The sequence below is a fragment of the Streptomyces purpureus genome, from assembly GCF_014648195.1.
In the GTDB taxonomy this organism is placed as follows: domain Bacteria; phylum Actinomycetota; class Actinomycetes; order Streptomycetales; family Streptomycetaceae; genus Streptomyces; species Streptomyces purpureus.
The window spans coordinates 531,227-588,351 of record NZ_BMQQ01000001.1 but is presented as its reverse complement, the minus strand read 5'-3'; the positions used below and the strand labels follow the sequence as shown (position 1 = coordinate 588,351).

The 57,125-nt window shown below is 73.1% G+C and carries 47 protein-coding genes and 1 pseudogene (2 of these 48 running past the window's edge); 16 read left to right on the top strand and 32 right to left on the bottom strand.

Annotated elements, in window-relative coordinates:
* Window positions 1–322, bottom strand: partial view of a phytase gene (locus tag IEZ01_RS02615; protein ID WP_189199597.1) — the beginning only. The gene continues 992 nt to the left of window position 1, outside the view; 322 of the gene's 1,314 nt are visible here — the first part of the coding sequence; it begins with the start codon at window positions 320–322; its stop codon lies beyond the left edge, outside the window.
* A 306-nt stretch (window positions 323–628) separates the two neighbouring features.
* Between IEZ01_RS02615 and IEZ01_RS02610 the strand changes: the two genes are divergently transcribed.
* Window positions 629–3,442, top strand: a complete 2,814-nt coding sequence (locus tag IEZ01_RS02610; RefSeq protein WP_189199595.1) for an alpha/beta hydrolase — start codon at window positions 629–631, stop codon at window positions 3,440–3,442.
* A gap of 77 nt (window positions 3,443–3,519) precedes the next feature.
* Here the strand turns inward: IEZ01_RS02610 and IEZ01_RS02605 are convergent, their stop codons facing one another.
* The gene (locus IEZ01_RS02605) at window positions 3,520–8,151 is read right to left on the bottom strand and encodes a hypothetical protein (protein WP_189199593.1); all 4,632 of its coding nucleotides are present in this window, start codon (window positions 8,149–8,151) and stop codon (window positions 3,520–3,522) included.
* Between the two features lie 195 nt (window positions 8,152–8,346).
* Between IEZ01_RS02605 and IEZ01_RS02600 the strand changes: the two genes are divergently transcribed.
* Window positions 8,347–9,606: a serine hydrolase domain-containing protein gene (locus IEZ01_RS02600; RefSeq protein ID WP_019891215.1), complete on the top strand. Its 1,260-nt coding sequence runs from the start codon at window positions 8,347–8,349 to the stop codon at window positions 9,604–9,606.
* 10 nt (window positions 9,607–9,616) lie between these two features.
* Here IEZ01_RS02600 and IEZ01_RS02595 read toward each other — a convergent pair whose 3' ends face one another.
* Window positions 9,617–10,519, bottom strand: a complete 903-nt coding sequence (locus IEZ01_RS02595) for a hypothetical protein (protein ID WP_019891214.1) — start codon at window positions 10,517–10,519, stop codon at window positions 9,617–9,619.
* A 191-nt stretch (window positions 10,520–10,710) separates the two neighbouring features.
* Between IEZ01_RS02595 and IEZ01_RS02590 the strand changes: the two genes are divergently transcribed.
* A complete protein-coding gene (locus IEZ01_RS02590; protein WP_019891213.1) occupies window positions 10,711–12,771 on the top strand; it encodes a galactose-binding domain-containing protein in 2,061 nt (686 codons plus the stop codon).
* A 30-nt stretch (window positions 12,772–12,801) separates the two neighbouring features.
* Window positions 12,802–13,407, top strand: coding sequence for a TetR/AcrR family transcriptional regulator (locus IEZ01_RS02585; RefSeq protein WP_019891212.1), 606 nt, complete (start codon window positions 12,802–12,804; stop codon window positions 13,405–13,407).
* Here IEZ01_RS02585 and IEZ01_RS02580 read toward each other — a convergent pair.
* The 12 genes from IEZ01_RS02580 to IEZ01_RS02525 all read right to left on the bottom strand — a co-directional run bounded on the left by IEZ01_RS02580 (window position 13,404) and on the right by IEZ01_RS02525 (window position 27,902).
* Window positions 13,404–15,917, bottom strand: coding sequence for an acyl-CoA reductase (locus IEZ01_RS02580; protein WP_189199591.1), 2,514 nt, complete (start codon window positions 15,915–15,917; stop codon window positions 13,404–13,406). The genes IEZ01_RS02585 and IEZ01_RS02580 overlap by 4 nt on opposite strands.
* Window positions 15,914–17,062 carry a LuxE/PaaK family acyltransferase gene (locus IEZ01_RS02575; protein WP_189199589.1) on the bottom strand — a complete coding sequence of 383 codons (1,149 nt, stop codon included), beginning with the start codon at window positions 17,060–17,062 and terminating at the stop codon, window positions 15,914–15,916. Before IEZ01_RS02575 ends, IEZ01_RS02580 begins: the two co-directional genes overlap by 4 nt.
* Window positions 17,059–18,192 (bottom strand): GNAT family N-acetyltransferase, encoded by a 1,134-nt coding sequence (locus IEZ01_RS02570; protein ID WP_189199587.1) that lies wholly within the window; start codon window positions 18,190–18,192, stop codon window positions 17,059–17,061. The genes IEZ01_RS02575 and IEZ01_RS02570 overlap by 4 nt, the downstream gene beginning before the upstream one ends.
* A complete protein-coding gene (locus IEZ01_RS02565) occupies window positions 18,189–19,571 on the bottom strand; it encodes an MFS transporter (protein WP_189199585.1) in 1,383 nt (460 codons plus the stop codon). Before IEZ01_RS02565 ends, IEZ01_RS02570 begins: the two co-directional genes overlap by 4 nt.
* Entirely contained in the window at window positions 19,568–20,839 is a 1,272-nt protein-coding gene (locus tag IEZ01_RS02560; protein ID WP_189199583.1) for a phenylacetate--CoA ligase family protein, read from the bottom strand. The genes IEZ01_RS02565 and IEZ01_RS02560 overlap by 4 nt, the downstream gene beginning before the upstream one ends.
* 406 nt (window positions 20,840–21,245) lie before the next feature.
* On the bottom strand, window positions 21,246–21,737 hold the full coding sequence (locus tag IEZ01_RS02555; RefSeq protein ID WP_040875826.1) for a GNAT family N-acetyltransferase: 492 nt from the start codon (window positions 21,735–21,737) through the stop codon (window positions 21,246–21,248).
* 66 nt (window positions 21,738–21,803) lie between these two features.
* Window positions 21,804–23,987, bottom strand: a complete 2,184-nt coding sequence (locus IEZ01_RS02550) for a heavy metal translocating P-type ATPase (protein ID WP_019891203.1) — start codon at window positions 23,985–23,987, stop codon at window positions 21,804–21,806.
* A gap of 2 nt (window positions 23,988–23,989) precedes the next feature.
* On the bottom strand, window positions 23,990–24,283 hold the full coding sequence (locus IEZ01_RS02545; protein ID WP_019891202.1) for a DUF1490 family protein: 294 nt from the start codon (window positions 24,281–24,283) through the stop codon (window positions 23,990–23,992).
* Window positions 24,284–24,382: 99 nt separating this feature from the next.
* A complete protein-coding gene (locus IEZ01_RS02540) occupies window positions 24,383–25,321 on the bottom strand; it encodes a metal ABC transporter permease (RefSeq protein ID WP_019891201.1) in 939 nt (312 codons plus the stop codon).
* The gene (locus tag IEZ01_RS02535; RefSeq protein ID WP_019891199.1) at window positions 25,318–26,205 is read right to left on the bottom strand and encodes a metal ABC transporter ATP-binding protein; all 888 of its coding nucleotides are present in this window, start codon (window positions 26,203–26,205) and stop codon (window positions 25,318–25,320) included. The genes IEZ01_RS02540 and IEZ01_RS02535 overlap by 4 nt, the downstream gene beginning before the upstream one ends.
* Window positions 26,205–27,128, bottom strand: a complete 924-nt coding sequence (locus IEZ01_RS02530; RefSeq protein ID WP_019891198.1) for a metal ABC transporter solute-binding protein, Zn/Mn family — start codon at window positions 27,126–27,128, stop codon at window positions 26,205–26,207. The genes IEZ01_RS02535 and IEZ01_RS02530 overlap by 1 nt, the downstream gene beginning before the upstream one ends.
* Window positions 27,129–27,242: 114 nt before the next feature.
* The gene (locus IEZ01_RS02525) at window positions 27,243–27,902 is read right to left on the bottom strand and encodes a type III effector protein (protein ID WP_189199581.1); all 660 of its coding nucleotides are present in this window, start codon (window positions 27,900–27,902) and stop codon (window positions 27,243–27,245) included.
* A 131-nt stretch (window positions 27,903–28,033) separates the two neighbouring features.
* On the opposite strand from IEZ01_RS02525, the gene IEZ01_RS02520 reads away from it, so the two are divergent.
* A complete protein-coding gene (locus IEZ01_RS02520) occupies window positions 28,034–28,465 on the top strand; it encodes an Hsp20/alpha crystallin family protein (RefSeq protein ID WP_189199579.1) in 432 nt (143 codons plus the stop codon).
* A 167-nt stretch (window positions 28,466–28,632) separates the two neighbouring features.
* Entirely contained in the window at window positions 28,633–29,037 is a 405-nt protein-coding gene (locus IEZ01_RS02515; protein ID WP_189199577.1) for a DUF2267 domain-containing protein, read from the top strand.
* A gap of 27 nt (window positions 29,038–29,064) precedes the next feature.
* Here the strand turns inward: IEZ01_RS02515 and IEZ01_RS02510 are convergent, their stop codons facing one another.
* Complete coding sequence (locus IEZ01_RS02510) at window positions 29,065–29,433, bottom strand: luciferase domain-containing protein (protein WP_019891193.1); 369 nt, start codon at window positions 29,431–29,433, stop codon at window positions 29,065–29,067.
* 476 nt (window positions 29,434–29,909) lie between these two features.
* On the opposite strand from IEZ01_RS02510, the gene IEZ01_RS02505 reads away from it, so the two are divergent.
* On the top strand, window positions 29,910–31,514 hold the full coding sequence (locus tag IEZ01_RS02505; protein ID WP_019891192.1) for a hypothetical protein: 1,605 nt from the start codon (window positions 29,910–29,912) through the stop codon (window positions 31,512–31,514).
* Window positions 31,515–31,547: 33 nt separating this feature from the next.
* Here IEZ01_RS02505 and IEZ01_RS02500 read toward each other — a convergent pair whose 3' ends face one another.
* Window positions 31,548–32,318, bottom strand: a complete 771-nt coding sequence (locus tag IEZ01_RS02500; RefSeq protein WP_229832608.1) for a CAP domain-containing protein — start codon at window positions 32,316–32,318, stop codon at window positions 31,548–31,550.
* Between the two features lie 252 nt (window positions 32,319–32,570).
* Here IEZ01_RS02500 and IEZ01_RS02495 point away from each other — a divergent pair, with 252 nt between their 5' ends.
* Both IEZ01_RS02495 and IEZ01_RS02490 read left to right on the top strand, forming a co-directional pair.
* The gene (locus IEZ01_RS02495; protein ID WP_028798232.1) at window positions 32,571–33,569 is read left to right on the top strand and encodes a DUF3048 domain-containing protein; all 999 of its coding nucleotides are present in this window, start codon (window positions 32,571–32,573) and stop codon (window positions 33,567–33,569) included.
* Complete coding sequence (locus IEZ01_RS02490; RefSeq protein ID WP_019891189.1) at window positions 33,566–34,288, top strand: hypothetical protein; 723 nt, start codon at window positions 33,566–33,568, stop codon at window positions 34,286–34,288. The genes IEZ01_RS02495 and IEZ01_RS02490 overlap by 4 nt, the downstream gene beginning before the upstream one ends.
* Window positions 34,289–34,295: 7 nt before the next feature.
* On the opposite strand, the gene IEZ01_RS02485 is transcribed toward IEZ01_RS02490, so the two are convergent.
* Window positions 34,296–34,481: a hypothetical protein gene (locus IEZ01_RS02485; RefSeq protein ID WP_189199573.1), complete on the bottom strand. Its 186-nt coding sequence runs from the start codon at window positions 34,479–34,481 to the stop codon at window positions 34,296–34,298.
* A gap of 56 nt (window positions 34,482–34,537) precedes the next feature.
* Here IEZ01_RS02485 and IEZ01_RS02480 point away from each other — a divergent pair.
* Window positions 34,538–34,765, top strand: a pseudogene (locus IEZ01_RS02480) (hypothetical protein); the annotation flags it as partial.
* A gap of 24 nt (window positions 34,766–34,789) precedes the next feature.
* On the opposite strand, the gene IEZ01_RS02475 reads toward IEZ01_RS02480, so the two are convergent.
* Genes IEZ01_RS02475 through IEZ01_RS02460 form a run of 4 tightly spaced genes read right to left on the bottom strand, consistent with a single transcriptional unit; the run spans window position 34,790 to window position 39,587 of the window.
* Window positions 34,790–35,545: a class I SAM-dependent methyltransferase gene (locus tag IEZ01_RS02475; RefSeq protein ID WP_028798231.1), complete on the bottom strand. Its 756-nt coding sequence runs from the start codon at window positions 35,543–35,545 to the stop codon at window positions 34,790–34,792.
* 46 nt (window positions 35,546–35,591) lie between these two features.
* Entirely contained in the window at window positions 35,592–36,797 is a 1,206-nt protein-coding gene (locus IEZ01_RS02470; protein WP_189199840.1) for an aminotransferase class V-fold PLP-dependent enzyme, read from the bottom strand.
* A 1-nt stretch (window position 36,798) separates the two neighbouring features.
* Window positions 36,799–38,118: a pyridoxal-phosphate dependent enzyme gene (locus tag IEZ01_RS02465; protein ID WP_019891182.1), complete on the bottom strand. Its 1,320-nt coding sequence runs from the start codon at window positions 38,116–38,118 to the stop codon at window positions 36,799–36,801.
* Complete coding sequence (locus IEZ01_RS02460; RefSeq protein WP_189199571.1) at window positions 38,115–39,587, bottom strand: type III PLP-dependent enzyme domain-containing protein; 1,473 nt, start codon at window positions 39,585–39,587, stop codon at window positions 38,115–38,117. Before IEZ01_RS02460 ends, IEZ01_RS02465 begins: the two co-directional genes overlap by 4 nt.
* Before the next feature lie 353 nt (window positions 39,588–39,940).
* On the opposite strand from IEZ01_RS02460, the gene rpmF reads away from it, so the two are divergent.
* From rpmF to IEZ01_RS02435, 5 genes are all read left to right on the top strand, one after another.
* Complete coding sequence (gene rpmF, locus IEZ01_RS02455) at window positions 39,941–40,117, top strand: 50S ribosomal protein L32 (RefSeq protein ID WP_019891179.1); 177 nt, start codon at window positions 39,941–39,943, stop codon at window positions 40,115–40,117.
* Window positions 40,114–41,298: a GTP-binding protein gene (locus IEZ01_RS02450; protein ID WP_019891177.1), complete on the top strand. Its 1,185-nt coding sequence runs from the start codon at window positions 40,114–40,116 to the stop codon at window positions 41,296–41,298. The genes rpmF and IEZ01_RS02450 overlap by 4 nt, the downstream gene beginning before the upstream one ends.
* Window positions 41,299–41,510: 212 nt before the next feature.
* Window positions 41,511–43,565, top strand: a complete 2,055-nt coding sequence (locus IEZ01_RS02445) for a phosphocholine-specific phospholipase C (RefSeq protein ID WP_189199569.1) — start codon at window positions 41,511–41,513, stop codon at window positions 43,563–43,565.
* Window positions 43,566–43,730: 165 nt separating this feature from the next.
* Window positions 43,731–44,963, top strand: coding sequence for a phosphodiester glycosidase family protein (locus tag IEZ01_RS02440; RefSeq protein WP_189199567.1), 1,233 nt, complete (start codon window positions 43,731–43,733; stop codon window positions 44,961–44,963).
* 115 nt (window positions 44,964–45,078) lie between these two features.
* Window positions 45,079–45,885 carry a VOC family protein gene (locus IEZ01_RS02435; RefSeq protein ID WP_019891168.1) on the top strand — a complete coding sequence of 269 codons (807 nt, stop codon included), beginning with the start codon at window positions 45,079–45,081 and terminating at the stop codon, window positions 45,883–45,885.
* A gap of 60 nt (window positions 45,886–45,945) precedes the next feature.
* Here IEZ01_RS02435 and IEZ01_RS02430 read toward each other — a convergent pair whose 3' ends face one another.
* Entirely contained in the window at window positions 45,946–47,565 is a 1,620-nt protein-coding gene (locus IEZ01_RS02430; protein WP_189199565.1) for a hypothetical protein, read from the bottom strand.
* Window positions 47,566–47,678: 113 nt separating this feature from the next.
* On the bottom strand, window positions 47,679–47,873 hold the full coding sequence (locus IEZ01_RS02425) for a hypothetical protein (RefSeq protein ID WP_189199563.1): 195 nt from the start codon (window positions 47,871–47,873) through the stop codon (window positions 47,679–47,681).
* A gap of 234 nt (window positions 47,874–48,107) precedes the next feature.
* On the opposite strand from IEZ01_RS02425, the gene bla reads away from it, so the two are divergent.
* On the top strand, window positions 48,108–49,019 hold the full coding sequence (gene bla, locus IEZ01_RS02420) for a class A beta-lactamase (RefSeq protein ID WP_189199561.1): 912 nt from the start codon (window positions 48,108–48,110) through the stop codon (window positions 49,017–49,019).
* On the opposite strand, the gene IEZ01_RS02415 is transcribed toward bla, so the two are convergent.
* The 8 genes from IEZ01_RS02415 to IEZ01_RS02380 all read right to left on the bottom strand — a co-directional run.
* A complete protein-coding gene (locus IEZ01_RS02415) occupies window positions 49,016–49,690 on the bottom strand; it encodes an ABC transporter ATP-binding protein (protein WP_019891163.1) in 675 nt (224 codons plus the stop codon). The two genes, bla and IEZ01_RS02415, sit on opposite strands and share 4 nt — an antisense overlap.
* Window positions 49,683–50,648, bottom strand: a complete 966-nt coding sequence (locus IEZ01_RS02410) for an ABC transporter ATP-binding protein (RefSeq protein WP_189199559.1) — start codon at window positions 50,646–50,648, stop codon at window positions 49,683–49,685. The genes IEZ01_RS02415 and IEZ01_RS02410 overlap by 8 nt, the downstream gene beginning before the upstream one ends.
* Entirely contained in the window at window positions 50,645–51,511 is an 867-nt protein-coding gene (locus IEZ01_RS02405; RefSeq protein WP_189199557.1) for an ABC transporter permease, read from the bottom strand. Before IEZ01_RS02405 ends, IEZ01_RS02410 begins: the two co-directional genes overlap by 4 nt.
* On the bottom strand, window positions 51,504–52,469 hold the full coding sequence (locus IEZ01_RS02400) for an ABC transporter permease (RefSeq protein ID WP_019891160.1): 966 nt from the start codon (window positions 52,467–52,469) through the stop codon (window positions 51,504–51,506). The genes IEZ01_RS02405 and IEZ01_RS02400 overlap by 8 nt, the downstream gene beginning before the upstream one ends.
* A gap of 23 nt (window positions 52,470–52,492) precedes the next feature.
* Complete coding sequence (locus tag IEZ01_RS02395; RefSeq protein WP_019891159.1) at window positions 52,493–54,091, bottom strand: ABC transporter substrate-binding protein; 1,599 nt, start codon at window positions 54,089–54,091, stop codon at window positions 52,493–52,495.
* Between the two features lie 107 nt (window positions 54,092–54,198).
* Complete coding sequence (locus tag IEZ01_RS02390) at window positions 54,199–55,290, bottom strand: acyl-CoA dehydrogenase family protein (protein ID WP_189199555.1); 1,092 nt, start codon at window positions 55,288–55,290, stop codon at window positions 54,199–54,201.
* A complete protein-coding gene (locus IEZ01_RS02385; protein WP_189199553.1) occupies window positions 55,287–56,468 on the bottom strand; it encodes an acyl-CoA dehydrogenase family protein in 1,182 nt (393 codons plus the stop codon). The genes IEZ01_RS02390 and IEZ01_RS02385 overlap by 4 nt, the downstream gene beginning before the upstream one ends.
* Window positions 56,465–57,125: the 3' portion of an NADPH:quinone oxidoreductase family protein gene (locus tag IEZ01_RS02380; protein WP_189199551.1), read on the bottom strand. 308 nt of this gene lie beyond the right edge of the window; only the last 661 of its 969 coding nucleotides appear in the window; the start codon falls outside the window, past its right edge; its stop codon occupies window positions 56,465–56,467. Before IEZ01_RS02380 ends, IEZ01_RS02385 begins: the two co-directional genes overlap by 4 nt.

Sequence of the window (57,125 nt, the reverse complement as noted above, 5' to 3'; positions counted from 1 at the left end):
CGGGCCCGGCCGGGGCGGGCACGGCCTGCAGCTCCTCGGCGGCCAGGCCGTAGACCCGCAGTCCCCCTTCCTTGGCGGTGGCGATCACCAGACTGCGTGCGGGGTCGGCCTCGTTGCGCCAGATCGCGGGGTCGTCCGCGTCGGCGTTACCGCCTTCCTCGTCGTCGAAGAGCGGCGCGGTCTCGGCGGTCGGGGTGACGGCGGGCAGCGTACGGGCCGTACGGAGGTGTGCGTGCGCGGGCGCGACCAGGGTGGTGGCGAGGACCGCGGAGGCAGCGCCCAGGACGGGGGCGGCGCGACGGGCGTGACGATGCAGGGTCACGGAGACGGACTCCTATGTCAGGGTCATGACGGTCAGTCGGCGCCGAGCGTGCGGGGGCGGGATGAATCGCGCGTCGCGGACGGAAGTCCGGTGAGGGTGCGTTTCATGAACTCCCTTTCCAGGGCCGGAGGTTGAGAAGCAGTCGATGCCCGCCGGTTCTGGCCGGATCCGGTCGGTCGCCGCGTCCGCGATCTTCGTGATCCGTGTGAAGAGGCAACCCGGCTGCGGTTGTTGCCGTCTCCTGGGGTCGGGGGAGGCCCTGGAGATCTTCCGGGGCGGTTGTGACCGATCACAAGGAGGACCACCTTGATCCGTGTCCCGCGCATGGCGACCGCCGCCACGGCGGTGCTCGCGCTGGCGGTGGGGGCGCCCGGACTGGCGTACGCGTCGCCGCAGTCGGCGCCCGCGCAGCCGGCCGCCGGCCCGCTGTCGGCCGTACCACCGGGAAACCCCGACGACCGTCTCCCGGAGGGCTGGCAGATCACCGGCACGGACGCCGGGCCCCAGCTGGTGTGGCAGTCGCCCAGGCCCGTGCCGATGGGCGACGCCCGGGTGGAGTTCTACGCCGGGGACACGCTGCTCGGGCGGCCGGAGGCCGCCAAGGACGGGCGGACGTTCCGGCTGACGCTCGACGGCGCCCACGTCGGGCCGTCGTCGGACCTGCGGGTACTCGCGGGGGGCCGCCGGCTCGACACGGCCGGGGCGGAGGACGCCGCCGACCGGCGTGGTCGCGCAAAGAGACCGGTGCCGCCGCCGGCGGCCGAGCTGCCCGCCCATTCGGTCGACCCGGGCCTCCCGGGCACGTACCGCACCACCAGCGGCGAGTACTCCCTGAAGGACGTACGGCTGCCGGGCTTCTCCGCTCCGGTGGAGATGCGCGCCTCCGTGGTGGCACCCACCGGCGTCTCGGGCCCCCGGCCGCTGGCGCTGTTCCTGCACGGCCGGCACTACACCTGCTACGGCGCCGAGAGTTCGCAGACCGCCGAGTGGCCCTGCAAGCCCGGTTCGAAGCCGGTGCCCAGCCACCGCGGTTACCTGCACGACCAGAAGCTGCTGGCCTCCCAGGGCTATGTGACCGTGTCCATCTCCGCCAACGGCATCAACGCGCAGGACCACTCCGCCGACGACGGCGGTGCGCAGGCCCGTTCGTCGCTGGTGCGCCTGCACCTCGCCCGCTGGGCCGACTGGGCCGCCGACCCGGCCAAGGCACCGGCGGCCGTACGCGCCGCATCGCCCGCCGACCTCTCGCGGGTGCTGCTCGTCGGGCATTCCCGGGGCGGCGAGGGCGTCAACCGGGCGGCGCTCGACAGCCTCACCAAGGCGCCCGCCGACCAGGACGGCTACCGCGGCACGGTGCGCTGGAAGATCCGTGGCACGGTCCTGACCGGCCCCACGATCTTCGGCCAGAACCCCGTGCCGGACGTGCCGTCCATGACGCTGCTCCCGGGCTGCGACGGCGATGTGTCCGATCTCCAGGGCCAGATCTACGTCGACGGCACGCGCGGGATCAGCCGGGGCGCCGCCCTGCACAGCGCGGTCTACATGGTCGGCGCCAACCACAACTTCTTCAACAGCGAGTGGACGCCGGGTCAGGCTGAGGCCCCGGCCGACGACGACTTCTACACCGGTGAGACGCCGGACCCGGTGTGCTCGCCCGGCACGAAGACCCGGCTGACCGCCGCCCAGCAGCAGAAGGCGGGCTCCACCTACATCGCCGCGGCCGCGAGGCTGTTCGTCGCCGGTGACGACCGGGTCCGTCCGCTCCTCGACGGCTCGAACCTGCGCGCGCCGTCCGCCGGCCCCGCGCGGGTCCTCACCCACGCCGTCGGCGGGCACCGCACGCCCGCGTTCCTGCCGGACGCCTCGGTGAAGGTGACCGGCGGACGGCTGTGCGCACAGGTGGACCCGGAGGGGCCCGACGGCTGTCTGCCGGGCGACGGAAGCGTCGGATCCTCCCCGCACTTCGCCACCTGGGAGACCGCGCCGGAGCCGGGCCGGTACGCGGTCGCGATGCGCTGGACGCGGGCGGGTCACGCGACGCGGGTCACGCCGGCCGGGCCGGTCTCGCTCGCCGGGTCCAAGGCGCTCGCCCTGCGCGTGTTCGTACCGCCCAACACCACCGGAACGAAGCTGGACATCGCGCTGACCGACGCCGCGGGCAAGCGGGCCACGCTCGGCCGGGTCACGGTCGACGGGCTGCCGGGCAGCGACCGGACCACCTCCCTGTGGGGGCGCGAGATACGGGTCCCGCTGACCAAGGCCGTACGGGCCGGGCTCGACCTGAAGAAGGTGGCGGCGCTCGAACTGACGCCGCGCAGCCGTTCCGGTCAGGCGTGGCTGATGGACGGCTGGGGCTGGCGCGCCGGCACCCCGGTGGTGCGGCCGGCCACGCTGCCGCGGGTCGACATCGGCCGGCTGACCGTCAAGGAGGGCGACTCGGGCGTACGGACCTACCGCGTCCCGGTGAAGGTCTCCGGGCCGGGCACCGGCCAGGTCCGGCTGTTCGTCGCCGAGCCGGGTGCGGCGGCGACGACGTCCCGCGTGGTGACGGTGGGCGCCGGCGCCTCGGCGATCGACGTGCCGGTGAAGGTGAAGGGCAACACCCGCTACGGCTCGGACGTCTCGCGGAACGTGTTCGTCAAGGCGGTGCGTGGCGTGGTCGTCGGCGCCCATCTGGGCGGTGTGACCGCGCGCAACGACGACCCGATGCCGAAGGTGACCGTGACCCCGGTCGCGGACCGGGTCACCGAGGGGAAAGCCCTGAAGTGGCGGGTGTCGCTCTCCGAGACCGCGGATACGGATCTGCCGGTGGGCTTCCTCCTGCTGCCGGTCTCCGGCGGCAAGGAGCTCTCCACGAAGGATGTGCCGAAGAGCTGGCTGGAGGAGCACTTCGGTGGTTCGCCGAGCCCGGCCCGGCCGCTGTCCAAGGTGGTGCAGGAGCCATACCTCTCGGCGTTCGTCCCGGCCGGCAAGGCGGGGACCGAGGTGAGCGTGCCCACGGTCAGGGACACGCTGAACGAGCCGGAGGAGTCGCTGAGGATGCGGATGATCACCTACGACGAGTCCTGGGAGCCGGTGGAGGGCCCGGCGTTCACCGGTACGGTGCGCAACGCCTCGTAGGGGCGTAGCGGTATGGGGGCGTGACGTCGACGACGTCACGCCCCTTTCCGCGTCAGTGCCCGAATGCGCGGTCCGGTTCAGGTGCGGGCGACGGCCCGGTCGGCCCAGGCCCGGGCGAACAGCTCGTGCGGCGGGAGCGGCGGCAGCAGCCGGCTGAACGGCCCCTGGGCCTCCTTCCCATCGGCCGCGGCCAGGTGCGGAGCCAGTTTGGCGCTCTCCAACGGCAGGTGGGGCGCTTTGAGTTCGGTCCAGTCTCCGGGGACGAACGCCGACCGGCCGGCCCTCGCCCGCCGGCCGGTCTCCACCGCCCCGACGGCGACCAGCTCGGCCTGGGCGGCCTTGTGCCGGGCGGCCGTCCAGCCGTTCCAGCGGCGGACGTTCTGGTCCGTGGGCCGCGCGAGCGCCAGCAGTTGCAGGTGGAGGGCGGCGGCGTCCGCGCCCACGCCGAGGGTGGCCGTGGCCTCGTCGACCAGGTCCGGGGCGCTCAGGGCCGGGTTCAGTTCGTATCCGCCCGGCGGCACCGGGGTGGTGGCCACGCGCGCGACCATCCGGGCGAGCCCGCCGTCGTACACGGCCTGGATCCGGCGCACGGCCTCCAGCAGCCCGTCCAGGCCGAGTTCACCGCAGAGCCGTTCCGCCCGCGCCGGCTGGGCCGGGTCGGCGAGACCGGACGGCCGCAGGAAGACGTCGGCGCCGGGGACGCCGACGACGAACAGCCCGTCGTCGTAGGCCACGCTCGCCACGGTGTCCTCCCGGAACAGCGGCTCCGGGCACGGCAGCACCGCTCCCTCGTACGGCACGAAGGACGGGTCGTCGGGCACGGCCCGCGCCAGCCGGTGGTGCCAGCCGACGGGGATGAGCGTGCCGGGCGCGTCCAGGCCGGTCCGCAGCCGCTCGTGGAGCGCCGTCGCGCCGGCCACCGCCGGGTCGCCGACTGGCCGTTCGGTGAGCGCCCAGGCCACGGCGGAGGCGAGGTCCAGGTGGGGCGGCCGGTCCCGGCTCACCCACCTGCCGGCGGTGCCGTCGGGCTCGGCGTGGCGCAGTTCGAGCCCGCCGGTGCGCCGTCCGAGAAGGACGTAGCCGCCGACGGGGAGCGCCGCGCCCGCGTGGGCGCCCGGGCCGCCGGTCAGGCTCCGCGCCCAGCCGTCGTGGAGGCCGAGACCGGTTTCCAGGGCGTCGGCCAGTTCCTCGTCGACGTACGGGGTCGCGCCCAGCAGGTCGGCCCACACCTCCGCCATCCGGGCGGCCGCCGCCGTCATGCCGCCGGGCTCCCACAGCTCGGCCGGGTCCTCGGGCATGCCCGCCGCGAGCACCGCGCGGCGGCCCTGCGGGCCGAGGCGGTGGCAGAAGGAGTCGTACTCGTGGGCGACGGTCTTGTTCGCCTTGTACGGCGCCGAGCGGAGCATCTTCTGGTGGTCGTCGTGGCGCGCCCGGCTGGGCAGGCCGCCGAGCACGAGTGCGGCGACGGAGCGCCGGACTCCGGTGCGCGCGGAGAAGACGGTGAGCGCCTCGGGGGTGGCGGCGAGGGGTCCTTGCCGAGCCACCAGGTCCAGCAGCCGGGGCAGCCGGGCGGCGTCGTCACGCGTCAGGGTGTACGTCTCGCACGCCTCGGCCCCCTCGGGCGCCGGGTCGTCCGCCGGCTGGACGAACGGCGCCGTCCCTGCGCGTTCGTCGCCCGAGGCCAGGAGCAGCCCGGCGGACCGGCAGGCGGCGAGGGACCGTTCGGGCGCCCGGCCCTGGCGCCATCGGCCGCCGGGCTCGGCGAACGGCTGCCCGCTCCACGTCTCCAGCAGCGCCGCGAGGGCGCCACGCTCATCGGCCGGGGTGGTCTCGACGGCGGCCCGCCAGGCCACCGCGTCGATCCGGCCGGTCAGCGCGGTCCACTCGGCGGGCGCCGCGGGCAGGGCGAGCCGCCGGGTCTCGTCGTCGATCTCACCGCGCAGATGGCGGCCGTCGGCCGCGACGGCCGTCAGGGTCGCGGGGTGCGGCTGGGCGGCATGGGCGGCGTACGGGGGCAGGTGGGGCAGCAGGCCGGACAGGGCCGGGACGAGGACGGTGTCCGGTACGGGCGTGCCGAGGGTCACCACGGGGCCCGCCCGCATGATACCGACGCGCCGGGACTGCTCCCGGCGGCGGCGCAGGACGTCGGCGGCGAGCAGGGCGGCGCGCAACACGCCCTCCACGACGCGCGGTTCGGTCACCTCCGGCAGGAGCCGGGGAAGTTCGGCGCGTACTTCCGTGCCGGCCCCGTCCGCGACGGCGGCGGCGAGGAGCGCGCGAACCGTGTGGTCGCCGACGGCCCGCAGGGCCTTGGAGGCGGTCTCGTCGCGCGGGGCGAGGAAGTGCCAGAACGCGGGCGGCACCATCGTTCCGACGGTGTGGGCGGAGTGCCGGTCGCCACCTCGGCTCCGGCCGGGGTGGCCCTGGGCCTCCCACAGCAGGGAGCCGTCCGCCACGGCGTGGCAGCGGATGTTGTCCTCGTCGACGAGGACGCCTTCCTCGCCGTCCAGGGGCATGCGGAGGATGCCCCAGGGCCGCCGCCCGGGGCGGGTGGAGCGGAGCCGGCCGCGGCGCCCATCGATGCCCTCCAGCAGGAAGTCGGTCGGCGAGGGCCCCGCGTACGGCGTGCGGTACAGGACGCGGCAGCCGACGAGGCGTCCGTCCTGGCCCAGTGGCGAGGCGGGCGCGTCCGGCGGCAGCGCGGCCAGGGTGAGCTGTTCGCGGAAGACGGCCATGCCGTCGGGGACCTGGCCGGTGCGGTGGAAGTCGGGGAGGGTGCGGTCGTCGCCGCGCTCCCCCGTCAGCGGGTCGACGCGCGCCCAGTCGTCGCGCGAGGCGAACACCTCGGAGCTCCACAGCCGTCGGCCGTCGCTCATCTGGAGTTCGTGGCGGCCGATGCCCTCACGGCCACCGGGCCGCAGTACCCGCTGCCCGTCGTGCCGGCCGCCGCCGTCCGCGGTCTCGAAGTGGAACCCGAGGCCGCCGTCGATGATGCCCCGGTAGGGCCGCACCCCGCCCGTCCGCTCGGGCGTGAAGACCTCGTCGGGGCGGTCGCTCCAGAAGGCCCGCTCGGCGTACGAGCCACGCTCGGCCGTCGTCCAGCTCACCATGAACTGCCCGCCCACGTAGTGGACGGTGTGCGTCGTGGCGTCGTCGGGCACCTGGTATGTACAGGAGCCGCGCACCCCGGCGTGGTCGACGGCGACGGCCCGGTCGGTTCCGTAGACGGTCAGAACCGGCCATGTGGACGTCATCCCGACGGCCCCGGCCGGCCCCAGTCCGGCCAGCGCCGTGTCCAGGGCGGGCCAGCCCAGTTCTTCCGGCAGTCCGGCCCGCAGGGCGCGCGCCAGCGGACCGGTCAGGTCCAGCGCGGCGAGCGCCTCCTCGATCCCGCCCAGGGCCGTGGCGGTGGGCCGGTCGAGGAGCTCCGCCAGTTCGTCGGCGGCCTCGTCGGCGGCCGCGAGCCCGCCGCCGCGCAGGGCGCCCAGCAGGGACTCGATCCGGGTGTGCACCTCGGCGGCGATGCCCGCGTTCTCGGGCAGCCGGGTGATGGCCGTGCCGCCGCCGCGCAGCGCGGCGTGGACCGTCCCCTCAAGTCGCCGCCCGAACACCGGGTCGGCGGCGAGGGCCTTGAGGTCGCGCCGTGAGCGCTCGCCCCAGAAGGACAGCCGGATCGCGTCGCCGGGGTCGCGCACGGCGATGGACTCGGCGAGGCAGGCGTCCAGCAGATCGGCGTCGAGGCCGGGCCAGCGCCGGCGGTCCTCGTGCAGGGTCACGGGTGTGCCGGCCGCGCGCAGCCGCGGCGCGAACCGGGTCACCAGCTCGAAAAGTTCCGGCGGCATCGGCTGCCGGATCACGCCGCCGCCCGCCACCGGGCGGTGGGAGTACATGTGGGTGTACCGGCCGAGCCAGCCGGCGAGTCCGCCGTCGGGGGTGACCCGCCCGGCGGCCGCGGCGTCGGCCGCGCCGGACCGCAGGAGCAGCCGCAGCCAGGCCGCCGCGTCGTTCCGCGACTCGGGGAACAGGTCGATCAGCGGGGCGTGCGTGTCGTCGTCCTGCGGGTGGCGGGCCAGGAGGGCGGCGACCGCGTCGAGGAGGGTGTCGGGCACCGCCTTCCCGCGCGCCGTGCCGACCAGCTGGGCCAGGACGCGGGCGTCCTCCGTCTCGTCGAGGCCGGCGGCGCGCGCCGATGCCCGTACGCGCCGGGCCAGGTCGGCCGGGAGCTCCCCGGGGGAGGCGCCCCAGGCCATGAGGACGGCCATGAACTCCTTGTGGGCCTCCGCCGGGTCCAGCACACCGGCCAGCCACCGCTGATGGCCGCTCAGTTCCTTGGCAGGCAGGGCCCCCGCGCGGGCGAACAGCTGCACGTTGGCCCGGTGCCAGTCGGTGTCGACGGGCAGAGCGTGCGCCCGCTCGGCCGCGCGGGCCAGGGCGTACGCCCGGCCGGCGTACCGCGCGTGCCAGGCGCAGAGCCGGTGCCCCACCGTGTCCCAGAACCAGGGCAGATGGGCGACGGGAAGGTCCCTGACCCGCCGTTCGAGACCGTCGAGGAAGCGTCCGGGCTTGTGGTACGCCGATGGAAGGCCGGTACGTACCTCCTCGGCGAGCCGGTGCGCGGCGCTCTCGGCGCCCGGCTCGTAGGCCCGTACCCAATCGGTGTACACGGTCGAGGTGATGGGGTCGGCCGGCAGCGGGACCTGGATGTTCATGCGGTCGATCCTGGCACGGCCCACTGACAACGCTTCGGGCCGGTTGGCGCGTTGATCCGGAGGGAACGGCACCGCCTGATTGTCCGTCCCCATCCGTAGGCTCGTGATCACACGACGTCGCATCCGGTCCACCGGCCGCGACGTCATGGTCACGCGCCTGTTCAGTCCCTTGCCGCACACAAACCGAGGAGCCACATGCCCCTGTCCCTGAACCGACGCCTCGCCGTCGGCGCCGCCCTGCTCTCCGCCGTGGCCGGTGTGGTCCCGGCCACCGCCGCCCATGCCGCCCCGGCCGCGCGCCCCGCCGAGGCCGCGGCCGCGCCGGTGGCCGCGCAGAACTCCCCCGATCTGGACGCCGTGCTCCAGGCGTTGAAGAACACCACCGCCGCCGGCGCGCCGGGCGCCATGGCCCGGCTCACCGGCCCCGAGGGGGTCAAGACCAGAACGGCGGGCGTCCGCAACAGAACCCTGGGCACGCCGATGAGCACGAAGGCCCGCTTCCGGATCGGCAGTGTCACCAAGACGTTCTCCGCGATCACGCTGCTGCAGCTGGTCGACGAGGGCAAGATCCAGCTGGACGCGCCGGTCAACCGCTACCTGCCCGGCCTGCTGCCGGACGACCGGATCACCGTGCGCCATCTGCTCACCCACCGCAGCGGTCTCGCGGACTACACGGAGGCGATGTTCGCCAAGACCGTGCCCGGCTTCGAGGCCGTGCGCAAGCGGGTGTTCACCTACCAGGAGCTGGTGAACCTCTCGCTGAAGGAGCCGCGGACGACGGAGCCGGGCGCCGCGTACAAGTACTCGAACACCAACTTCGTGGTGGTCGGCATGCTCATCGAGAAGGCCACCGGGAACAAGGTGGCCAAGGAGTACGAGCGACGCATCATCACGCCGCTGGGGCTGAAGAACACCTCGTACGTACACCCCAGCACGAAGATCAAGGGCAGCTACATCCGCGGCTACCTGCACCCTGACGAGGCCGGTGCGCCCCTGGTCGACTCCACGGAGCAGACGCTGTCCTGGGGCCAGTCCGCCGGTGCGATGATCTCGAACCCGGCCGATCTGAACACCTTCATGTCGGCGCTGCTCGGCGGCAAGCTGCTGCGGGCCCCGATGCTGAGCGCGATGCTCACGATGACCCCGACCGACGCCACCAACACCCGCTTCTACGGGCTGGGGCTGCGGCGCTACGACCTGACCTGCGGCACGTCGGTGTACGGCCACACGGGCACCGTGCAGGGCTACTACACGTACGCCTTCGCCACCCGGGACGGCGGCCGCTCCCTGGCCGCCATGGCGAACACCTCGAACCGGGGCCAGGCGAACACCGCCCTCGGCGGGACGCTGGAGGCGGCGTTCTGCGGGAAGAAGCCCGCCCCGGCGGCGAAGGCGCGTGGTCTGGTGACCGCGCTGCCCGCCGAGGCGGACCTGCCGGAGCGCAACTCCCGCTGACGACAGGCGGTCAGTAGCCGCCGAAGCTGAAGCCGCCGCCGTATCCCCCGCCACCGTGGTCGCCCCCGCCGTAGCCGCCGTCTCCGTGGCTGCTGTGGTGGGAGGTGCCGGGGGATGCGCCGGACGACCTGCCGCGCGGTTCAGGCCGCTGCTCGGGCGGCTCCTGCGGGCTGCGCCAGTACCTCCGGGTGACGGCGCTCCACCAGATGTCGAGCGAGGGGTAGGGGTCGAAAGCGGCGCACTCGGCCACCAGGGCGTCGCGCGCCGCCTCGTCCCAGACGATGGCGGTCACGCCCTCCCGGGCCAGCTCCAGGAGCGCCGACTCCAGCTCGCGGGCGTCGAGCGGCTGCTCCGAGCGCCGCCCGCCCGGTGGCACGTCGGTGGGGACGTCGTGGCGGAAGACGATGACCTCGGCGCTTTCGCCCTCCCCCGTCACCGCCCAGCCCCACACCTCCTGTCCGCCCACCGCTCGGTGGCGCTCCTGGCGTTCCTCGTACGCGCGCCGCCAGGCCTGGTGTTCCGCCTCCTTGCGCTTCTCCTCGGCCCGGTGCCAGGCGAGCCGGCGTTCGATCTCCTCGCGCACCGGACGGTACGCCTCGGTGGCGCGCTCGGTCCGCTCGCGGTACTCCTGCCTGGCCCGCTCCGTCCTGCGCCGCCCGCCGGGCAGCCGCCGCCACCGCCGCCGGATCCGGTGGAGTCTGCGGGACGCGTCGAGGAGGGTTTCCTGGAACGCCCGGCCGGCCGCCTGCCACTGCTGTCGCTCCTCCTGCGTGCCCTCGACGGCGCCCCGGCCGAGGCTCTCGCTGCTGCCGGACAGGCCGTCCACGTGGTAGTACTCGTGGAACGTCCCCGGCTCCACGTCCGAGCCGTAGCCGCCGAGTCCGCCCACCCTGATCACGATCTTCCCGGTCATGGGCCCACCACCTCCCGATGCCAGCATCCCCCGCCGGCCCGCGGCGGGGAACACCCCGGACGCACGGTGGCTGACACGTCATCAGGTCATCCGTCCCGGACTCTTGACTCCTGCACCCCGATCAATTGTCATGGCCCGAACACCTCTATCCGGCCCTCCGGGGCCGCCCCACGACGGAGTGAGTGAGGACCATGACAGGACGACCGCCCCACCGGCGCCGACACCTCACGATCCTGGCGCTGTTCCTGTCCGTGGTGGCCATGGTGCTCGCCCCGGCCCCCACCTCCTTCGCCGACCCCGGCTGGTGGAACCCGACCGCGCGGCCCGCACCCGACTCGGAGATCAACATCACCGGTGAGCCGTTCAAGGGCACCGACTCCCAGGGCCAGGTGCGCGGCTTCGTCGACGCGCACAACCACGTGATGTCGAACGAGGCCTTCGGCGGCCGGCTCATCTGCGGCAAACCGTTCTCCGAACTCGGCGTGGCCGACGCGCTCAAGGACTGCCCCGAGCACTACCCCGACGGCTCCCTCGCCGTCTTCGACTTCATCACCAAGGGCGGCGACGGCAAGCACGACCCCGACGGCTGGCCCACCTTCAAGGACTGGCCCGCCCACGACTCGCTGACCCACCAGCAGAACTACTACGCCTGGATCGAACGGGCCTGGCGCGGCGGCCAGCGCGTGATGGTCAACGACCTCGTCACCAACGGCGTGATCTGCTCGGTCTACTTCTTCAAGGACCGCGGCTGCGACGAGATGACGTCCATCCGCCTCCAGGCGCAGAAGACGTACGACATGCAGGCCTACGTCGACAAGATGTACGGCGGCCCCGGCAAGGGCTGGTTCAGGATCGTCACCGACAGCGCCCAGGCCCGCGAGGTCGCCGCGCAGGGCAAGCTGGCCGTCGTCCTCGGCGTCGAGACTTCCGAGCCGTTCGGCTGCAAGCAGATCCTGGACATCGCGCAGTGCGGCAAGGACGACATCGACCGCGGCCTGGACGAACTGCACCGCCTGGGCGTGCGCAGCATGTTCCTCTGCCACAAGTTCGACAACGCGCTGTGCGGGGTGCGGTTCGACTCCGGCGCCCTCGGCACGGCGATCAACGTGGGCCAGTTCCTGTCCACCGGCACCTTCTGGAAGACGGAGAAGTGCGCCGGCCCGCAGGCCGACAACCCCATCGGCCTCGCGGCCGCGCCTCAGGCCGAGAAGGAGCTTCCGGCGGGCGTCTCCGTCCCCTCGTACGCCGCCGACGCCCGGTGCAACACCCGCGGCCTCACCGGCCTCGGTGAGTACGCGCTGCGCGGCATGATGAAACGCAAGATGATGCTGGAGATCGACCACATGAGCGTCAAGGCCGCGGGCCGGGCCTTCGACATCATGGAGTCGGAGTCCTACCCCGGCGTGATCTCCTCGCACAGCTGGATGGACGACAGCTGGACCGAGCGCCTCTACCGGCTCGGCGGGTTCGCCGCCCAGTACATGAACGGGGCCGAGGCCTTCAGCGCGGAGGCCAAGGCCAAGGACGCGCTGCGCGACAAGTACCGGGTCGGCTACGGCTACGGCACCGACATGAACGGGGTCGGCGGCTGGCCAGGACCGCGCGGCGCCGACGCCCCCAACAAGGTCACGTACCCCTTCCGCAGCGTCGACGGCGGCTCGGTCATCGACCGGCAGACCACCGGGCAGCGCACCTGGGACCTCAACACCGACGGCGCCTCGCACTACGGCCTGGTCCCGGACTGGATCGAGGACATCCGCAAGGTCGGCGGCCAGGACGTGGTGGACGACCTCTTCAAGGGCGCCGAGTCCTACCTCGACACCTGGGGCGCCTCCGAGCGGCACAAGGCCGGGGTGAACCTCGCCGCGGGCAGGGCCACCTCCGCGTCCACCACGGAGTGGTGGAACCCGTTCACCAGCTTCGCGCCGGGCCGCGCGGTGGACGGCGACAGCGGCACCCGCTGGGCGAGCGAGTGGAGCGACGACCAGTGGCTGCGCATCGACCTCGGCAGCCCAGCCCTGGTCAAGCGCGTCACCCTCGACTGGGAGCGCGCCTACGCCAAGGAGTACCGCATCGAGGTCTCCGCCGACGGCACGACCTGGCGGACGGTGGCGTCCACCACCGCCGGTGACGGCGGACTGGACACGGTCGACTTCGCCGGCACGTCCGCCCGCCACATCCGCGTCCAGGGAGTGCGGCGCGCCACCCAGTGGGGCTACTCGCTGCGCGAAGTCGGCGTCTACAGCGGCTGACGACCGACCACCGGACAAGGAAGGAGACCCATGGCACGGATGCCGTCGGCCGAGCGGCGCCGGCAGCTGACGGAGGCGGCGATCCGTGCCATGACCCGCGACGGCGTGGCCCGGACGACGACCCGGTCCATCGCCCGCGAGGCGGGTGTGTCCCTGAGCGTGTTCCACTACTGCTTCGACTCCAAGCAGGCCCTGCTGGAGTCCGTCATCGCCGCGATCACCGATCACTCCGTGACGGTGGTGAAGGAGGCGATCCGGCCCAGGGCGACCGTCCGGGAGACCGTACGGGCCGGGTTCCAGGCCTACTGGGACCATGTGTGCGCCCACCCCGGCGAGCACATGCTCACCTATGAACTGACGCAGTACGCCCTGCGCCAGCCGGGGTTCGAGCATCTGGCGCGGGCGCAGTACGAGCTGTACGCGGACACCTATGCCGCGCTGATCGAGCAGCTCCGCCGCCTCATGGGCTTCGAGCCGGCCGTGCCGGTGCCCGTGCTCGCCCGCTATCTGGCCGCGCTGACCGACGGGCTGACGCTGGGTTTCCTCGCCCGGGGCGACGACGCGTCCGCGGCGGAGCTGCTCGATCTCATCACCGACCAGGTGGCCGGTCTCCTCCGGGAGGACGTGCGGCGCTAGCGGCGCACGTCCACGACCGAGCGCAGCTTGCCGCTGGTCGCGACGCGCTCCAGCGACGCCCCGTCCACCGCCTCGACCGCCAGGTCGAGCAGCCGCTCCTCCACCGCCGTACGCAGCTCGGGGTAGCCGGCCAGGAACGCGGCGCGCAGCGGCTCGGTGTCGGGTGCGGCGGCGTGTTCGACGCGGACGGTGAGGCGCTCGCGGGCAGCGTGGGTGCTGAGCACGATCTGCAGTTCGCCGCGGTAGCCGGCCCGCTCCTCGGCGAGGGTGACGAATCGGCGGTGGTTGAGGAGGTAGGTGGCCACCCGCATCACGTCGCCGAGCCGGCCGAGCAGTTCGAAGCGGGGTGCGTGGCTGCCGCAGGCACAGCGGCCCGGTACGGACCGGCCGAGGTCGCCGATGACGTACCGGCCCAGGTCCTGACCGCGCCGGGCGTGGGTGGTGAAGACCAGGCGGCCGGTCTCCCCCGGTGCCACGGGACGGTCGGCGTCGAGGGCGAGGATCTCCAGGCCGTGCAGGTCGGCGTGGAGGTGGTGGACGCCGCCGGAGCTCTCGGTGCACTGGTAGCCGAGCGGCCCGAGGTCGGTGCTGCCGTAGGTGATCGAGCGGATCGTCTCGATGCCGAAGGTCTCCTGAAGGGCCTGTCGCTGGGCCGCGGTGAAGTGCTCGCCGCCGTAGAAGATCTTCCGGATGCCGCCGTAGGCGCGCAGGGTGTCGGCCTGTGCGTGCAGCAGCTGCCAGAGGTAGGAGGGCATGCCGAAGAGGGTGTCGGCGCGGTGGGCGACGAGTGCCTGGGCGGTGGCCTCGTGGTCGGGGCCGGCCGCCAGGGGCAGCTGGACGCCGCCGAGGCGTTCCAGGACGGAGAAGAAGCTGATGAAGCTGCCGTACATGCCGCCGCAGTAGAAGAGGTTGGCGGTGCGGTCGGCCGCCGGGTCGTAGCCGGCGGCGAGCAGACCGCGGGCGGCGGCGTGCATCTGGGTGTCGTAGTCGTCGTAGCTGAACAGGGAGAGGGCCGGAGTGCCCGTGCTGCCGCCGCTGCGGAAGTACAGCTCGGCGTCGGCCGGTGCGACCCGCAGGTTGCGTTCCTGGACCTCGTCCTTGCCGAGCAGCGGTCCCGCCGGGGCCGGCGCGGCGACCGCCCTGGCCAGGTCGTCCAGGCAGGCCGTGGTGGCGAACCGGGCGTCGGCCTGGACGGCCACGCGGCGGCTGTAGCGCTGGAGGGCGTATACCCCGTCGTGCGGTTCGCCGGAGTAGCCGTCGAGCATGGCGCCCACCGGGGTGACCCGGGTGGCGCCGGCGGCGAGGACGGTACGGGAGAGTTCGGCGATGTCCGTTCGTCTGCCGGCCAGCCCCACGGTCTGGAGGTAGCGGCGCATGGGGCGCAGGGTGGTGATGAGCTTCTTGCGGGGCAGCGGCTTGATCCAGACGCTGCGGTGCAGCGGGGAGGCGGTGAGCGCGGGCCGGGTGTCGGCCATGACCCGCCACGATCCGTCGGCGGCGGCGAACACCCGTGTCAGTCCGAGGTGTTCCTCCAGCCGGGCGACGAGTTCGGTGGTGGTGACCTCGGCCTCCTCGGCGGGGTCGGGGGCCTCGGCGGGCGGCGCGGCGGCGGGCCGGGCGGCGAGGACGGCCGCGAACCGTTCGGCGAAGGCGAAGACGTCCCGCGCCTCCTCGGTGTCGAGGTAGACGACCTGCGGGCTGGAGCAGGCCTGCTGCTCGAACCGGCACACATCGGCCGCGAGGGCGTCCAGGGCGGCCTCGTCCTGCCAGGCGTCGCGGGTGAGGTAGGCGAAGGAGATGCGGTGGCCCCACTCCACCAGGCGGCAGCCCGGCGGCACATGGGCCGCGACCCCCTCGACGGCGCTCTCGCCGCCCCAGACGGCGACGGCGTCGGCGGGCGCGCACATCAGCCGCAGCCACTCCTGCCGGGAGGAGGGGAAGCGCAGCACGACGACCCGTTCCGCGACGGCGCCGGTGGGGTCCAGTGCGGCGAGCTCGGCGAGCAGCACCTGGGTGAAGAGGGTGTCGCCGCCGCTGGTCTTGAGGATGTTCACATTGCCCGCGAGCAGGCCCTCGACGACGCTGAGCGGGGCGACGGTGGTGGCGTTGCCGGGTGCGACGTGGGCGACCAGGCCGACCGGGGCCCACGCCTCGTACACGGTCTCCCGCGCGTCGGGGCGGCCGAGCCGGCCGGGGGCGGTGGAGCCGAGTTCGCGGCGGAGCTTGCGGGTGAGCTCGCGCCGGCCGAGGAAGGTGGCCAGTTCGGTGAGGACGGCCGGGTCCTCGCCCTCGGGCAGGTGGCGGGCGAGCCGGGCCCGTACGGGATGGGCCGGGTCGATCAGGGCCGCGGACAGCGCGTCGCAGGCGCCGAGGAGGGTCTCGGTCTCCAGCGGGGTGGCGAGCACGGCCTCGACGGTGGCGGGCAGGGTCGCGAGGCGGCGCGAGGCCTCCTCGTCGCCGATGAAGGCGCCCTGCCAGTAGTGGGGTTCGGCGGTGGGGTGGGTGGTCACGACATGCCCTTCATCAGTTCGGCGGCGGCCACCGCGCAGCTTCGGTTGCGGCTCACCCCGGCGCGGCCGTGGACGGTGAACCAGGGGGTGTTCAGCTCGCATCCGCACGCGTCGCCGGGGTGGAGGGAGGCGAGGTCGCCCATGACGACGCTCTGCGCCGGTACGGAGGTGATGTACGGCGAGACCAGGTGCAGGTAGCCCGGTTCGCCGTACGGCAGCGGTTCGAGGGTGCGGGTGGAGCGGATGGCGACCCGGGACCAGACGGGGGCGTGCAGGCGGTGGTGGTCGCACTCGATGTACGGGATGCAGTGCTCGACGGAGCCGAAGGTGTCGCGGATCCGGTCACCGGGGATGCCGAGCCGCTCGGTGACGCGGGCGTACAGCTCCTCCTTGCCGATGCGCCGGTCGGCGTGGCCCTTCCAGCCGCCGCCGAGGATGACAAGGGAGCCCTCGGGCAGCCGCAGCGGGGGCAGACCCATGGCTTCCATGCGTTCCAGGGTGAAGAAGAGGAAGGCGGGGAAGCCGAGGATGCGGACAGGGGCGTCGTCCTCGGCGAAGCGGCGCAGCGCGGCGACGCAGCCGAAGGGGTCGAACTCGTGGCCGCCGCCGGTGGCCCGCAGGGCGTAGGCGACGGACCGCGCGGGGGCGAAGTCGCAGAGGTAGTTGTCGGTGAAGGCGGTGCCGAGGTTGAGGGCTTCGGCCGGCTCGTAGCTGTAGAGGAGGTAGTTGACCTCCTGGTCAGGGGTGATCCAGCCGTTGCGCTCGAAGATCCGGGCGACCATGCGCTGCGCGGAGCGGATGGTCCAGGTGTCGAAGAACATCTGCGACTTCTGGCCCGTGGTGCCCGACGACGTGAGGTGCAGGTCGACCTGGTCGCGGGGGATGGAGAGCACTTCGTGGCCCTTGAAGAAGTTGGCGTGCACCAGCGGGGCGCGGTACGGCTCCGCGGGGGGTGTGGACTCGTACAGGGAGCGGAAGAACGGGGAGCGTTCGCCGTGCCAGGCGTTGATCTCCGCCATGGCGGCGGCGAACAGCGCTTCCTCCTCGGGACCTTGGGTGTACGGGTCGGTCAGGTCGCACAGGCGCTGCACATGCGGCAGGAGGGCGGGGTCGGGAACGGCGACCGGGGCGAGATGGGGGTTCATGAGGCAACCTCGAATGTGGGCAGGTAGGTCGACGCCCAGGCCGACAGGTAGCAGTCCAGATAGGGCTGGAGGGGTGGTTCGACGACGACGCCGCGGAAGTCGATCTGCTCGGTGGAGCGGGAGAGGACGACGTAGTCGTGGAAGCCGTCGTCGTCCGCCCGCATCGCCGGGTAGAGCGCGCTGGCGACGAATCCCTGGGCCAGGAAGGCGGAGAGGGCTCCGTGGTGCGCGAGGGGCACCAGCGCTTCGACGTATCCGGCGCCGGCCCGGGTCAGGGCCCGGGTGACGGGTTCCAGATGGGCGGCTGCCGCGGCGGGGTCGGGGTGGGCGGTGAGCAGGGAGCAGTACCGTCCGGTGCGGTTGAGGTAGGCGTACACCTCGAACCGTCCGTCCTCGGGGGTCAGCAGGACGTTGGGGGTGTGCAGCGGGTAGAACCAGCCGCCCCCGTCGGGGAACCGGTCGCGGAAGCGGCGGCGGACGAAGGAGGGTGCCTCGATCATCTCCAGCGGCTCGGCCTTCTCCGGGCCGGCGGCCGGGAGCGGATCGGTGCCGGTGGTGCCGTCGTAGGTGACGCCGAGGCTGTCCTCGACGGTCCGCAGGAGCGGGAGCAGCGGGGCGGGCACGGCCGGTACGGGCACGCGCCGGTCGAGCACACCGGTCGAGTGACGCGCGTAGAGAGCGAGGCTTTCCCGGCTGCTGAGATCGACGGCGTTGGGCAGGAGGCCGAGCGGGCGGAAGCCGTTGCGGGCGACGACCCGCTGCGGGCCGGCGCTGACCGTACGGACGGTGGCGTAGACGGAATCCAGCCGTCCGCCGTCCAGCATCCGTGCGCACAGGGCCTCGGTGAGGGTGGCGGCCAGACCGCCGGAGCGGTGCTCGGGGTGGACGGCGAGGCCTTCCAGCCGGCCGATGCGGCTGCCGGGTTCGCCGTGGATGGCGGCCGAGGCGCACAGCGCTCCGGTGTCCGGGCAGCGGGCGACGAGCCAGAGGGAGTGCGGGTCGTCGATGAGCCGGGCCATCTCGACGGGGTCGGTGCCGAGCGGGGCGGGGTAGTGCGGCCCGTAGACGGCGTAGTAGAGCTGGCGCAGCTCGGCGATGTCGGCGTGGCTCGCCGGGGCGAGGATGCTCATCGCGCTCCTCCGGCACGGTCGGTGGCGGCCTCGGCCGCGGTACGGGATCCCAGGACGGCCAGCGCGACGGCGGCCGGGACGAGACCGGCGGCCTGCACGAGACAGAGCGTCCGGGCCGAGAGGTGGTCCCCGGCGAGCCCGAACAGGAGGGAGGCGACGGGGAAGGAGGCGCCGAGCACGGCCTGCATCACGGCGAAGAAACCGGGCTTGTCGGCGGTGGGCACGAGCCGCTGGAACAGCGCCACGAACCGGACCCCGATGACCCCCACGCACCATCCGGCCACGGCCAGGCAGCCCGCGATGACCAGCCGGTCGGCGACCAGCCCCGGCAAGGCGAACGCGAGCGCCATCAGGCCCAGGCAGCAGGCGCCGGTGACGGTGGGCCGGCCCGGCACGCGGGCGCCGGTGACGGAGCCGAGGAGCGTGCCGATGCCGAGGGAGGCCTCCAGCAGGGCGACGGTGCCGCCGCCGTCGCCGAGGACGGAGCGGGTGTAGAGCGGGATGACGACGAAGACGGCGGTGGTGAAGAGGTTCGCCGCGGTGAAGCAGATCAGGATCCGGCGGACATGGGGCAGTTCGCCGAGAATCGCCCGCAGGTTCCGGCGCTGTTCGGGTGCCGGGCCCGCGTCTTCAGGTGCCGGGCCCGCGTCTTCAGGTGCTGGGCCCGCGTCTTCAGGTGCCGGGCCCGCGACTGCCGGTACGGCGGCCGTACGGAAGCGCACACCGGCGATGAGCAGCGCCGCGCCGAGGTAGGCGGCGGCGCAGCCCGCGGCCAGGGCGGCCACTCCGGCCCGGTCGACGATCAGCGCGCCGAGGAGGGCGCCGCCGAGGCCGGCCAGGGACTGGGTGGACATCTCGAAGCCGGTGGCCGTCTCGATGTCCTCGTCGTCGACGAGTTCGGGCACCGACGTGGTCAGGCAGGGGTCGAAGAAGGCCTGGCAGGTGGCGAGGGCGAGGGCCGCGGCGTAGGCGGCCGCGAGCGGCAGCCCGCTCGCCCAGCCCCAGACGGCGAGCCCGGCGGCGGCGGTACCGGCCAGTGCGGCGGCCGTGCGCAGCACGGTCCGGTGCGCGACCCGGGCGACGACCCGCGCCACGACGGGCGCCAACGCCACGGCGGGGACGGTGCTGACGGCCATGAGGAGCCCGGAGGCGAGCCCCTGCCCGTCCTCGACGGCGTACGCCACCAGCCACCAGGCGACACCGACCTGGAACATCCGGCCGGCGGCCTGTGTCAGCACCTGCCCGGCCCAGACGGCTCCGAAGGCCCGGTTGCGCAGCACGAGCGGGCGCCGGCGAGGGGTGGGCGGCGTCGTGGCCTGGGGCGACTCGATGGCCTGCGGGGATTCCAGGGACGTGTCCGGAGGTGCCACCGGGCTCATGCGGTCGGCCTTTCGTCCAGGACGCGGACGAGCTTGCCCGTGCGCGGGTTGGTGGCGAGGTCGCGGTGGCGGGCCCATTCCACCGCGAGCGGGTGGACGAAGCCCGCGCGCACGCTGTCGGGGTACAGCGGCCGGGCCCTCTCCAGGGTGGTGACGACCGCCTTGGCGAGCGGCTCGAGACGGGCCGGGTCGTCGTCGCCCGGGGCGGTGGCCAGGCGCAGGGTCAGGCCGTCGCGGCCGTCCTGGCGGCGGACCACCAGTTGCATGCCGACGATCCGGCCGGTGGTGTCCGCGGCGGCCACGGCGTCCTGCGCGTCCTGGGAGTACAGGGAGACCGGCCCCACGCGTACGCCCTCCTCGGCGCGGCCGAGGATCCGGAAGTGCCCCTCCCCCGTGCCGGTCCATTCGGCGCGGTCGCCCGCGGGGTAGCGGATGACCGGCATCAGCCGGCGGAAGAGGCTGGTCACCACGACACGGCCGGGGCGGCCGGGTTCGGTGACGGGCTCGCCCGTCGCGTCGTCGAGGATCTCGACGACCGAGTGGGGTGCGAAGGCCCGGTGCACGCGGGCGTCGGGGCCCGGGACGGGGCGGCCCAGCAGACCCGCGTCGACGCTGGCGTAACCGACGGAGCGGGCCTTGGCGCCGGGGAACGCGGCCGCGAGCAGGCGCCGTTGGTCGGCGAAGAGCGCCTCGCCGCCGAAGAGGACCAGCTCCACCGCCTCCAGCCGCTGTCCGGTCGCGAGCACATGCTCGGCGAGTCGGCACAGGGTCGTGGGAGTGCCGGTCAGGACCTGTGCGGAGAGGTCGCGCAGGGTCGGAACCGTCGATTCCAGGGGGGCGGCGCCGCCGATGGGGAGGCGGACGTTGTCGACGGGGGCATGGGTGAGCGAGTCGAGGACAAAGAGGAAGCTGGCGTAGAGCTCTCCCGCGTAGAAGAGGTCGGCGACGCGGTGGCCCGGTCGCAGCCCGGTGTCCACGAGACCGTGACCGAAGGCGGTCACGAAGGTGCGCCACTCGTCGCGGGTGTAGAAGGAGAACTTCGGCGCGCCGGTGGTGCCGCCGGTCTTGAAGACGCTCGCCTCGCTGAGCGGGCTGGTCAGGACCCGGTTGTCGTGGAGCGTGTTGGCTGCCCAGAAACCCCGCTGGTCCACGACCGGAAGGTCGGCGAGACGGTCGGCGTCCGGTGACAGATCCGCGTAGAGATCGCGGTAGAAGGGCGAGTTGTGACGGGCGAAACGTATGAGGTCCGAGAGCTGATGGGCGGACATACGGCCTTTGCCTAGATGAGCGGAAACGAAAGAGGAGTCTCCGCGGCGTGGCGAGACAGGAGCTCGCCGCCTGCGGGATCGATCGGTGTGGCGGGGGGACCCCCGCGCCCCCGCGTTCCTGACACACGTCATGAACTGACGCGCAGTCACCATGATGGAACATCAGTACGCAGATCACCAACTCGACCGCACATGCCCCGGCCTCGATGGCCAGAAACAGTGATTCTTACGGTTCGCGTGGGGCGGTCGGAGTGGGCTCAACGGCCGGGCAGGGCAGGCCGGAGCCCCGCGTGGCGCGGTGAGGGCGGCTCGGAGGCGATGTGGCCGGATGTGCGGCGCGGGCGGCCGGCGCGGGCGGTGGACTTGGCGCGCCGGAGGCGGCCCGAGAAGGTTCGGCGGCCGGGGGTCAGCGACTGGTGTCGAGTGCGCGCCGGTAGCGCACGCCGGGCTTCCCGACCAGCGTGATCTCCTCCACCACCACGAACCCGTTGCGCTCCAGGACCGCCCTGGAGCCCGCGTTGTCGAGCGTCGTCTCGGCCATGAGGCCCGAGAGGCCGTACACGGTGGCGGCCAGGCGGCACACCTCGGCGACCGCGGCGGTGGCGACCCCGCGCCCGGCGGCCCGCTCGCCGACGCGGTAGCCGAGTTCGGCGGAGCCGTCCTCGACGTCCACCAGGTTGACGCGGCCGATCAGGTGGCCTTCCTCGTCGAGGACGACATGGAAGTGGATCCCGCCTGCGTCCTGCTCGTCGAGGAGGAGGCGGTGGCGCGTGGGGAATTCGGCGAAGTACGCGTCTCCCCGGTCCGGCACCGACCGGGCGAAGTACTCACGGTTCTCCCGCTCGAAAGCGAGCAGGGCCTCCGCGTGATCGGCCCGGAGGCGCTCCAGTCTCACCATGAGAACCAGCATACGATCCGATGATCGTTACGCGGATGGACAGTGATCGGCGCGCGTGGCTGAGCGCTAGCGGACCCGGCGTTCCTCCAACGGGGCCGCGCGGAGGGTTTCGTCGCCGACGCGGGGCAGGTGCGGGGTGTGGTTGACCAGGCGGGCCGAGTTGCCGACGACGGCGATGCTGCTGGTGTTGTGCAGCAGGGCCGCGAGGACCGGGTTCATGGTTCCGCCCGCGCCGGCGACGAGCCCCAGCAGGTTCACGCCGATCGCGAGGCCGTAGTTCTGGCGTACCACACGCAGCGTGTGGCGGCTGAGTTCGACGACGGCGGCGACCTGGCGCAGGTCGTTGCCCGCGAGGGCGATGTCGGCGGTCTCCAGCGCGACGTGCGAGGAGTGCTCGCCCATGGTGATGCCGACGTCGGCCAGCGCCAGCGCGGGGGCGTCGTTGGTGCCGTCGCCGACCATGGCCACGGTGTGGCCTTCGGCCTGAAGGTCCTTGATCAGCTGGAGCTTGGCCTCGGGCAGGGCGTGGGCGTGGACCTCGGTGATGCCGAGCGTGTCGGCGACCACCTGCGCGGTCTCCGGAGCGTCACCGGTGAGCAGGATCAGGCGGGAGACGCCGAGGTCGCGCAGCTGCTGGATGACGGTCTCGGCCCCGGCGCGCACGGCGTCCGACACACCCAGCAGGCCGATCAGGTCCTCGTCGTGGGCGAGGCAGATGACGGTCTCTCCGCCGCCGCGCAGGCGCTCGGTCCAGCCCTGGGCGTTCGCGGTCAGTTCGACGCCGTGGCGGCGCAACAGGGCGGGGCTGCCGACCAGCAGCCGGCTGCCGTCGAGTTCGGCGCGCATGCCCATGCCGAGGACGACCTCGCAGGCCTGGTGGATGGGCACGTGCAGGTGTTCTTCCTCGGTGCGGGCGACGATCGCCTGGGCCAGGGGGTGGCGGGCGTGCAGTTCGCCGGAGGCGGCCAGGCTGAGAACCTCGTCGGCGGTGACGTGCTCGCTGAGGGTGACCACGCTGGTGACCAGGGGGCGGCCGAAGGTGAGGGTGCCGGTCTTGTCGAAGACGACGGCGGTGACCCGGCCGACGCCCTCCAGGTGGGTGCCGCCCTTGATGAGGGTGCCGCGGCGGGCGCCGTTGCCGATGGCGGCGCTGATCGCGGTCGGGGTGGCCAGGCCCGCCGCGCACGGGCAGGCGATCAGCAGCATGGTCATCGCGCGCCGGGCGTCGCGGGTGACGGCGTAGGTGAGCGCGGCCAGCGCGAAGGAGACGGGGACGAAGCGCTGGGTGAAGCGGGTGGCCACGGTCTGGATGGGCGCCCGGTCCGACTGGGCCTCCTCGACCCGGCTGATGATCCGGCCCACGGTGGTGTCCCGGCCGACGGAGTCCGCACGGACGGTGAACGAGCCTGAGGTGACGATCGTGCCGGCGTAGACGTGGGAGCCGGTACGGGCGTACACCGGCAGGGCCTCGCCGGTGACCGCGGCCTGGTCCACCAGGGCTTCGCCGGAGAGGACATGGCCGTCGACCGGGATGCGGTGGTGTTCGTAGACGGCGACCACGTCACCCGGCTCGACCTCTTCGAGCGCCACCTCGATCTCCACGCCCTCCCTGACCAGCCAGACGCGTTCCTCGCCGATGGTGAGCAGGTCCTCGATGGCGCGGCGGGTGCGGCGCAGGGTGAGGGTCTGGAGGAACTCGCCGATGTTGAGCAGCCACAGGACCGTCAGGGCCACCACGTTCTCGCGCAGGACCAGCGAGATGACCGTGGCGGCGGTGACCAGGGTGTCCGTGCCGGGGTGACTTCGTCCGCGCAGGGAACGCAGGGCGCCCCTGAAGAACGGCAGACCGGTGAAGACGGTGACCACACCGAGGAATCCGGAGGAGCCGACGGTGATCCTGGGCCGGCCGAGCAGCCGCCGCACGGCCACGAGCGCGAGGACGGCCCCGCCGACGACCAGCCGGGCGACCTCGCCGGTGGAGGAGTCCGGGCCGGAGCGGGTGGGCTTGGCGGGGGCCGAGGCGGGCGGTGGCTCCTCCAGCGCGGCGACGAGCCGTTCGACGTCGAGCTGGTCGGGCTCCGTCCAGATCACGACACTGCCGGTACGGGGGAAGATCCGCAGGGCCCGGAAGCCGCTGATGCCGGTCAGCCGGTCGTCGACCAGGCCCGCGCAGCCGGGGCGGGCGCGCAGCCAGGGCACGGTCAGGCGGGCGCGGCCCGCGGCGACGGAGCACACGAGCACGGCGGACATGATCAGTGCTCGTGTCCGTGGTCGTCCACGGTCACCGCGGACGGCGGGGGTACCTCCTCGCCGAGCGTGGTGCGGGCCTCGGCGAGCATGTCCCCGGCCTTGAGCCGGGCCTCCTCGGCGGCCGAGGCGAGCCAGCGGCCGGCGACGATCCCGTTGGCGATTCCTCCGACGACGGCCTTGCGCGCGGCCGGCTTGGCCTCGGGCAGGTACTTGATGAGGAGACCGCCGACCACACCGGAGACCGCGTAATGGGCGAGCTTTCCGGCCGTGGCACTTGCGAGGGCAAGGGGGTGCATGAACAGCTCCTTCCGTCCGGCCGGGCGGCCGCGGACAGGTGCCGGACCGGGCACGACGGGCAACGATGTGAAGCCGCGATTCGGGCGGCGACCCCTTCCTCAAGTGTCCACCTTCACGCCGTCCGGGAGCGACCCGGCCACGGCGGCGGGACGGGCCCTGCGCGCCCGCCGGGAGCCCACGAGGCGGCAGCCCAGGTAGATCAGGAACGACAGCGTGGTGACGTACGGGCTGATGGGGATGGCGCTGCCGAGGGCCAGCAGGATCCCGCCCTCCATGGCGACAAACGCGAAGACGACGCTGAGGACGGGCAGGAGGACGGGCGAGGCCGTGAGCCGTGCCGCGGCGGCCGCCGGGGTGACCAGCAGCGCGAGGACGAGCAGTGCGCCGACGATCTGTACGCACAGGGCGACGGCGAGGCCGAGGACCACCATGAAGCCGAGGGACAGCCCGCGCACGGGCAGCCCCCGCGCCTCGGCGACCTCCGGGTCGGCGCTGGCGAAGGTCAGCGGGCGCCAGATCAGCGCGAGGGCGGTGAGCACCACGGCCGAGACGCCGACGAGCCAGGACAACTGCGGGGTGTCGACGGCGACGATCTGGCCGGTCAGGATGCCGAACTTGTTCGCCGCCCGTCCTTGGTAGAGGGCGAGGAAGAGCACGCCGAGGCCGAGGCCGAACGGCATGATGATGCCGATGACCGAGTTCCGGTCGCGGGCCCGGACCCCGAGCATGCCGATCGCGGCGGCCGCGAGCAGGGAGCCCACGATCGACCCGGCGACGATGTTGACGCCCATCAGCAGGGCGGCGGCGGCGCCGGCGAAGGACAGTTCGCTGATCCCGTGCACGGCGAACGGCAGGTCCCGCATGATCACGAACACTCCGGCCAGGCCTCCGACCAGGCCCAGGAGCGCCCCGGCCAGCAGGGATCCATGGACCAGTCCCAGCAGTTCGCCGTACTGGTCGAAGTTGAAGATCTGCTGCCAGATGCCGTCCTCGCCCCGCGCGGCGAGCCCGCCGCCGGATTCGGCGCCGGGGGTCACGGCCGCCCGCCTCCGTTCGGTCCGCCCGTGGGGTGGTGGACGGGTACGGCGTCGGGTGCGCCGACGACGACGATCCGGCCGTGGACGCGGACGACGTCCACATGGGTGCCGTACAGCCGAGACAGAGCGGAGGTGGTCATGACCTCGTCCGGCGGCCCGATCCGGTGGCCGCCGCGGGCGAGGTACAGCACCCGGTCCACCAGCCCCAGGACGGGGTTGATCTCGTGGGTGACGAAGACGACTGCGGTGCTGGCGGTGCGTCGCCGCCGGTCCACCAGCGCGGTGACCGTGCGCTGGTGCTGGAGGTCGAGGGAGAGCAGGGGCTCGTCGCAGAGCAGGATCCGCGGGTCGGTGGCGAGGGCCTGGGCGATCCGGACGCGCTGCTGTTCGCCGCCGGAGAGCCTGCCGACGGGCACGTCGGCGTAGGACGTGGCGCCGACGGATTCCAGGAGCTCGTCCACCCGGCGACGGGCCGTGCCGGGGGTGAGCGGAAGGCCCCATCGGTGGCCCTCCAGGCCGAGCCGTACGAGGTCTCTGGCCCGGAGCATGGTGTGCGCGGGCAGGGATTTCTGCTGCGGCACGTAGCCGATGTGGCGTCCGCCGCGGCGGGGCGGGTGGCCGAGGACGGTCAGGGCGCCCGCGGTGGGCTGCTGCCGGCCGAGCAGTACGCGCAGCAGGCTCGTCTTGCCTGAGCCGTTGGGTCCGAGAACGGCGAGGAACTCCCCCGGCCACACATCCAGGTCCAGGTCCTGCCAGAGGACCCGGTCACCGTAGGAGAGAGCGGCCCCCCGCAGGCTGGCCACGGGCGTGGCGGTGGAGTCGGCCGCGACGGCCGGCGGGGAGAGGGGGGCGGCGGCCGGTGACGGGGCCTGTGCACGGTCCATCAGCGGTCCAGGGCCTTGCGCAGGGCATCGATGTTGGCCGCCATCCAGCCGATGTAGTCCTCCCCTTCGGGGAGGGTCTCCGTCACGGGCACCACCGGGACGCCGTTGTCCTCCGCGGCCGTCCTGACCTGCTCGGTCTGCGGGCCGGTGGTCTGCTCGTTGTAGATCAGCGCCCGCACCTTCCGGTCGTCGAGGAGTGCGAGCGTCTCCCGGAGGCTGCGCGCCGGGACCTCCTCGCCCTCCTCGATGGCCTCGCTGAAGGCGGCCGGCGTCCTGTCGGCCAGGCCGCACGCCTCGGTCAGATACAGCGGGACCGGTTCGGTCACCGCGACGGCCGTGCCGCCGTGCTCGTCGGCGATCCGCTCCGTACGGTCGGTCAGGGTCTGGAGCCGTTCCTTGAACTCGCCGGCGTTGTCCCGGAAGAGGCCGCGGTCGTCGGGCGAGACCTTGGCGAGGGCGTCGGCGATCCGGTCGGCGAGCGCGCCCATCGCGGGGAAGTCGTACCAGACGTGTTCGTTGAACTCCCCGCGCGCGTCGGGCGACTTGCCGGACGCCTCGACGGCGTCGACGACATCCGCCGAGGAGTTGCCCGAAGCGCGCAGCATCCGGGCGACGAAGTCGTCGTATCCGCCGCCGTTACGGACGATCACCTTCGCCTTGGACAGCTCCAGCTGGTTACGGGTGTTCGCCTCGTACGAGTGGGGGTCCTGCGCCGGGTCGTCGATGATCGAGACGACGTCGACGCGGTCCCCGCCGATCCGCTCCACGATGTCGCCGTACACGTTCGTCGACGCCACCACGGGGACGACCGCCGGGGGCGCGGCCGCCGGACCCGGGGTGGCACAGGCGGAGCCGCCCCACGCGCACACCACCGCCGCCGCGACTGCGACGACGGCCGCGCGGCCGCGCTCCGGTCTACGCATACCGTCCTCCCTGGCCGGAGGAAAACCGAAACGGTAATCACTTGAATTCTCCCTCTGCGGCGCCAGGGCCTCCACCGGAGGCAGTCGCGCGGAGGGCGGCCGGGGTGCGGTCGGTCAGCCGTCGGTGCGGCGCCGGTCGTCGCTGTCCTGCCGGAGCCGGTCCGCGTGCCGGGTGAGGGCGTCGACCCGGTCGGCGAGGTCGGCGTGGTCCGGCCGCAGGTGCGGTCCGGCGTCCGCGAGCGGGCCGACCAGCCGGGCGGCGTCGTCGTGCGCGAGGGCGTCGAGGAGAGTGTCGAGGGGGAGGTCCGCGGCGTCGGGAAGGTCGTTGAGGGCCGTGATCTGTCCGGCGAGCCGGCGCAGGTCGGCGGCGTTGTGCCGGGCCCAGGCGGTGACGCTCCGGTCGGCCGCGCGCCGGTCCCGGGTCGCCTTGACCCGCTCCTCACCCGTCGCGCCGCCGTCGCCGGGGCGCAGCCGCAGGTAGCGCCGCTCCGCGGCCTGCCTGCTGGCGACGCCGAGAGGCGCGGCGAGGTCGGCCCAGCTGGCGCCCGCGTCGCGGGCCACCTCGATCAGCCCGCTCTCCCAGCCCGCGAGCTCCTCACGGATCCGGCGCAGCAGGAGGAGGGTGGCGAGCGCCTCCTCGGCCCGGGTGGGGCCGTCGGGCTCCGCCTCGGGCTTCTGGGCGCCGCGCAGTGCGTCGCCGATCTTCCCCAGCGCGGCCGCCGCGGCGAGGACCGAGGCAGGGCCCGGCCCCTGCGGCCGGTCGTCTGCGGTCATGGCCACCCCTCTTCCCAGCACGTCATCCTTTCGATGACATCCTGCTTGTCATCACTCCGATGACATGTTACAACGGAAGCACGTTGAAGCGCATTGGCAGGTACTGCCCGATTCGACTGGAGGTGTCTCCCATGTTGATGCGCACCGACCCCTTCCGTGAGCTCGACCGTCTCACCGCTCAGCTCCTGAGCCCCGGCACATGGTCGAAGCCGGCCGCCATGCCCATGGACGCCTACCGCGACGGCGAGGAGTACGTGGTGGCCTTCGATCTGCCCGGTGTCTCCCCGGACGCGATCGACATCGACGTCGAGCGGAACATGCTGACCGTGAAGGCGGAACGCCGTCCGGTCACGGATTCGAGCACAGTCCAGATGGAGCTCTCCGAGCGGCCGCTGGGTGTCTTCTCGCGTCAGATCATGCTGGCCGACACGCTCGACACGGAGCGCATCAAGGCCGACTACGACGCGGGGGTGCTGACCCTGCGCATTCCGATCGCCGAGCGCGCCAAGCCCCGCAAGGTCGCCATCGGCGGCGGCAGCGACCGCAAGGAGATCAGGGGCTGACCCCGGCGGGAGCGCCCCTCGCGCTCCCGCCCTCGACCCTCCGCCCTCCGTCCGGCCGGCACCGCCCCTGGCCGGACGACTGAACTCCCCCTTCTCATCCGATCCGACAGGAGAAAGGCCCGCACACCGTGTTCGACTCGCCCGCACCACTCCGGCCGGCTCCGGGCATGACGTACGAGCAGATGCTGGAAACGGTCCGGTACGAAGGCGCCTACCCCACCCGTGAGCGGGCGGCGGAAGCGGTGCATGAGGTCATGTCAGCGCTCGGCCGACAGCTCACCGGCGACGAACGCGTCGACCTCGCCGCCTGCCTGCCGGTGGAGGCCGCGCTGTCCTTCACCGCCCAGGTCCCCGACCTGGAACAACTCACCGGCTGGGGCTTCGTGAAGGACCTGGCCGGCCGAGTCGGCGGCAGCCCCGCCACCGCCCGCTGGGACGCCGGCTCCGTCCTCTCCACGGTCGCCCGCCTGGCCGGCCCCCAACTGCTGGACCGCGTCCTCGCCCGCCTGCCCGAGGGGTACGCGCTTCTCTTCGGCCGTGCCGAGCTGAGACAGTCCCGCTCGGCCGCCTGAACCGTCCCCCGAGCAGGCGTGCCCGGGTCAGCCGGCGGCGACGACGCTGACGGCCGGACTCCGCTCGCGGGTGCACGGGTCCGACCGCCGGGCGGCCGCCCCGGGCGGGGTGGCCTCGGCCCGGGTGGCCGCCTGGAGTGCCGCGCTGACCAGGGTGGTCAGCAGGTCGATGTCGGAGCCGATGTCCAGCCGTACGGTCACCCACTCCGAGCCGGCCCGCAGACGGATCGCGGACGACCCGGCGAGGGCCGGACGGAGCTTTGCGATCATGGCGTGCGTCAGATGGACGTCCGCCTCGTGTTCGCCGTGGAAGTGGACGATCTCCTGGAATCCGGCGTTGAGCCCGAGTCCGGCGCCGCACGGGGGCCGGCCTTGTGTGAGGGCAGGCCAACTCATCAGCCGTTCACTGGCGTGCCGAGCTGTGTTCATGCCCCCGAGCCTGCCCCCACCGGGCCTTCACCACAAGGCCCGTGGCCCGATACCGCTGTTCGTCCCTGATCGGGCCCCGGCCGCCGATCCGGGCCGGACACTCATCAGGACGGTGACGCCTGGCCAACGGAAGTCTGAACGCACCGGCGAACATGGCCAGTTGGACGGAGACCGCTGCCCCGCCCGCCGAACACCCGATCTTTTGGCGCGGCAGCAGCAGCGGCGCGACGGCAACGAGGACGGTGAGCCGGGGCAGCCGTGAGCGACGGTAACGGACACTCGTTCACCCGGCTGGACGCAGGCGACTCCCCCACCGGCCGGCCACGGCCGGCGGCCCCCGCCCATCCGGCACACGGAGCCGTCCGGGGCGTACGGGGTCCGAGGCCCCGGCGACGCGCCCGTCGCGTGCGCCGTCCACCGCTCGCCGCCTCTACAGTCCGGTCATGATCGTAAGGCTGGCCGGTCCGTCCGCCGTCGGGCGCCGGGTTACGGGCGGCGCCCGGCTGCCGCTGATGGTCACGGTGGCGGTCGTGCCGCTCTACGCGCTGTGGGCGTGCTGGCTCGCCACCGGCGCCGGGGACCTGGCCGCGCAGATCGCCTGGGCCCAGTTCGCCGACCGCCACCCGGGCGGCGCGTACAACTTCTCGTGGTACGGCGGCATGCACGCGGCCAACTACAGCCTGCTGACCCCGCATCTGATGGCGGCGGCCGGGGTGCGGCCGGTGTCGGTCGCGGCGGGCCTGGCCGGCACCTGGGCGATGACGCGGCTGGTGGCCGGCGCCCCGGGGCTGCGAGCGCCGCTGTGGCCGGCCCTTCTGGGGGCGGTGACGCTGTGGTGCAACATCGCCTCCGGGCGTACGACGTTCGCCGTCGGACTGGCCGCCGCGCTTGTCGCCTGCCTGCTCACCCGGCGCCCCGGCCCGGCGGCCCTGGCCGCCACTGTGACGGCGCTGACGAGCCCGCTCGCCGGGCTGTTCCTTCTGGCCGTCGGAGCGGCGCAGCTGTTTCTGCGGCGGTGGCGGCCGGCCGTGGCGCTCCTGGCTCCGCTGAGCGTGGTGCAGCTGGGCGTCGCGCTCGCCTTCCCGTTCTGGGGCGAGCAGCCCATGACGGCGGGGGCGCTGGCGCTGCCGCTGACCGCGTCCGTGGTGTTCTGGGCGGCGGCGCCCCGCTCCTGGGCGCCGGCCCGCGGCTGCGCCGCGCTGTACGGGGCCGGGGTCGTCCTCGCCTTCCTCATCCCCTCGCCGGTCGGGTCGAACGCCGACCGGCTCGCCCTCGTCGCCGCCCCGACCGCGCTGCTGGCCGTCTTCCTCGCCCGCCCGGCCCCGTACCGCCGCGGCCCGCTCGCCGTCGCCCTGGTCGCCACGGCACTGGCCACGTCGGTGTGGGTGCTGGGCCGGAGCGCGGACGATCTGCGGCACTCCACGCAGGTCCCGGCGTGGGCCTCGCACACCCGGGCGGTGACGGCGCAGCTGCGCCGCCTGGGCGCGCACCGGGGGCGCATCGAGGTCGTCCCGGCCCGCAACCACCGCGAGGCCTGGCTGATGGCGCGCCACTTCCAGCTGGCGCGGGGCTGGAACCGCCAGCTGGACGTGGAACGCGGACGGCTCTTCTACGACGGCACCCTCAGCCCGAGCACGTACCGCGCCTGGCTCGACCACTGGGCCGTGGGCCACATCGCGCTGCACAGCGGCCCGCCCGACGGGCCGGCCGCGGCCGAGGCGGCGCTGATCCGGTCCCGTCCGCCCTGGCTGAAACCGGTCTGGCAGGACGAGCACTGGACCATCTTCGCGGTCGACGACGCGGTGCCGCTGGCGCGGCCGGGCCGGGCCGCCCTGGCGACCGCGTCCGAGGTCGTGGTCGACGTGGACGGGCCCGGGCCGGTGACGGTACGGGTCCGCTACTCCCCCTGGCTGCGGGCGGACCGCGGCGCGCGCGTGGAGCCGGCCGGTTCCTGGGTCCGCCTCCACGCCCCGGGGCCCGGCCGCTACCGGCTCCACGCGCCCTATCTCACCGGCCTGTTCGGCACGGTGCCCCCGGCGGCCGACTGACGGACGCCGGCTCCGCCCGGCCGGCCGCCCGCGTCAGCGCGCGGCGAAGTTCTGCGTCCACCAGGGGCCGTTGGACCGCAGGTTGATGCCGACGCCGATCTCCTTGAAGGAGCAGTTGAGGATGTTGTCGCGGTGCCCGGGGCTCTTCATCCAGCCCGCCATGGCGGTGCGGGCGTCCTTGGGGCTCTTGAATATGTTCTCGCCGTACGTGCTCCAGCGGTATCCGGCGGCGGTGATCCGCTCGCCGGGGCCGACGCCTTCGGGGGTGGAGTGCGCGTAGTAGTCGCGGGCCGCCATGTCGTCGGAGTGCCGCTGGGCCGCCTTGGTCAGCTTGGAGTTGGCGGTGACGGGGCCGCAACCGCTCTTGGCGCGTTCCGCGTTGACCATGTCGACGATCTGCTGGGCGAGGCCGGCGTGCCCGCCGCCCGGCCGGGCCGGCTTGGCCGTCGGCCGCTGCGTCGCCCTGCCGGAACCGGTCGCGGGGGTGGTCTTCGGCTTGGCGGCCGGCTTCGTACGGGCCTCCTTCCCGGTGGAGGGCGAGGCCTTGGAAGCGGTGGCGCGCTTCGTCGCGGACTCGGAAGCGGAAGCGGAGGGGGCGGCGAAGGCGGAAGCGGAAGCGGACGGCGCCGCGGATGCCGTCGCCCGGTCCGGGTCGGCGGGGGCGGCGGAGGTCACGGCAGGGGCGGCGGGATCGGCCGGGGCCTCGGCGACCGTACGCGCCTCTCCCCCGCCGCCCTTGGGGAACTGCGAAACGCCGTAGGCGCCGCCCGCGACGACGACCAGCGCCACCGCGCCGGTCGCCATGGCCACCCCCTTCGGCCGGTGGCTCCGGTGAGAACCGCGCCGGCGGCCGTGCCGGGCAGGGGTGGATGCCTGGGTGGAGGACTCGGGTTCGCGCTTCATGCGAGGTCAACTTTCCACTGCGGTACGGATGAGGGTCCAACACTCAGGAGACGCGGCAGCCCAAGAGCGATAACAGAAACTCCCCAGCCGATGGGCGAAGCAATCTGTTCGGTGGGCTTCTTCCGTGGTCCACTGGAGGAAGGGAGCAGACGGATGGGTGCGAACCGCGCGAGGAGACCGGCCGGAGCGGCGGTGGCCGTGACGGCCTGCCTCGCCCTGGCCGTCGGCCTGGTGGGGTGTTCCGGATCGGAGCGTCAGGCAGCGCCCCGGCCGGCCGGCACCCAGCAGAGCGTGTCCCCGTTCACGGGGCTGCCGGCCCGCCCCGGCCCCGTACTCGCCGTCAAGATCGACAATGTGGAGCCGGCGCGGCCGCACACCGGCCTGGGCTCGGCCGACATCGTCTACGTCGAGCAGGTCGAGGCGGGACAGAGCCGGATACTGGCCGTCTTCTCGTCGCAGCAGCCGAAGACCGTCGGGCCGGTGCGCAGCGCACGGGAGTCGGACCTGGAGCTGCTGCGGCAGTTCGGCCGCCCGGCGCTCGCCTACTCCGGCTCGCAGTCGGCGCTCGCACCGCTGATCGACGCGGCGCCGCTCCACCCGCTGGAGCCGTCGGACGCCCCGCGGGCCTTCGTCCGTGATCAGCGCCGTCCGGCGCCGCACAACCTCTACCTGCGCCCCGCGGCGGCGCTCGACGCGGCCCCGGAGACGGACGAGGCCAAGGACATCGGATTCCGGTTCGGCGCGGCTCCGGCGGGCGGCGAGCCGGTGAAGACGCACTCGGTCCGTTTCCCGGCGGCCCGCTTCACCTTCACCTGGTCGCAGAGCGGCAAGGAGTGGCGGGTGGCCATGGACGGCGTCGCCTCGCGGACCACGGACGGCGGTCCGCTGGGGGCCCCGACGGTGGTGATCCAGGACGTGGAGGTCCGCCCCTCGGAGTTCCGTGACCGCTGGGGCAGCGTCTCGCCGTACACCGAAACCGTCGGGTCGGGCCAGGCGCTGGTGCTGCGGGACGGCCGCGCCCACGAGGCCCGCTGGAACCGCCCGGCCGCCGACCGGGGCACCACCTACACCACCCCGTCGGGCGAGCCCATGAACTTCGCCCCCGGCCAGGTGTGGGTGGTGCTCGCCGACCGGCCTACGATCGCGCCATGAAACCGCTGTCCAGGGCCGTCCGCGTCGTGGTGACGGGGCGCGCGCGGGCCTCCGCCGACTTCCCCGGCCACCCCGAAACGTACGAGATCAACGACCCGGACGAGATACGGGAGCTGCTGGCCGCCCTGCCGGAGGAACGCCCCGAACCGCACCACGACTTCATCTGCATGTGCCAGGAGGAGCCGGCACTCACGCTGTACGACGCGGCCGGTCAGCGCATCCGTAGCCTCGACCCCCATCTGCCCGGGCTGCTGGACCCCGGCCGCACGGACGCCATTCCCGGACGCCACCGGGCCGCCTGGGCCGCCGCCGCCCCGGAACCGCTGCGCGGGTACGCCGGGCGGTGGGCGCGCGGTGAGGACCCCGGTCCGGGAGCCGTACGGTCCGTACCGCTGCGGGTCGTGCTCGGCTGGCTGGGTGCTCCGCGCTCGCGGGACGCCGCTCATCTGCTGGCACGGCAGGCCCCGACCGCTCTGCTGGAGGCGGCGACGACGGACGAACTGGCCTGGGCGGTACGGGAGAGCGACGCCGTGGCACTCGACGCGGCCGTCGGCTTCTTCGCGAGCGAGGGTTTCACGGCCCGCCACCCCAAGAAGCGCCGCGTCGGCCCGACCGCCCGCGACATGCTGCTCCGGCATGCGCGCAGGCACCGCCCCGAGCATGTCGCGGTCCTGGAGCGGCGGATGCTGACGGCCCCGGAGGACCGGATCAAGCGGTGAACCGCCGTCAGTCCTGGGCTGCGGTCCAGCGACGGGTCTCCGTGTCGTAGGCGTGGGTGGGGCGTCCCCGGATGCCGGTCGTACGGAAGGGGCGGCCGCCGTCGTTGATCCGGACCGTGCCCGAGCGTCCCTCGCTGCTCCACTCGAGCTCCAGTTCCCACCGGCAGTCGCAGCCGGCGGTCCGGGCGGCCACGAGCAGGACCCTCCTGCGCGGAGCGCATCCTGGGTCAGTACCCGACGACCGAGGCCACGTCCGCCTACCACGGCAGGGTGGCGGTCGAGGAGGGCGCCCACGTCTACAGCCTGGACACCGCCGACCGCGAGGTCGGCTCCACGGACATAAGCCTGTTCTCGGTGGGCCGCGACGGACGCACCGTCACCTATATCCAGTGGGGGCAGCTGGGCGATCTGGCGGACGCCCCGCTGGCCGGGTTCCGGCAGACCACGCGTACGGCGGTGGCCAAGCTGTACCGCTGAGCCCCGGGCCCGGCGGGCACCGGGTCAGCGCACGGCGACCACGACATGGCTGCTGCCGAACTGCCAGACGGCGCCGGCGTGGGCGAAGCCCGCCTCACGCAGCAGCGTGAGGTGCTCGGAGACGGACAGGTCGTTGCCCTCGCACGGGGGGTGGGCGCGGCCGCCGGACCGGGAGAGGAGCGGGGCCAGTTCGGGGTCGGCGACCACGCCGGACCACCAGGACTCCCAGTCCTCGGGGGTGAGGGTGCTGTGGCGTTCGGCGTGGCGGCGGCCGACGTGGGCGGCCAGTTCGGAGATGGCGGCCGCGTCCGGGCGGATGTGGTCGCCGTTGACGAGGACGCCGCCGGGGCGCAGTCGCCCGGCGACGTCCCGGTAGACGTCCCGCAGGGTCCCTTCGCCGAGGTAGTGCAGAGCGGTGGTTGACACCACGGCGTCCACGGGCCGGTCGAGGCCGAGAGCGTCCAGCCAGCCGGGCGCTCCGATCACCGCCTCGACGTAGCGCAGATGGTGCCCGTAGTAGGCGCTGCCGAGTTCGAGGAGCAGCGGGTCGGCGTCGACGGCCAGGACCTCGGCGGCCGGCAGGCGGCCGGCCAGCCGGGCCGCGAGGGACCCCGGCCCGCACCCCAGGTCGAGGACGAGGGGGGCGGGCCGGTCCGCGGTGGAGTGTTCGACCACGTCGGCGATGACCGTGAATCTCTCCTCCCGGTCGACCGCGTACCGCTCCTGCTGGCATTCCCAGCGCTCCACCCATCGCGCCGCCGTGGCCGTGCTCATCCCCATGCGCTCGTGTCGCCTCCGTCGTACACCCACCCTGTGCTTATGAAAATCATTGCAGATTGGCGAGCGCCGTGAGCAGCCCTTCCACCTCTTCGGGTGTGTTGTAGACATGGAGGCTCACGCGCACCGACGCGTCCTTGACACCGGCGCCCGCCTGGCAGTGGCCGTCGGAGCGCACCATGAAGCCGTGGCTGAAGAGGATGAAGCCCAGCTCGTGCGGGGGGATTTCGCGGTGCCGGAAGGTCACCAGGCTGCACCGGCGCTGGACTTGGGAGTCCGCCGCGAGGCTGGCGCGGCAGCCGATCACGTCGTACGCCGGCAGCCGGCTCAGTCCGTCGGTCAGGCGGGCGGTCAGCGCGGTGGTCCACCGTTCGATCCGGTCGGTGCCGGCGGCGTCCAGCCAGTCGAGCGCGGCGGTGAGGGAGGCGATTCCGGCCGTGTTGGGCGTTCCGTCCCAGCCGCCGGGGCGGAACGCGGGGCCACGCCGCTCCCGGGCCCAGACGGCGCCGGTGCCGGGCAGGGCAAGGGTTTTGTGGCCGGAGAACACTACGAAGTCGACGTCGAGTTCGGCCGTCGACAGCGGCAGGTGGCCGATACTCTGGGCCGCGTCGAGACAGATGGGCACCTCGGGGCCGACGACCTCGCGGATGCGGTGCACGTTCATGTCGACGCCATGGACGTGGTGGACGTGGGTCGCGGCGACGAACCGGGTGCGCGGGCCGGTGAGCGCGGCGAGCGCCGCCGGATCGTAGTCGCCGGAGCTCGCCTGGTAGGGCAGTTCACGTACGGTGATCCGCACGCCCTGGCGGGCCAGCAGCTCCCGCGCCTCCAGCCATGGGGAGAGGTTCGCCTCGTGGTCGGCGAAGGGGACGACTATCTCGTCCCCGTCGGCGAGCAGTGCGGGCAGCCAGTCCCGGGCGACGGTGCGCAGCCCTTCGGTGGCGCCGCTGGTGAAGTGCACGGAGGACCGCTCGGGTTCCGGGTCGCCGAGGAAGCGCCGGATCCGGTCCCGGGCCTCTTCGACCATGGCGGTGGTGGTGTTGGCCCAGGGGTACGAGCCACGGCCCGCGTTGGCGTTGGAGGTGGTGAGGTAGGTGTGCACGGCGTCCAGGACGGCCTGGGGCTTCTGGGAGGTGGCCGCGCTGTCCAGATAGACCAGGTCCGGCTGGGCCTGGATGATCGGGAACTGGGCCCGCAGGGGTCGCTGCCACGCGGCCAGCTCCGCTATCGCCGCCTCCGTCGGGTCGGCCGCCATGTCAGTCACGCACCAGCGGAGCACCGGCGTCCCGCCAGGCGATGATGCCGCCGGCGAGGCTGCGTACGTCGGGGTGTCCCATCCGGGTCAGCAGGGCGGCGTAGCGGGCGGACTTCTCGCCGACCGGGCAGGCCAGCAGCACCGGCTGCCGGGTGCTGAACGGCATCCCGTTCCTGACCAGTTCCTCGAAGAGCTCGTCGACGATGTTCATGGAGCCTTCGATGTGGAGGGCGGCGTAGGCGAAGGGGCCCCGCAGGTCGATCACGAGGGGCCGCTGGGTCTCGATCCATTTACGCGCGTCGCCGACGTCGACGGCCGGGGCCGCGCTGATCTCGCTCGGGGTGAGGGTGGCGAGGGAGTTTCGTACGGCCGGCCGGCCGAACAGGTCCGGGCGGCGGCGGCCGATGTAGCCGAGGTAGCTCTCCACCCGGTCACAGACGATGAAGACAGCCGTCTTACGGCCCGTCAGTTCCCCGTCGAGCGCGGCCAGGTGGCGTACGGCGCCGAAGTAGGCGGCGCCGCCCGTGGGGCCGGCCAGCAGGCCGCAGCGGCGGATCAAGGTGAGCATGCCGTCGATGGCGTCGTCGGCGCCGACGGCTTCGATCGTGTCGTACGTCGCCGGGTCGAAGATGCCGACCTCCTGCACCTCGTCGATGGTGCGGATACCGGGGATGAAGTCCGACTTGTGGGCGACCAGTCCGACCACGCCGACCGACGGGTCGTGGGCGCGCAGGGTCCGGGCGACCCCGGTGGAGGAACCGGCCGTTCCGACGCAGGCGACGAACCAGTCGGGGGCACGGCCGTCGAGGTCGGCGATGATCTCGGGGCCGGTGCCCTCGGCGTGGGCTTCGGTGTTACGGGCGTTGAAGTACTGGTCGGTGTGGAGGTGGGCGCTGTCGGGACGGCTCAGCTGCTGATGGAAGAGGGTCAGGGGGTCCTCGGTGTCGGTGGGGTCGAGGCATTCGGACTGTCCGGGCAGCTCCTCGATCTCCGCGCCGAGCAGCAGCAGGAGGTCCTTGATCTCCGGTACGCGCATCCGGTTGGTGACGCTCTTGAAGGGCAGACCGTGCATTCCGGCGATCAGGGCCAGGGCTTTGGCGGTGTTTCCGCTGGACAGCTCCACGACCGTCTCGCCGCGCTCCTTGGCGCCGGCGAGTTCCTCCCGGGTCATGTTCCAGGCGGCCCGGTCCTTGAGGGAGCCGAACGGGTTGAGCATTTCGAGCTTGGCGTAGAGGTCGATGTGGCGCAGGCCGTGCACGGCCGGATCGATGCGCACCAGCGGGGTGTCGCCGATGGCGTCGGTGATGCTGTCGTACCTCATCCGTGCTGCTCCCCCAGACATGAGATCGGCCAGTACTGGTCGTCGAGACACCAGCGCCAGGAGCCCGCCTCGCCGGAGACGGCGACCTTGCGGGCCACCGGCTGCTGCTGGGCGTGGGTGGCGCCGAAGTCCATGCAGTAGGCGGCGGTGTTGGCGAAGGCGAGGAGGTCGCCGGGGTGGGGCGGCCGGGGCAGGAAGACCGCCCTGCGGGTGATGAGGTCGGCCTCCAGGCAGAGGTTGCCCATGAGGTACGCGGCCACCGGCCCCTCGCCGTCATCCTGGCCGCGGCCGGGGTCGCGGGGCACGATCACCGGGTCCATGAGCACGCCGTGGTCCTCCAGGCCGACGTCCCCGGCGTTCATCGCGAGCCGCACGAGGTGTTCGCCGGTGTCGGTGCGCCGGACCTCCAGCACCTTGCCGAGGGTGAGCCCGCACTGGTCGGCCAGGGCCCGGCCGGGCTCGGCGTACAGGTCGGCGAGGCTCTCCAGGAGCAGGGTGCCCAGCGACCGTCCGAGGCTGGGGGCGGGCCGGGTGAGGAGTTCGTCGAGATAGTCCTCGCCGGCGACGGGCCGGTGGGCGGGGTAGAGGCCGAGAGCGCCCTTGAGGATGCCGTTCTCGCTGCGCAGGCCGTAGCCGTGGCCGCCCCAGGTGATCGGCGGGCGGCGGCCCATGACCGCGTCGGTGAGGGCGGTGGTGTAGCGCTCCCACTGGCCGGCGTGGGCGAGGTAGCTGATGCCGAAGCCGCCTCCGACGTCGACGGCCCGCGGCTCGAAGCCGCGCAGCCGCAGCTCCTCCAGGGCGCGCAGGCAGCCCTCCAGGGCGGTGGCCTTCTCGTCCACGCTGGTGGTGTCGAGGTGGTAGCCGACGCCGAGGGGTTCCAGCTCGTCCCGGTGCCGTTCGAGGACGTCGAGCAGGGAATCCAGGGCCTTCACCGACCAGCCGAAGCGGCTGCGTCGGGACAGGCGCCTGGCCCCGGACGTCTCGAACTCGGCCAGCCGCAGGACGACGCGCAGGCGAGGCAGTCCGTAGTCGCGGACCAGGCGTGCGGCGGTCTCCAGTTCGCCGGGGCCGTCGGCGTTGACGGTCGCGCCGGCGCGGGCGGCGAGCCAGAGGAATTCGGGGTCCTTGGGGCCGGTCGCCATGATCCTCCCGCCGGTGAATCCGGCTGCGAGGGCGTGCTGGAGCTCGCCGAGCGACGCGGCGTCGAGGTCGGTGCCGGTCGCGGCGAGCCGGCGTACCAGCGCGCTGGAGCGGTTGGTCTTGTGCGCGAAGAAGATACGTCCGGTGAGGTGGTGGCGGGCGAGGACGGAGCGGAAGCGTGCGGCGTTCTCGGCGATCTGGTCCGGCAGGAGGACGTTGAGCGGGGAGCCCAGGGCGTCCACGAGCTGATGGAGGAAGGCGGCCGACGCCAGCAACGACGACGATCGCCGTGCCGGCCGCGGCTCCAGATACAACGGCGCGTCGCTCATCCCCGCGTTATGCCCATCCCGGCGGTGCGATGACCGTCGCACGGGAGAGACGGCCGGATCGGTGCGGTGGCACCGCCGGGGCGGGTTCACAGGGCGGGGGCATGAGGATCTCGTCCCGGGCGCCGCCGGGGCAATGGGCAGGGCGCCGGGGCCCCCGGCCGGAATCGGTCCATTCCAGCCGGCAGTGGAAGCGTTCGAGCCCCGGCCGGTCCGTACGGCGATATTCAGCCATTCAAGGCCGGTCTCGAAGCGGGCAGCCACGGCCGCGCGGCCGGGGATCGCGTCCACCATTTTGATAATGGGATCCGTTTTCATATAGCGTGGCCGGGCACCCACCACCCCGGAGGACCGACATGGCCGTACCCAAGCGCAAGATGTCCCGCAGTAACACCCGCCACCGCCGCGCACAGTGGAAGGCGAGCACGCCGCGGCTGGTGCCCTTCACCGTCGACGGCTCCGTGTACCTCGTACCGCAGCGCCTGCTGAAGGCCTACGAGCGTGGTCTCCTGCGCCCCGAGGACCGGGCGTGACGGACAGCGCGTCCGGCGACCGCCGACTGCCGGTGACCGTGCTCTCCGGCTTCCTCGGCGCGGGCAAGACCACCTTGCTCAACCACGTCCTGGCCAACCGCGACGGCCTGCGGGTCGCCGTCATCGTCAACGACATGAGCGAGATCAACATCGACGCCGCGCTGGTACGGGGCGGCGACGCGGCCCTCTCGCGCACCGAGGAGCGGCTGGTCGAGATGACCAACGGGTGCATCTGCTGCACCCTGCGCGACGATCTCCTTGAGGAGGTCGACCGGCTGGCCCGTGACGGCCGCTTCGACTACCTCCTCATCGAGTCCAGCGGCATCTCCGAGCCGATGCCGGTCGCTGCCACGTTCGCCTTCCCCCGCGACGACGGCGCCACCCTCGGGGACCTCGCCCGGCTCGACACCATGGTCACCGTGGTGGACGCGGCGAACTTCCTGCCGGAGCTGACCAGCGGCGACGGGCTCGCCGAACGCGGCCTCGACCAGTACGAGGACGACGAGCGCACCGTCAGCGACCTGCTCATGGACCAGATCGAGTTCGCCGACGTGATCGTGCTCAACAAGCTCGACCTGGTCGACGTGGAGGAGGCCGTCCGTCTCAAGGCGGCGCTGAGCCGGCTCAACCCGGCCGCCCGGCTCGTGCCCGCCACCCGGGGCCGGATCGCCCCGGGCGACATCCTCGGCACCGGCCGCTTCGACCTCGAACGCGCCCAGCAGGCGCCGGGCTGGGTCATGGAGCTCAACGGCGACCATGTGCCGGAGACCGAGGAGTACGGCATCTCCTCCACCGTCTTCCGCGCCGATCAGCCCTTCCATCCAGACCGGTTGTGGAGCCTGGTGACCGAGGGTCTGGACAGCGGCGCCTACGGGCGCATCCTGCGCTCCAAGGGCTTCTTCTGGCTGGCCAGCCGCCCGCACGTGACCGGACTGTGGTCGCAGGCCGGCGCGGTGGCGCGGTTCGAGCCCTCCGGCGCCCGGGACCCGCACACCGAGCAGGGCCAGGAACTGGTCTTCATCGGCACCGGATTGCGCGCCGGCGCCCTGCACGCCGCCCTGGAGGCGTGCCTGCTCGCGGACGGCGAGACCGCTCCCGCCGACGACGACTTCCCGGCCTGGGAGACGTACGGCATCGGTGACGCCTGCGAACACGAGCACGCCGCCCCGGAGGCGGCCTGACACTCCGGGCTGGGCGGTGGTCGCAGCCACGGCACCGCCCAGCCCGGCCGAACCTTCCGCTCACGCCCCGGCGCGCCCGACACGAGTTCCGTCGCGGGGCGTTCGCCGGGCGTACGCCGGGCAGTCATGGAGTGTCCGCCGGGCGCTACCCCGCGCACGCTGTCCTTGGGGCGCCCCTCGCCACCCCTTCACCCGCCGAGGTCGATGCACCCATGACTGAACTCAACCGCCGTCGCTTCCTGCAGCTCGCCGGAGGCGCCGCCGCCCTCACGATGCTCTCGGACAGCATCGCCCGGGCCGCCGCGATCCCCGCCCAGGGAAGCACCGGCACGCTCCAGGACGTGGAGCACATCGTCGTCCTGATGCAGGAGAATCGTTCCTTCGACCACTACTTCGGTGCGATGAAGGGCGTCCGCGGGTTCGGCGACCCCCGCCCCGTGACACTGCCCAGCGGCAAGTCGGTCTGGCACCAGGCCGACGGCGGCAAGGTGACCCTGCCGTTCCGCCCCGCCGGCGAGGACCTCGGCATGGAGTTCCTCCAGGGCCTCAACCACGACTGGGCGGGCGGCCAGAAGGCCTTCAACAAGGGCAGGTTCGACCAGTGGGTGCCCGCGAAGACGCCGACCACGATGGCGTACCTCACCCGCGCCGACATCCCGTTCCACTACGCGCTCGCCGACGCCTTCACGATATGTGACGCGTACCACTGCAGTTTCATCGGCGCCACCGACCCGAACCGCTACTACATGTGGACCGGGCACACCGGCAACGACGGCACGGGCGGCGGTCCGGTCCTCAACAACGCCGAGGCCGGCTACGGCTGGACCACCTACCCTGAGCGCCTGGAGGCGGCCGGGGTGTCCTGGAAGATCTACCAGGACATCGGCGACGGCCTGGACGCCGCCGGACACTGGGGCTGGATCGACGACGCCTACCGCGGCAACTACGGCGACAACTCGCTGTTGTACTTCAACAGCTACCGCGGCGCCCAGCCCGGCAACCCGCTCCACGACAAGGCCCGCACGGGCACGAACGCGAAGAACGGCGACGGCTTCTTCGACATCCTGCGCGCCGACGTCCAGGCGGGCCGGCTCCCGCAGGTGTCCTGGATCGCCGCCCCGGAGGCGTTCTCCGAGCACTCCAACTGGCCGTCCAACTACGGCGCCTGGTACATCTCGCAGGTCCTGGACGCGCTGACCTCCAACCCCGACGTCTGGGCCCGCACCGCGCTGTTCATCACCTACGACGAGAACGACGGCTTCTTCGACCACGTCGTGCCGCCGTACGCCCCCGCCTCCGCCGCCCAGGGCCTGTCCACCACGCCCACCGCCCTGGACGTCTTCCCCGGCAAGACCGGCTACGTCGCCGGCCCCTACGGCCTGGGCCCGCGCGTCCCGATGCTGGTCGTCTCCCCCTGGAGCACCGGCGGCTACACCTGCTCCGAGACCTTCGACCACACCTCGATCATCCGGTTCATGGAGGAGCGCTTCGGGGTGCACGAGCCCCAGATCTCGCCCTGGCGGCGGGCCGTCTGCGGCGATCTGACCTCCGCGTTCGACTTCGCCCGCACCCAGACCACGCCGGCCGAGCTGCCCCCGACCGACGCCTACTTCCCGCCGGACCGCGACCGGCATCCCGACTTCCGGCCCACCGCCCCGGCCGTGGGCACCATGCCCCGGCAGGAGCCCGGCAGCAGGCCCACCCGCCCGCTGCCCTACGCCCCCTACGTGGACGGCGCCGCCGACATCGCCACGGGCAGGTACCGGCTCACCTTCAGCGGCGGCCCGGCCGCCGGCGCCCAGTTCTACGTCACCGCGGCCAACCGCACCGACGCGCCCTGGACGTACACCACCGAGGCCGGCAAGGCGATCGCGGACACCTGGAACACCCAGTACTCCAAGGGCGTCACGGACCTCACCGTCCATGGCCCCAACGGCTTCCTGCGCCGCTTCCGCAACCCCGGCAAGACCGCCGGCCCCGAGGTCACCGCGCGCCACAACGCCACCACCGGCAACCTCGACCTCACCTTCACCAACGCGGGCACGGCCGACGCCCAGCTCACCGTCTCCAACAGCTACGCCGGCACCCCGCGGACGTTCACCGTCCGCGAGGGCGCGACGGTTCGGCACACCGTGGACCTGCGAGCCTGCCGCAACTGGTACGACGTCACCGTCGCCGCCAACACGGCGGACTTCGTGCGCCGGTTCGCCGGACACGTCGAGACGGGCGCGCCGGGCCTCACGGACCCGGGCATCCTCACCGCCTGAGCCTCCCCAGGAGACCCCCCGAAGGGGTGCGTTTCCTGATCCTTTCCCAGCTCGTTGACCCCTGGTCCCAGGGGGCGGGCAACTCTCCAGGGACCCACGAGAGTTGCCCGTATCCCTGGGGGGACCGTGTTACGTCACCGCACACCGTCACATGTCGCTCGCGCCGTGGTGACGGTGCTTCTGGCCTGCTGCGCCCTGCTAGGGGCCGGCCTCGCGGGCGCCGCGCCGGGAGTCACGGCGGAGCCGGCCGGCGCGCCGCCGCTTCCGAAGGCCGGCCGGTGGACCCCGGTCGCGCCCGGCGTGCGCTACACCGCCTTCGACAGTCCCGCCGCCAAGGGCCCCGTCCGGGCCCATGTCCTCGCCGTCGATCTCGCCCGGCGGGGCGTGGTCGTGGACCTGCTGCATCCGGGCGTGGTCGCCGCGCGGGCGCCGTTGTCGCGGCTCGCGGACGCGCGGGGCGCGGTGGGCGGCGTCAACGGCGACTTCTTCAACCTCAGCGAGGCACAGCACCCGGGCGTCGAGGCCACCGGCGCGCCCGTGGGGCCCGCGATCGCCGGCGGCCGGGTGCTCAAGGCCGCCGTACCGGAGGGTCAGCGCTTCGGCCCCAGGCTGCCGCCCGGCACGTCCACCCGGGACGTCCTCGGGGTCGGCTTCGACGGCCGGGCGCGGCTGGACCGGCTCACCCTGGACGGCTCGGTGTCGCTGCCGGCCGGGCAGCTGGAGCTGGGCGGGCTCAACCAGTACGCGCTGCCGGTCGGCTCGGTGGGACTCTTCACCCCCGCCTGGGGTGCGGCTTCGCGGGTACGGGCGACCTGCGGCACCGACACCGACCGGGGCGCGCCGTGCAGCGAGGACACCCATGAGGTGACCGTCCGCCAGGGACGGGTCGTCGCGGTCGCCGGCTCGCCCGGGGGCGGGCAGATCGCCGAGGGCGATCAGGTGCTGGTGGGCCGGGAGGCGGGGGCGCGGGCGCTGCGCGCCCTGTCGGTGGGCGACCGGGTCGCCGTGCGGCACCGGCTGCTGGCGGACCGCGCCCGGGCGCCGTTCCGGTTCGCGGTCGGCGGCTTTCCGGTGGTGCGGGGCGGGCAGCCGCTGGCCGGCCTGGACACGGTCACCGCGGCGGTCCGTACGGCCGCGGGGATCCGGGACCAGGGCCGTACGCTGCTGCTGCTCGCCCTGGACGGCTCACCCGCGTACCGCGGCGGCCTGAGCGTGGCCGAGGCGGCCGACCTGATGCGGTCGCTGGGGTCGGTGGACGCGTTCTGTCTGGACGGCGGCGGTTCCTCGACGCTGGTCGCGCGGGAGCCTGACACACAGACTGTGACGGTGCGTAACCATCCCAGTGGTGGTGCGGAGCGTCTGGTGCCGAACGGCATCGGTGTCTTCCTGCGGCGGTGACCTCAAGCGGGCACTTTGCGTCACCGAGCGGGATGGGCGGGCCGTGGTTAGCGTGGCTGGCAGAGGACCCATCACCGATCAGAAACCACCGATCAGACAGAAGAGAGTCACAGCCATGGCCGTACAACCTGACGGCAAGCCGTGCTGGGCCGACGCGATGTTCACCGACGTGGAGGGCGCGAAGGCGTTCTACGGTGACGTGCTGGGGTGGACCTTCGGCGAGGCCGCGTCGGAGTTCGGCAGCTACACCCAGGCCTATCGCGACGGCAAGGCGGTCGCCGCCGTCGTCCCGCCCATGCCCGGCCAGGACGGCGAGGAGAGCCGGTCGGCGTGGTGTCTGTACCTCGCCTCGTCCGACGTGGCCGCGACCGCCCGGAAGATCCGTGACAACGGCGGGACCCTGCTGATGGAGCCGATGCAGGTCGGCGACTTCGGGTCGATGTGCCTGGCGCAGGACCCCGGCGGGGTCGTTTTCGGCGTCTGGCAGGGCGGCACCCACGAAGGCTTCGAGAAGATGGGTGAGACGGGCTCGTACGTGTGGAGCGAGATCTTCACCCGCACACCGCAGGAGTCGGACACCTTCTTCCCCGCCGTCTTCGGCTACGGCGTGAAGACGATGGCCGCCCCGGACGTCCCGGAGATGGACTACAAGCTCTACACCCTGGACGACAACCCCGAGCTCGGCCGGATGCTGATGACCGGCGACTTCCCGCCCGACGTCCCTTCGTACATCCAGGTGTACTTCGCCGTGGACGACTGCGACGCGGCGGTCGCGAAGGCGCAGACGCGGGGCGGTCAGCTGGTGTTCGGGCCGATGGGCAGCCCGTTCGGCCGGTTCGCGGCGATCGTCGACCCGCAGGGCGCGGTCTTCGCGGTGATCGACCAGGGCACCACCGAGGGTGAGATGCCGGACCTGCGCTGATGTCGCGTGACGGTGTGCCCGGGGCCGCGAGGTCCCGGGCACATGCGCGTGGCGGGTCGCTCAGCCCTGGTCGCGGACGGCGACGATGCCGTTGAAGACGCCGATGTAGGCCGTGCCGTCGGGGCCGATGGTGATCGGGGCCCAGTTGTTGTCGTACGCGGGTCCGGTGCCCGTGAGGCGCTGCCAGCGCCGTTCGCCGGTGCGGAAGTCGACGGCGGTCAGGTACCAGGCGTCGATGCCGAGGGCGTTGGGCTCCTTCTCGTAGAAGTAGAGCAGGCCGTTGGCGGTGGAGAGCTTGGGGACGGTGGAGGGTGAGCGGATCGCGCTGTCCCAGACGGTGTCGCAGCCGCTGCCGTCGGGGCGGACGTCGATCCGGGTGACTCCGCCGGTGACGCTGCGGCCGAAGGTGAGGGAGAGCGGGTTCTCGTAGCCGTAGTTGTTCTCGACGACGAGGCTGTTGCCCCAGCTGATGAGGGAGTTGTCGGTGGTGGAGGCGCCCGGGGTGAAGACCGGCACCGTGCAGACGAGGCGGCGGTCGGCGGACACGTCGGTGCCGCGGCGGTATACGAGGACGTTCATCCGGTCGTCGGCGTTGTCGGTGATGGCGACGTACCGCTCGCCGCCCTGGCCGAACAGGTCGGGGGTGGTGCCCGAGCCCTGGTTGACGGAGCCGGGCTTGGTGCCGGTGCCCCGGTCGTAGGCCTGCCGCCACTGGACCACCGGGGTGCCGTCGGGGGCGGCCCGGAAGCTGTAGAGGGCGTGGTCGGAGACGATGGAGACGCCGTCCTCGGCGACGGAGAAGGAGTTCTGGATCTCCTCGCCTGGCAGCCGCAGGGAGCGGATCGCGCCGGTGCCGGGGTGGACGGTGCCGACCCGGCCGAGCCGGGTCACCCACCAGATCCGGCCCTGCCAGTCGGGCATCACGGAGGTGACGGGGTCGCAGACGCCGCTGGGGAAGAGATTGGTCCAGCTGACGCAGTCGTGCGGGACGTGCGCGGTGAGGTCCCAGTCGTCCTCGACGGTGAACCGCCAGGCGCCGTCGGCGCCTTGGTTGTGGGCGATGCGCAGGACGTGCTGCCGGGAGTCGGCGAGGACGACCCGGTCGCGGTCGTCGAGGTAGAAGTAGGCGCCGCCGGAGGTGTCCTTGAAGATCTTGGAGAAGTCGAGCCGGGTGACGGCCTCGACGGTCGAGGAGCGCTGCGGCAGCTTGTACTCGGCGAGGGTGTCGAGGGTGCGCGGGTCGAGCAGCTTGAGCAGGAAGCCGGTGAAGGTGCCGCAGACGGTGAGAAGCCGGCCCGCCGAGTCGAAGGTGGCGGTGGCGCATTCACCGCCCACGGGTGCGATCTGCGCGCTGGTGACGGCAGGGTCGCGGCCGAGGGGTCCGGAGTAGGGGTGGGTGCCGCTGCCGGCGGCGTCGGCGTGCATCCCGCTGCGGCCGTTGGGGGCGAGGTGGGGGTGCTGGGGCGGGGCGTCGGCCGGGACGGGCCGGGGGATCGCGGGGGCGCCGCGGTAGGCGTCGACCAGCCGGTGGCCGGGGGCCTTGGGTATCTCGGTGGCGACGGCGGGGACGGCGGCCGTGAAGGCGGTCGCGGTGACGAGCAGCAGCAGCGCGAGGGTGCGGGCGCGGTCGCGCGCACGGCGTGGGATACGGCGTGGGCGGTCGGGTCTCAGGGGGGTCATACGGCTCCTCGGATGCGTAACGTCGTCGCGCCGGCGGCCGACGTTAGGACCGAGTCGTTGAGATGTACATGGAAATGCCCGGTGTTTCACCGTCACTTCATGGCCGCGAAACGTTACGGCTTGAGACCGCTGACCACGTTCGCCGTCGCGGCGACACCGTTGTGGATCGTCGGCGCCATGCTCGTCCCCGCGAGGAAGAAACCGAGCAGGGCGCAGACCAGCGCGTGCGAGAGCTTGAGACCACCGTTGCGGAGAAAGATCACCGCGAGGATCAGCAGGAGCAGTACGACAGAGACGGACACGGCCACCTTCGCCACCTTCCTTGTGCCGCACGGGAAATGCGGCGCTCGGCGGCCAGTGTGGCGGAGTACGGGCGTCATCCGGCCGTACGGCATGTCCGCCGAACGGGTGGTCGTGCGTGGCGACTTAGGATCCGAGTCGTTCAGGGCCCTCGCGCACGTCCGTTCGCCCGCGCGGCGAAACCGATCGGGGCCCCGCGCGCGTGGTGACGTATGTAGTGATCGTTTCTGAAGGGAATCACCGTGCACGTCACCGATTTACGTCCGTCCCGCCGTACCGCCCTGGCACTCGGCGCCGGCGCGGCGCTCGCCGCCCTGTCTCCCGCCGGGGCGGCCCACGCCCTGTCCGGCGGGAAGGCGATCACCGCGCGGCTCAGGCGTCTTGAACGGCAGCACTCCGCCCGGCTGGGCGTGTTCGCCCACCACACGGGTACGGGCAGGACCGTGGCGTACCGCGCGGACGAACACTTCCCCATCTGCTCGGTCTTCAAGACGCTCGCCGCCGCGGCCGTCCTGCGCGACCTCGACCACGACGGCTCGTTCCTGGCCCGGCGTATCCGGTACACCGCGCCGTACGTCACCAAGTCCGGGTGGTCGCCCATCACGGGCAAGGAGGAGAACCTCGCCCAGGGCATGACGGTCGCGGAGCTGTGTGACGCGACCATCTGCCACAGCGACAACACGGCGGCGAATCTGCTCCTCACCGAACTGGGCGGGCCGACCGCCATCACCGCCTTCGCCCGCTCGATCGGGGACAGGACGACCCGGCTCGACCGCTGGGAGCCCGAACTCAACTCGGCCGAGCCCTGGCGCGAGACCGACGTCACCACGCCCGGCGCCATCGGCCTGACGTACGCGCGTCTCACCCTCGGCAACGTCCTGGAGCCGGCGGACCGGCAGCGCCTCACCGGCTGGCTGCTCGCCAACACCACCAGCGGCGAGCGGTTCCGCAAGGGGCTGCCGGCCGACTGGACCGTCGCCGACAAGACCGGCGGCGGCCGGTACGGCGGCAACAACGACGTGGGCATCGTGTGGCCGCCCGGCCAGGCGCCGATCGTGATGGCCGTCTTCACGACCAAGCACAAGGAGGACGCCCCGGCCGACAACCCCCTGGTCGCCAAGACCGCGGCGCTGCTGGCGGAGACGCTCGGCTAGTCCGCTACCCGGGGGGCGCGGGCGCAGTTCTCCCAGTCGAGAGTGCGGTCGCACCAGCGTTCCAGGAGTACCCGGTCGTGGCCCACGGCCAGGAGCCCCGCGCCCTCGCCGCGGCGGTAGGTCTCGACGGCGGCGACCAGCGCCGCCGTCGTGGACGCGTCGAGCATCGCGGTCATCTCGTCGCAGATGAGCCAGCGCGGGCGCAGTGCCAGGGCCCGGGCCAGGCAGGCGCGTTGGAGCTGGCCGTCGCTGACCTCGTGCGGGCGGCGGGCCAGCAGGTCGCCGGTGAGGCCGACGGCCGGGGCCAGCTCGGCGACCCGGCCGTCGGCCTCGGCGCGGCGGCCGGTGGCCCGCAGGGGTTCGGCGATCAGGTCGCGCAGCCGCAGGCGGGGGTCGGCGGACATCCGGGGCTGCTGGAAGACGACACCGACCGAGGTCCGCAGCGCCCGGGGCGCGCGGTGGCGCCAGCCGCGGACCTCGGTGCCGTCGAGGGTGACCCGGCCCGCGTCGGGCCGGTGCAGCAGGGCCGCCACGCGCGCGAGGGTGGACTTTCCGCAGCCGCTGGGGCCGAGCAGGCCCACGGCCTCACCGGGCGCGACGGTCAGGGAGGCGTCCTGGAAGACGGGGCTGCGCCGGTCGTATCCGGCGGTGACGGCGTGGAGTTCAAGCACGGTGCCCCTCCAGGCGGGTGCTCAGGCCGACGGGGTGGTGGCAGGCGATCCCCGCGGTGAAGCGCGGCCGCTCCTCGCACCGGTCGTCCGCCCGGGCGCAGCGGGCCGCGAACGCGCAGCCCCGGGGGAGGTCGCCGAGCTCGGGCGGCAGGCCGGGGACGGGGGTGAAGTCCCGCTCGGGCAGGGCGGCGAGCAGCCCTCGGGCGTACGGATGGCGGGGGCCGGGCTCGCCGAAGAAGTCCGGCGCGGCGGCGAGTTCGACGATCCGGCCCGCGTACATCACGGCGACCCGGTCCGCGATCCGCGCGGCCGCCGCGAGATCGTGGGTGATCATCAGCAGGGCGCGGCCGTCGTCGGCGTGGCGGCGCAGCTCGTCGACGGTACGGTCCACGAGCGGCCGGTCGAGCCCGGTGGTGGGTTCGTCGGCGAGCAGCAGCGGCGCGTCGCCGATGAGGGCGAGGGCGGTCGCGGCGCGCTGGGCGAGACCGCCGGAGAGCTCGTGCGGGAAGCGGTCGAGATGCCCGGCAGGGAAGGAGGCCCGCTCGGCGGCGGCCTCGGCGGCCCGGCGCAGCTCCCGGCGCGGGGTGCCGGTGAGCTCACGGAGGCTCTCCTCCAGCTGGGCCCGTACGGTCCTGACCGGGGTGAGGTGGGCGGCGGGGCTCTGCGGTACGAGGCCGATGCGCCGGCCCCGTACCGCACGGGCCAGGGTCTTCTCGTCGGCGCCGAGCAGCTCGATGCCGTCGACGACGGCCCTGCCCGCGGTCTGGGCGTTGCCGGGGAGCAGGCCGAGCAGCGCGGAGGCGAGGACGGACTTGCCGCAGCCGCTCTCGCCGACGAGGGCCAGGCACTCCCCCGCCGCCAGGTCGAAGGTGGCGTCGGAGACGGCGGCGACATGGCGGCCGCCGCGCATCCGGAACCGTACGGACAGGCCGTCGAGGGTGAGGACGGGCGCGGTCACAGCATCAGCTCCGATCGGCGGCGCGGGTTGATCCGTTCCCGCCAGGCGCCGGCGAGGCCGGCGATGGCGAGGGTCGGGACGATCAGGAGGAGGCCGGGGAAGAGCGTCGGCCACCAGTCCCCGGCGAGGAGCGAGGAGCGCGCGGTCTGCACGAGGTTGCCGAGGCTTGCCTGGTGGCTGGGCAGGCCGAGACCGAGGAAGGAGAGCGCGGACTCGTGCCACATGGCGTGCGGCACCATCAGGACGGCGGCGAGCCCTGCCTGCGGCAGTACGGCGGGCAGCAGGTGGCGGACGATGACCCGCCGCCGGGAGGCGCCGCCGGAGATCGCCGCGTCGACGAAGGGCCGGGCCCGCAGGGAGAGCACCTCGGAGCGGACGATCCGGGCGGTGGACAGCCAGTGGGTGAGCGCGACGGAGACGATGACGGGCCAGACGCCGGGGCGGAACATGGCCACGATGAAGATGCCGAGCAGCAGGTGCGGTACGGACGAGAAGGCGTCGACGATCCTCATCACGACGCGGTCGGTCCAGCCGCCGAAGGCCGCCGCGGCGGCGCCGACCGCCGTGCCGATGACGGTGGCGACGAGCGCCGCGACCAGGCCGACGAGCAGGGAGATCCGCAGTCCGTAGACGCAGCGCAGCAGCAGGTCGCGGCCGACGTCGTCGGTGCCGAAGGGGTGCGCGGGCGACGGCGGCTGGAGTTTGTTCGCCAGGTCGACGGCCTGTTCGTCGAGCTGGACGAGCGGCGGGACGATCAGGACGGCGAGTGCGACGGCCACCACGACGACGGCGGAGGCGGTGAGCCGGACGGTGCGGGTGGAGCGGCGGGTCCGGCCGCGGGAGATCCAGGTGAGCTCAGCCATCGAAGCCCACCCTCGGGTCGGCGAGTCCGTACAGGAGGTCGGAGAGGAGGTTCCCGGCGAGCACCGCGGCCGTGGCGAGCACGGTCAGGGCGGCGAGCAGCGGGAAGTCGACGGAGGTGGCGGCCTGGACGGTGGCGGCGGCGATACCGGGCCAGCTGAACACGGTCTCGACGAGCAGGGCGCCGGTGATGAGTTCGGGGACGCGGGAGCCGACGAGGGTGAGCATCGGCAGCATGCCGGAGCGCAGGGCGTGGCCGAGCAGGACGGTCCGTTCGCTCAGGCCACGCGCGCGTGCCCCGCGTACGGGGTCCTCGTCGAGTGCGTCGGCGACGCCCTGGCGGACGTACAGGAAGAACCAGGGCAGTTGGGAGACGCCGAGGACCAGGGCGGGCAGCACGAGATGGCTCGCGACCTGCCCGGCGGTGACGGTGTCGCTCGCGGTGTCGGTGAGGCCTCCGGCCGGGAGCACGCCGAGCTTGAGCGCGAAGAACCAGATGGCGAGCAGGCCCAGCCAGAAGGCGGGGGCGGCCTCCAGGGTGTACGCGGCGGAGCTGACGCAGCGGTCGAGTAGGCCGCCCTGGCGGCGGGCGGCGAGGACGCCGAGGGCGGTGCCGAGCAGGATCGCGACGAGGAAGGCGGTGGCGGCGAGCAGCGCGGACCAGCCGATGCGTTCGCCGATGACGTCGGCGACGGGCTGGCGCATCACACTGGAGTCGCCGAGGTCGCCACCGAGGGCGGCGGTGAGCCAGTTCCACCAGCGGGCCACGAGCGGCTGGTCGGCGCCGAGGTTGGCGCGGAGCTGGTCGAGGGTGTCCTGGGAGGCGGTGAGTCCGGCGGTGCCGGCGTAGGCCTTGACGGGGTCGAAGGGCGAGGCCGCGGCGACGGCGAAGACCGCGAAGGTCACGGTCAGCAGGACGGGGACGGCGAACAGGGCCCGCCGTCCCGTCATCCGGGCCATCGCCCCCCAGGGGAGGCGGCGGCTCACTTCTTGGGCTTCCAGATCTCGACGTTCCACCACGGGCCGGAGGCGAGTCCGTGGTCGTGCGGTTCGACCTGGGTGGTCAGGCCGTCCCACTTGTCGTTGACGACGTAGAGGTGGTCGATGTGGGTGAGGAAGGTGTAGCCGGGGTTCTTGACCAGTTGGCGCTGGACGGTGTCGTAGGCGGCCTTGCGGGCGGCCTTGTCGTTGGTCCTGCGGCCGTCGTCGAGCGCCTTGTCGACGGTCTTGTCGGCGTAGCGGGCCATGTTGTTGAAGCCGTCGCCGGCGAGGGTGGAGTGGAGCAGGAGGTACTGGTCGAAGTCGGGGTCGCCGGGCGAGCCGCCGCCGGCGAGGACGGCGTCGTCCTTCATCCGGGGTTCGATGACCTCCCAGGTGCCGGCCTGGGTCTTGATGTCGATGCCGGCCTTCTTGGCGTCGGAGGCGTAGGCGAGGGCGTGGTCCTGGCGGAGCTTGTCGCCGGAGAGGTACCAGAGCGGGAACGCGGCGCGGACGCCGTTCTTGACCCGGACGCCGTCGGGGCCGGGCTTCCAGCCGGCGTCGTCGAGGATCTTCTTGGCCTTGGCGAGGTCGTGGGTGCGCTCGGTGCCCGTGGCGAACCACTCGCTGTCGGTGGGGACCGGTCCGTAGGCGGGCTTTCCGGCGCCTTCGAGGATCTTGTCGACCATGGCCTGGCGGTCGACGGCGACGTCGAGGGCCTGGCGGACGGCGGTGTCCCCGGCGACCTTGTTGTGGGTCGGCAGGGTCACGGTGCGGTAGTCGTACGTGTGGGCCTCGTAGGTCTTGCGGCCCCTGTCGTTCTTGAACCCCTTGGCGAGGTTCGGCGGCAGGATCGCGCCGTCCAGGTCGCCGGAGCGCAGCCGGGTGGCGCGGACGTCGTCGTCCTTGATGATCGCCATCGTGAACTTCTTCACGGCCGGAGCGCCGCCCCAGTAGCGGGGGTTGGCCTTGAAGCTGATCTTCTCTCCCTTGGACCAGCCGGTGAGGATGTACGGGCCGGTGCCGATGGGCTTGGTGGTGAATGCGCCGGAGTTGACGTCCTGTCCGGCCGCGGCGTGCTGGGGGGCGATGCCGAGGACGGTCCGCTCGGCGAACGCAGCGTAGGGGTACTTGAGGGTGAAGACGACGGTGTCGTCGCCGACGGCCTTCACGTCCGCCAGCGCGTCGAGTTCGGTCTTGGAGGGGTTGTTCGTCTTCGGGTCGAGGATCGTGCGGTAGGTGAAGACGACGTCCTTGGCCGTGAAGGGCTTGCCGTCGCTGAAGGTCACGCCCTTGCGGAGCTTGTACGTGTACGTCAGCCCGTCCTTGGACACCTCGGGGAGCGCCACGGCGAGGGCGGGCCTGAGCTTCATGGCGCGGTTGAAGGCGAGCAGCCCGTCGAAGATCTTGGAGTTGCCGTCCTTGCCGTAGCCGAGCAGAGGGCTGAGGGTCTCGGGCTCGTAGGCGATGCCCACGACCGCGGAGTCCTTGGCGCCACCGGAGCCCGCGGCGGACCCGCCCGGGTTCGAGCAGGCCGCCGCGGTGAGGGCCAGGGCCCCGGCCAGCGTCGCGGCGGCCGCTGCGCGTATGGATCGGGCGGTCATGTCCCACTTCCCTCGTGAAGATCAGCTGCTTCTGCAAACGACACGCAATTAAACAGCATGTAGAGGGGTGGATGGCCCACTGACCCCTTACCTGAGGGGGCCTGGGTTCAGCCGGGCGCGGGCAGGTCGGCCAGGGTGGCCAGGCTCTGGCGGTGCCGGCCGGGGGTGCCGAAGGCCAGGGAGTCCGCCTTGGCCCGCTTGAGCGCCAGATGGGCCGGGTGCTCCCAGGTCATGCCGATGCCGCCGTGCAGCTGGACGCACTCCTCGGCGGCGTGCACGGCGACCTGGGAGCAGTACGCCTGGGCGAGGGCGACCGCCAGCGGGGTGTCGGGGCTGCCGGTGGCCAGCGCGTCGGCGGCGGCGCGGGCCGCCGCGCGGGCGTTGACGATCTCCACCCAGAGCTGGGCCATGCGGTGCTTGAGCGCCTGGAAGGAGCCGACCGGCCGGTTGAACTGGTGGCGTTCACGGGTGTGGCGGACGCTCTCCTCCAGGCACCACTCGGCGAGACCGAGCTGTTCGGAGGCGAGCAGGCCCGCACCCGCCAGCAGGCCCCGGCGCACGGCGGCGCGGGCGGTGGGCGCGTCGGCGATGCGCGTGCCGGGAGTGTCCTCGCCGAGGGGTGCGACGGTGGCGAGGGGGCGGGTCAGGTCGAGCGGTGTCTGCGGGGTGAGCGTCACCTCCGCCGCTTCGACGGCGTAGAGGCCGTCGGGCCGCGGCACCAGCAGGACGTCGGCGCGTACGGCGTCGGCGACGGCGTTCACCGGCCCGCCGGCGGGCGGTGCGTCGTCCGGGGCGGTGGTGAGCGGGAGGGCGGGTACGGCGACACGGTGCCCGGTGGCGAGGGCTTCGAGGAGGTCGGCGACCTCGGGAGCCTGGGTGTCGAGGGCGAGCAGCATCTCGGTGGCGACGACGGATCCGGTGAGGTACGGCGCCGGGGTCACCGCCCGGCCCAGCTCCTCGAGCACCACCGCGGCCTCGCGGTGGCCCGCCCCCTGGCCGCCGAGCTTCTCCGGGATCAGCAGCCCGGCGGCGCCGATCCCCGCGGCGAGGGTGTCCCAGAGGCTGGTGTCGTACGGGTCGCCGCTCTCCACGCGCGCGAGGAGGGCGGGTGTGTCGGCCCGGTCGGTGAGCAGGGAGCGTACGGCGGCCCTCAGGTCGTTCTCGGTCCCGGAGTACAGGAGGTCGGGCTGTGCGCTCATCGGGTCAGGTCCTTCCAGGCGACGTCCTTGTCGGTGCGGGGCTCGGCGGGAAGGCGCAGGACGCGCTCGGCGATGATGTTCAGGAGCACCTCGCTCGTACCGCCCTCGATCGAGTTGCCCTTGGAGCGCAGATAGCGGTATCCGGCCTCACGGCCGGTGAAGTCGACCAGTTCCGGGCGGCACAGGGTCCAGTCGTCGTACAACAGCCCCTCCTCGCCGAGGAGTTCCACTTCCAGGCCGCTGATCTCCTGGTTCAGGCGGGCGAACTGGAGCTTCATGCCGCTGCCCTCGGGGCCGGGCTCGCCCGCGACGAGCTGCTGGCGCAGCCGTTCGCCGGTGAGCCTGGCCACCTCGGCCTCGACCCAGAGGGCCAGCAGCCGCTGGTGGAGGTCGTGGGTGCGCAGCTCGGGGCGCTCGCGCCAGGCCGTGGCGACCGGCCCGATCATGCCGCCTTCGCGGGGGAGGCGGGCGCCGCCGATGGAGACGCGTTCGTTCATCAGGGTGGTCTGGGCGACCCGCCAGCCGTCGCCGGTCCCGCCGAGGCGGTGCGCGTCCGGGATGCGGACGTCGGTGAGGAAGACCTCGTTGAACTCGGCCTCGCCGGTGATCTGGCGCAGCGGGCGGACCTCCACACCGGGGTGTGACATGTCACAGATGAAGTAGGTGAGGCCCTGGTGCTTGGGGACGTCAGGGTCGGTGCGGGCGATCAGGATCGCCCAGCGGGCGACGTGCGCGCTGGACGTCCACACCTTCTGGCCGTTGACGACCCAGTCGGCGCCGTCGCGGACGGCGCGGGTGGAGAGCGCGGCGAGGTCCGATCCGGCGCCGGGCTCGGAGAAGAGCTGGCACCACACCTCCTCACCGACCCACAGGGGGCGCAGGAAGCGCTGTTTGACCTCGTCGGAGCCGTGCGCGAGGAGTGTCGGCGCGGCCATGCCGAGGCCGATGCCGATCCGGCGCGGGTCGTTGTCGGGTGCGGCCGCGGCGGCGAGTTCGCCGTCGACGACGCTCTGGAGGGAGCGCGGCGCGCCGAGGCCGCCGAGGCCCGGCGGGTAGTGGACCCAGGCGAGTCCGGCGTCGAAGCGGGCGCGCAGGAAGTCGGTACGGTCCGTGGTGGCGGGCGGATGGGCCCGGAGCAGCGCGCGGGTACGGTCGCGGAGTTCGGCGGCGTCGGTCACTTGGCGGCTCCTTCCGGGAGGACCACGACCCGGCCGGTGGTGGTGCCGTCGGCGACCCGCTGGACGGCGGTGGCGGCCGAGGCGAGCGGCACCCGCTCGCTGACCAGGGGCTTGATCAGGCCCTTGGAGGCGTAGGCGGTCAGGGTGTCGTGGCAGCGGCGGACGGCGGCGGGGTCGTGCTGGTTGTACAGGCCCCAGTGCAGGCCGAGGACCGCGTAGTTCTTGACGAGGGCGTGGTTGAGGGCGGGCGTGGGGATGGTGCCGCTCGCGAAGCCGACGACCACGATCCGGCCTTCGAAGGCCACGCACTTGGCGGACTGGGTGTAGGCGTCGCCGCCGACGGGGTCGTAGACGACGTCGGCGCCGCGTCCGCCGGTGGCCTCCTTGACGGCGGCGACGACGTCGTCGGTGTGCCGGTCGACGACGACGTCGCAGCCCAGTTCCCGGACCACGACGGCCTTGCCGGCGCCGCCGACGACGCCGATGACCCGGGCGCCGGCCGCCTTGCCGAGCTGGACGGCGGCGCTGCCGACGCCCCCGGCGGCGGCGTGCACGAGCAGCGTCTCGCCCTCGGTGAGCCCGGCCCTGCGGTGCAGTCCGAACCAGCCGGTCTGGTAGCCGATGTGCAGGGCCGCGGCCTCGGCGTCGTCGAGCGCG

Coding starts and splice junctions, on each gene's coding strand:
- IEZ01_RS02605 (WP_189199593.1), bottom strand. CDS start 8,151: ATGAACATCCAGGTCCCGCTGCCGGCCGACCCCATCACCTCGACCGTG.
- IEZ01_RS02600 (WP_019891215.1), top strand. CDS start 8,347: ATGCCCCTGTCCCTGAACCGACGCCTCGCCGTCGGCGCCGCCCTGCTC.
- IEZ01_RS02595 (WP_019891214.1), bottom strand. CDS start 10,519: ATGACCGGGAAGATCGTGATCAGGGTGGGCGGACTCGGCGGCTACGGC.
- IEZ01_RS02590 (WP_019891213.1), top strand. CDS start 10,711: ATGACAGGACGACCGCCCCACCGGCGCCGACACCTCACGATCCTGGCG.
- IEZ01_RS02585 (WP_019891212.1), top strand. CDS start 12,802: ATGGCACGGATGCCGTCGGCCGAGCGGCGCCGGCAGCTGACGGAGGCG.
- IEZ01_RS02575 (WP_189199589.1), bottom strand. CDS start 17,062: ATGAACCCCCATCTCGCCCCGGTCGCCGTTCCCGACCCCGCCCTCCTG.
- IEZ01_RS02570 (WP_189199587.1), bottom strand. CDS start 18,192: ATGAGCATCCTCGCCCCGGCGAGCCACGCCGACATCGCCGAGCTGCGC.
- IEZ01_RS02565 (WP_189199585.1), bottom strand. CDS start 19,571: ATGAGCCCGGTGGCACCTCCGGACACGTCCCTGGAATCCCCGCAGGCC.
- IEZ01_RS02560 (WP_189199583.1), bottom strand. CDS start 20,839: ATGTCCGCCCATCAGCTCTCGGACCTCATACGTTTCGCCCGTCACAAC.
- IEZ01_RS02555 (WP_040875826.1), bottom strand. CDS start 21,737: ATGGTGAGACTGGAGCGCCTCCGGGCCGATCACGCGGAGGCCCTGCTC.
- IEZ01_RS02550 (WP_019891203.1), bottom strand. CDS start 23,987: ATGTCCGCCGTGCTCGTGTGCTCCGTCGCCGCGGGCCGCGCCCGCCTG.
- IEZ01_RS02545 (WP_019891202.1), bottom strand. CDS start 24,283: ATGCACCCCCTTGCCCTCGCAAGTGCCACGGCCGGAAAGCTCGCCCAT.
- IEZ01_RS02535 (WP_019891199.1), bottom strand. CDS start 26,205: ATGGACCGTGCACAGGCCCCGTCACCGGCCGCCGCCCCCCTCTCCCCG.
- IEZ01_RS02530 (WP_019891198.1), bottom strand. CDS start 27,128: ATGCGTAGACCGGAGCGCGGCCGCGCGGCCGTCGTCGCAGTCGCGGCG.
- IEZ01_RS02525 (WP_189199581.1), bottom strand. CDS start 27,902: ATGACCGCAGACGACCGGCCGCAGGGGCCGGGCCCTGCCTCGGTCCTC.
- IEZ01_RS02520 (WP_189199579.1), top strand. CDS start 28,034: ATGTTGATGCGCACCGACCCCTTCCGTGAGCTCGACCGTCTCACCGCT.
- IEZ01_RS02515 (WP_189199577.1), top strand. CDS start 28,633: ATGACGTACGAGCAGATGCTGGAAACGGTCCGGTACGAAGGCGCCTAC.
- IEZ01_RS02510 (WP_019891193.1), bottom strand. CDS start 29,433: ATGAGTTGGCCTGCCCTCACACAAGGCCGGCCCCCGTGCGGCGCCGGA.
- IEZ01_RS02505 (WP_019891192.1), top strand. CDS start 29,910: ATGATCGTAAGGCTGGCCGGTCCGTCCGCCGTCGGGCGCCGGGTTACG.
- IEZ01_RS02500 (WP_229832608.1), bottom strand. CDS start 32,318: ATGGCGACCGGCGCGGTGGCGCTGGTCGTCGTCGCGGGCGGCGCCTAC.
- IEZ01_RS02495 (WP_028798232.1), top strand. CDS start 32,571: ATGGGTGCGAACCGCGCGAGGAGACCGGCCGGAGCGGCGGTGGCCGTG.
- IEZ01_RS02490 (WP_019891189.1), top strand. CDS start 33,566: ATGAAACCGCTGTCCAGGGCCGTCCGCGTCGTGGTGACGGGGCGCGCG.
- IEZ01_RS02475 (WP_028798231.1), bottom strand. CDS start 35,545: ATGGGGATGAGCACGGCCACGGCGGCGCGATGGGTGGAGCGCTGGGAA.
- IEZ01_RS02470 (WP_189199840.1), bottom strand. CDS start 36,797: ATGGCGGCCGACCCGACGGAGGCGGCGATAGCGGAGCTGGCCGCGTGG.
- IEZ01_RS02465 (WP_019891182.1), bottom strand. CDS start 38,118: ATGAGGTACGACAGCATCACCGACGCCATCGGCGACACCCCGCTGGTG.
- IEZ01_RS02460 (WP_189199571.1), bottom strand. CDS start 39,587: ATGAGCGACGCGCCGTTGTATCTGGAGCCGCGGCCGGCACGGCGATCG.
- rpmF (WP_019891179.1), top strand. CDS start 39,941: ATGGCCGTACCCAAGCGCAAGATGTCCCGCAGTAACACCCGCCACCGC.
- IEZ01_RS02445 (WP_189199569.1), top strand. CDS start 41,511: ATGACTGAACTCAACCGCCGTCGCTTCCTGCAGCTCGCCGGAGGCGCC.
- IEZ01_RS02435 (WP_019891168.1), top strand. CDS start 45,079: ATGGCCGTACAACCTGACGGCAAGCCGTGCTGGGCCGACGCGATGTTC.
- IEZ01_RS02430 (WP_189199565.1), bottom strand. CDS start 47,565: ATGACCCCCCTGAGACCCGACCGCCCACGCCGTATCCCACGCCGTGCG.
- IEZ01_RS02405 (WP_189199557.1), bottom strand. CDS start 51,511: ATGGCTGAGCTCACCTGGATCTCCCGCGGCCGGACCCGCCGCTCCACC.
- IEZ01_RS02400 (WP_019891160.1), bottom strand. CDS start 52,469: ATGGCCCGGATGACGGGACGGCGGGCCCTGTTCGCCGTCCCCGTCCTG.
- IEZ01_RS02395 (WP_019891159.1), bottom strand. CDS start 54,091: ATGACCGCCCGATCCATACGCGCAGCGGCCGCCGCGACGCTGGCCGGG.
- IEZ01_RS02390 (WP_189199555.1), bottom strand. CDS start 55,290: ATGAGCGCACAGCCCGACCTCCTGTACTCCGGGACCGAGAACGACCTG.